55 protein-coding genes (2 of these 55 cut by a window edge) are annotated in these 55,243 nt (G+C 71.1%); 28 read left to right on the top strand and 27 right to left on the bottom strand.

All coding sequences use genetic code 11. The annotated features are described in order from the left end of the window. A protein-coding gene (locus tag ACFC51_RS02525) for a GntR family transcriptional regulator (RefSeq protein WP_376377178.1) crosses the window boundary here: on the bottom strand, positions 1–397 show its 5' portion. The gene continues 374 nt to the left of window position 1, outside the view; only the first 397 of its 771 coding nucleotides appear in the window; the start codon lies at positions 395–397; its stop codon lies beyond the left edge, outside the window. 285 nt (positions 398–682) lie between these two features. Between ACFC51_RS02525 and ACFC51_RS02520 the strand changes: the two genes are divergently transcribed. The 4 genes from ACFC51_RS02520 to ACFC51_RS02505 all read left to right on the top strand — a co-directional run bounded on the left by ACFC51_RS02520 (position 683) and on the right by ACFC51_RS02505 (position 5,523). After that, positions 683–1,981: a sugar ABC transporter substrate-binding protein gene (locus ACFC51_RS02520; RefSeq protein WP_376377123.1), complete on the top strand. Its 1,299-nt coding sequence runs from the start codon at positions 683–685 to the stop codon at positions 1,979–1,981. 123 nt (positions 1,982–2,104) lie between these two features. Beyond that, on the top strand, positions 2,105–3,121 hold the full coding sequence (locus ACFC51_RS02515) for a carbohydrate ABC transporter permease (RefSeq protein ID WP_376377121.1): 1,017 nt from the start codon (positions 2,105–2,107) through the stop codon (positions 3,119–3,121). Beyond that, positions 3,118–3,990 (top strand): carbohydrate ABC transporter permease, encoded by an 873-nt coding sequence (locus ACFC51_RS02510; RefSeq protein ID WP_376377119.1) that lies wholly within the window; start codon positions 3,118–3,120, stop codon positions 3,988–3,990. The genes ACFC51_RS02515 and ACFC51_RS02510 overlap by 4 nt, the downstream gene beginning before the upstream one ends. A 9-nt stretch (positions 3,991–3,999) precedes the next feature. Beyond that, the gene (locus ACFC51_RS02505; RefSeq protein ID WP_376526634.1) at positions 4,000–5,523 is read left to right on the top strand and encodes a glycoside hydrolase family 3 protein; all 1,524 of its coding nucleotides are present in this window, start codon (positions 4,000–4,002) and stop codon (positions 5,521–5,523) included. A 73-nt stretch (positions 5,524–5,596) separates the two neighbouring features. Here the strand turns inward: ACFC51_RS02505 and nagB are convergent, their stop codons facing one another. After that, positions 5,597–6,382 (bottom strand): glucosamine-6-phosphate deaminase, encoded by a 786-nt coding sequence (gene nagB, locus ACFC51_RS02500; protein ID WP_376380517.1) that lies wholly within the window; start codon positions 6,380–6,382, stop codon positions 5,597–5,599. A gap of 526 nt (positions 6,383–6,908) precedes the next feature. Here nagB and ACFC51_RS02495 point away from each other — a divergent pair. Then, a complete protein-coding gene (locus ACFC51_RS02495; RefSeq protein WP_376380545.1) occupies positions 6,909–8,375 on the top strand; it encodes a sensor histidine kinase in 1,467 nt (488 codons plus the stop codon). A 198-nt stretch (positions 8,376–8,573) separates the two neighbouring features. Here ACFC51_RS02495 and ACFC51_RS02490 read toward each other — a convergent pair whose 3' ends face one another. Both ACFC51_RS02490 and ACFC51_RS02485 read right to left on the bottom strand, forming a co-directional pair. Next, on the bottom strand, positions 8,574–8,831 hold the full coding sequence (locus tag ACFC51_RS02490; protein ID WP_003953983.1) for a WhiB family transcriptional regulator: 258 nt from the start codon (positions 8,829–8,831) through the stop codon (positions 8,574–8,576). A 320-nt stretch (positions 8,832–9,151) separates the two neighbouring features. Then, positions 9,152–10,120, bottom strand: coding sequence for a diacylglycerol/lipid kinase family protein (locus ACFC51_RS02485; RefSeq protein WP_376380519.1), 969 nt, complete (start codon positions 10,118–10,120; stop codon positions 9,152–9,154). A gap of 149 nt (positions 10,121–10,269) precedes the next feature. Between ACFC51_RS02485 and ACFC51_RS02480 the strand changes: the two genes are divergently transcribed. Continuing rightward, positions 10,270–10,722 (top strand): hypothetical protein, encoded by a 453-nt coding sequence (locus ACFC51_RS02480; RefSeq protein ID WP_376380522.1) that lies wholly within the window; start codon positions 10,270–10,272, stop codon positions 10,720–10,722. Positions 10,723–10,775: 53 nt separating this feature from the next. Here the strand turns inward: ACFC51_RS02480 and ACFC51_RS02475 are convergent, their stop codons facing one another. The 3 genes from ACFC51_RS02475 to ACFC51_RS02465 form a co-directional block, all read right to left on the bottom strand. Continuing rightward, on the bottom strand, positions 10,776–11,711 hold the full coding sequence (locus ACFC51_RS02475; protein ID WP_376380548.1) for an RNA polymerase sigma factor SigF: 936 nt from the start codon (positions 11,709–11,711) through the stop codon (positions 10,776–10,778). Between the two features lie 23 nt (positions 11,712–11,734). Then, positions 11,735–12,148: an anti-sigma regulatory factor gene (locus ACFC51_RS02470; RefSeq protein WP_014154139.1), complete on the bottom strand. Its 414-nt coding sequence runs from the start codon at positions 12,146–12,148 to the stop codon at positions 11,735–11,737. A 230-nt stretch (positions 12,149–12,378) separates the two neighbouring features. Then, positions 12,379–12,639, bottom strand: a complete 261-nt coding sequence (locus ACFC51_RS02465; RefSeq protein WP_376380525.1) for a UBP-type zinc finger domain-containing protein — start codon at positions 12,637–12,639, stop codon at positions 12,379–12,381. A 35-nt stretch (positions 12,640–12,674) separates the two neighbouring features. Between ACFC51_RS02465 and ACFC51_RS02460 the strand changes: the two genes are divergently transcribed. Further along, positions 12,675–14,276, top strand: coding sequence for a Na+/H+ antiporter (locus ACFC51_RS02460; protein WP_376380527.1), 1,602 nt, complete (start codon positions 12,675–12,677; stop codon positions 14,274–14,276). Here ACFC51_RS02460 and ACFC51_RS02455 read toward each other — a convergent pair. The 4 genes from ACFC51_RS02455 to ACFC51_RS02440 all read right to left on the bottom strand — a co-directional run bounded on the left by ACFC51_RS02455 (position 14,252) and on the right by ACFC51_RS02440 (position 17,730). Then, positions 14,252–15,187, bottom strand: coding sequence for a 1-aminocyclopropane-1-carboxylate deaminase/D-cysteine desulfhydrase (locus ACFC51_RS02455; protein WP_376526632.1), 936 nt, complete (start codon positions 15,185–15,187; stop codon positions 14,252–14,254). The two genes, ACFC51_RS02460 and ACFC51_RS02455, sit on opposite strands and share 25 nt — an antisense overlap. Before the next feature lie 28 nt (positions 15,188–15,215). After that, positions 15,216–15,806, bottom strand: a complete 591-nt coding sequence (locus ACFC51_RS02450; protein ID WP_376380533.1) for an N-acetylmuramoyl-L-alanine amidase — start codon at positions 15,804–15,806, stop codon at positions 15,216–15,218. 145 nt (positions 15,807–15,951) lie between these two features. Continuing rightward, complete coding sequence (locus ACFC51_RS02445; protein ID WP_376526629.1) at positions 15,952–17,148, bottom strand: globin domain-containing protein; 1,197 nt, start codon at positions 17,146–17,148, stop codon at positions 15,952–15,954. Positions 17,149–17,277: 129 nt separating this feature from the next. After that, positions 17,278–17,730: an RrF2 family transcriptional regulator gene (locus ACFC51_RS02440; protein ID WP_376380539.1), complete on the bottom strand. Its 453-nt coding sequence runs from the start codon at positions 17,728–17,730 to the stop codon at positions 17,278–17,280. A 137-nt stretch (positions 17,731–17,867) separates the two neighbouring features. On the opposite strand from ACFC51_RS02440, the gene ACFC51_RS02435 reads away from it, so the two are divergent. Beyond that, on the top strand, positions 17,868–19,256 hold the full coding sequence (locus ACFC51_RS02435; RefSeq protein ID WP_376526626.1) for an FAD-binding oxidoreductase: 1,389 nt from the start codon (positions 17,868–17,870) through the stop codon (positions 19,254–19,256). Between the two features lie 5 nt (positions 19,257–19,261). On the opposite strand, the gene ACFC51_RS02430 is transcribed toward ACFC51_RS02435, so the two are convergent. Further along, on the bottom strand, positions 19,262–20,272 hold the full coding sequence (locus ACFC51_RS02430; protein ID WP_376380810.1) for a questin oxidase family protein: 1,011 nt from the start codon (positions 20,270–20,272) through the stop codon (positions 19,262–19,264). 270 nt (positions 20,273–20,542) lie between these two features. Here ACFC51_RS02430 and ACFC51_RS02425 point away from each other — a divergent pair, with 270 nt between their 5' ends. The 4 genes from ACFC51_RS02425 to ACFC51_RS02410 all read left to right on the top strand — a co-directional run bounded on the left by ACFC51_RS02425 (position 20,543) and on the right by ACFC51_RS02410 (position 24,538). Next, positions 20,543–21,949: a family 2B encapsulin nanocompartment shell protein gene (locus ACFC51_RS02425; RefSeq protein WP_376380808.1), complete on the top strand. Its 1,407-nt coding sequence runs from the start codon at positions 20,543–20,545 to the stop codon at positions 21,947–21,949. 95 nt (positions 21,950–22,044) lie between these two features. Further along, the gene (locus ACFC51_RS02420) at positions 22,045–23,088 is read left to right on the top strand and encodes a family 2 encapsulin nanocompartment cargo protein polyprenyl transferase (protein WP_376526623.1); all 1,044 of its coding nucleotides are present in this window, start codon (positions 22,045–22,047) and stop codon (positions 23,086–23,088) included. 105 nt (positions 23,089–23,193) lie between these two features. Next, positions 23,194–23,790, top strand: a complete 597-nt coding sequence (locus ACFC51_RS02415) for a GNAT family N-acetyltransferase (protein WP_376380802.1) — start codon at positions 23,194–23,196, stop codon at positions 23,788–23,790. 79 nt (positions 23,791–23,869) lie between these two features. Next, positions 23,870–24,538, top strand: coding sequence for a DUF6304 family protein (locus tag ACFC51_RS02410; RefSeq protein WP_376526620.1), 669 nt, complete (start codon positions 23,870–23,872; stop codon positions 24,536–24,538). 70 nt (positions 24,539–24,608) lie between these two features. Here ACFC51_RS02410 and snpA read toward each other — a convergent pair whose 3' ends face one another. Then, positions 24,609–25,289: a snapalysin gene (snpA, locus tag ACFC51_RS02405; RefSeq protein ID WP_376380796.1), complete on the bottom strand. Its 681-nt coding sequence runs from the start codon at positions 25,287–25,289 to the stop codon at positions 24,609–24,611. Positions 25,290–25,554: 265 nt separating this feature from the next. Here snpA and ACFC51_RS02400 point away from each other — a divergent pair, with 265 nt between their 5' ends. The 4 genes from ACFC51_RS02400 to ACFC51_RS02385 all read left to right on the top strand — a co-directional run bounded on the left by ACFC51_RS02400 (position 25,555) and on the right by ACFC51_RS02385 (position 28,848). After that, on the top strand, positions 25,555–26,508 hold the full coding sequence (locus ACFC51_RS02400; protein ID WP_376380793.1) for a LysR substrate-binding domain-containing protein: 954 nt from the start codon (positions 25,555–25,557) through the stop codon (positions 26,506–26,508). Between the two features lie 85 nt (positions 26,509–26,593). Next, positions 26,594–27,586, top strand: coding sequence for an NAD-dependent epimerase/dehydratase family protein (locus ACFC51_RS02395; protein ID WP_376380816.1), 993 nt, complete (start codon positions 26,594–26,596; stop codon positions 27,584–27,586). 9 nt (positions 27,587–27,595) lie between these two features. After that, positions 27,596–27,964 carry a DUF952 domain-containing protein gene (locus tag ACFC51_RS02390; protein WP_376380790.1) on the top strand — a complete coding sequence of 123 codons (369 nt, stop codon included), beginning with the start codon at positions 27,596–27,598 and terminating at the stop codon, positions 27,962–27,964. Further along, a complete protein-coding gene (locus tag ACFC51_RS02385) occupies positions 27,961–28,848 on the top strand; it encodes an SDR family oxidoreductase (protein WP_376526617.1) in 888 nt (295 codons plus the stop codon). Before ACFC51_RS02390 ends, ACFC51_RS02385 begins: the two co-directional genes overlap by 4 nt. A 182-nt stretch (positions 28,849–29,030) precedes the next feature. Here ACFC51_RS02385 and sodN read toward each other — a convergent pair whose 3' ends face one another. After that, positions 29,031–29,426: a superoxide dismutase, Ni gene (sodN, locus tag ACFC51_RS02380; RefSeq protein ID WP_033298259.1), complete on the bottom strand. Its 396-nt coding sequence runs from the start codon at positions 29,424–29,426 to the stop codon at positions 29,031–29,033. Between the two features lie 180 nt (positions 29,427–29,606). Here sodN and sodX point away from each other — a divergent pair, with 180 nt between their 5' ends. Then, the gene (gene sodX, locus ACFC51_RS02375; protein ID WP_376526614.1) at positions 29,607–30,044 is read left to right on the top strand and encodes a nickel-type superoxide dismutase maturation protease; all 438 of its coding nucleotides are present in this window, start codon (positions 29,607–29,609) and stop codon (positions 30,042–30,044) included. Here sodX and ACFC51_RS02370 read toward each other — a convergent pair. After that, entirely contained in the window at positions 29,948–30,577 is a 630-nt protein-coding gene (locus ACFC51_RS02370) for a CGNR zinc finger domain-containing protein (RefSeq protein ID WP_376381001.1), read from the bottom strand. The genes sodX and ACFC51_RS02370 overlap by 97 nt on opposite strands. A 48-nt stretch (positions 30,578–30,625) precedes the next feature. On the opposite strand from ACFC51_RS02370, the gene ACFC51_RS02365 reads away from it, so the two are divergent. The 3 genes from ACFC51_RS02365 (at position 30,626) to ACFC51_RS02355 (ending at position 32,851) form a co-directional block, all read left to right on the top strand. After that, positions 30,626–31,435 (top strand): class I SAM-dependent methyltransferase, encoded by an 810-nt coding sequence (locus ACFC51_RS02365; RefSeq protein WP_376527049.1) that lies wholly within the window; start codon positions 30,626–30,628, stop codon positions 31,433–31,435. Between the two features lie 139 nt (positions 31,436–31,574). Next, complete coding sequence (locus ACFC51_RS02360) at positions 31,575–32,078, top strand: SigE family RNA polymerase sigma factor (protein ID WP_376381004.1); 504 nt, start codon at positions 31,575–31,577, stop codon at positions 32,076–32,078. Further along, positions 32,075–32,851, top strand: a complete 777-nt coding sequence (locus ACFC51_RS02355) for a hypothetical protein (protein WP_376526611.1) — start codon at positions 32,075–32,077, stop codon at positions 32,849–32,851. The genes ACFC51_RS02360 and ACFC51_RS02355 overlap by 4 nt, the downstream gene beginning before the upstream one ends. A gap of 63 nt (positions 32,852–32,914) precedes the next feature. On the opposite strand, the gene ACFC51_RS02350 is transcribed toward ACFC51_RS02355, so the two are convergent. Genes ACFC51_RS02350 through ACFC51_RS02340 form a run of 3 tightly spaced genes read right to left on the bottom strand, consistent with a single transcriptional unit; the run spans position 32,915 to position 35,603 of the window. Then, positions 32,915–33,676, bottom strand: coding sequence for an amino acid ABC transporter ATP-binding protein (locus tag ACFC51_RS02350; RefSeq protein ID WP_329232781.1), 762 nt, complete (start codon positions 33,674–33,676; stop codon positions 32,915–32,917). Then, the gene (locus tag ACFC51_RS02345) at positions 33,673–34,614 is read right to left on the bottom strand and encodes an amino acid ABC transporter permease (RefSeq protein WP_376381009.1); all 942 of its coding nucleotides are present in this window, start codon (positions 34,612–34,614) and stop codon (positions 33,673–33,675) included. Before ACFC51_RS02345 ends, ACFC51_RS02350 begins: the two co-directional genes overlap by 4 nt. 29 nt (positions 34,615–34,643) lie before the next feature. Then, positions 34,644–35,603, bottom strand: coding sequence for an ABC transporter substrate-binding protein (locus ACFC51_RS02340; protein ID WP_376526609.1), 960 nt, complete (start codon positions 35,601–35,603; stop codon positions 34,644–34,646). Positions 35,604–36,129: 526 nt separating this feature from the next. Here ACFC51_RS02340 and ACFC51_RS02335 point away from each other — a divergent pair. The 5 genes from ACFC51_RS02335 (at position 36,130) to ACFC51_RS02315 (ending at position 39,899) form a co-directional block, all read left to right on the top strand. Beyond that, positions 36,130–37,356 carry an NADP-dependent malic enzyme gene (locus ACFC51_RS02335; protein ID WP_376381015.1) on the top strand — a complete coding sequence of 409 codons (1,227 nt, stop codon included), beginning with the start codon at positions 36,130–36,132 and terminating at the stop codon, positions 37,354–37,356. Between the two features lie 222 nt (positions 37,357–37,578). Continuing rightward, positions 37,579–38,541 (top strand): zinc-binding dehydrogenase, encoded by a 963-nt coding sequence (locus ACFC51_RS02330; protein ID WP_376379016.1) that lies wholly within the window; start codon positions 37,579–37,581, stop codon positions 38,539–38,541. Then, positions 38,541–39,086, top strand: coding sequence for a GNAT family N-acetyltransferase (locus ACFC51_RS02325; protein WP_376526605.1), 546 nt, complete (start codon positions 38,541–38,543; stop codon positions 39,084–39,086). The genes ACFC51_RS02330 and ACFC51_RS02325 overlap by 1 nt, the downstream gene beginning before the upstream one ends. Positions 39,087–39,117: 31 nt before the next feature. Next, complete coding sequence (locus ACFC51_RS02320; RefSeq protein WP_033298277.1) at positions 39,118–39,327, top strand: sigma factor-like helix-turn-helix DNA-binding protein; 210 nt, start codon at positions 39,118–39,120, stop codon at positions 39,325–39,327. Beyond that, on the top strand, positions 39,327–39,899 hold the full coding sequence (locus ACFC51_RS02315; protein WP_376526602.1) for a Clp protease N-terminal domain-containing protein: 573 nt from the start codon (positions 39,327–39,329) through the stop codon (positions 39,897–39,899). Before ACFC51_RS02320 ends, ACFC51_RS02315 begins: the two co-directional genes overlap by 1 nt. A gap of 171 nt (positions 39,900–40,070) precedes the next feature. On the opposite strand, the gene ACFC51_RS02310 is transcribed toward ACFC51_RS02315, so the two are convergent. Together ACFC51_RS02310 and ACFC51_RS02305 are read right to left on the bottom strand one after the other, a co-directional pair. Next, complete coding sequence (locus ACFC51_RS02310; protein ID WP_376526599.1) at positions 40,071–41,048, bottom strand: helix-turn-helix transcriptional regulator; 978 nt, start codon at positions 41,046–41,048, stop codon at positions 40,071–40,073. Between the two features lies 1 nt (position 41,049). Further along, a complete protein-coding gene (locus ACFC51_RS02305) occupies positions 41,050–41,907 on the bottom strand; it encodes a DUF4097 domain-containing protein (protein WP_376526596.1) in 858 nt (285 codons plus the stop codon). A 169-nt stretch (positions 41,908–42,076) separates the two neighbouring features. On the opposite strand from ACFC51_RS02305, the gene ACFC51_RS02300 reads away from it, so the two are divergent. Next, entirely contained in the window at positions 42,077–42,979 is a 903-nt protein-coding gene (locus ACFC51_RS02300; protein ID WP_376379001.1) for a hypothetical protein, read from the top strand. On the opposite strand, the gene ACFC51_RS02295 is transcribed toward ACFC51_RS02300, so the two are convergent. The 5 genes from ACFC51_RS02295 to ACFC51_RS02275 form a co-directional block, all read right to left on the bottom strand. Further along, positions 42,980–43,162: a DUF6104 family protein gene (locus ACFC51_RS02295; RefSeq protein ID WP_003961784.1), complete on the bottom strand. Its 183-nt coding sequence runs from the start codon at positions 43,160–43,162 to the stop codon at positions 42,980–42,982. It lies immediately after the preceding gene. 90 nt (positions 43,163–43,252) lie between these two features. Then, entirely contained in the window at positions 43,253–47,068 is a 3,816-nt protein-coding gene (locus tag ACFC51_RS02290) for a multifunctional oxoglutarate decarboxylase/oxoglutarate dehydrogenase thiamine pyrophosphate-binding subunit/dihydrolipoyllysine-residue succinyltransferase subunit (protein ID WP_376526594.1), read from the bottom strand. Positions 47,069–47,328: 260 nt separating this feature from the next. Continuing rightward, positions 47,329–48,405, bottom strand: a complete 1,077-nt coding sequence (locus tag ACFC51_RS02285) for an ATP-binding protein (protein ID WP_376378997.1) — start codon at positions 48,403–48,405, stop codon at positions 47,329–47,331. Continuing rightward, positions 48,402–49,139, bottom strand: coding sequence for a response regulator transcription factor (locus ACFC51_RS02280; RefSeq protein ID WP_056794186.1), 738 nt, complete (start codon positions 49,137–49,139; stop codon positions 48,402–48,404). The genes ACFC51_RS02285 and ACFC51_RS02280 overlap by 4 nt, the downstream gene beginning before the upstream one ends. A gap of 232 nt (positions 49,140–49,371) precedes the next feature. Continuing rightward, positions 49,372–50,055: a spermidine synthase gene (locus tag ACFC51_RS02275; protein WP_376378994.1), complete on the bottom strand. Its 684-nt coding sequence runs from the start codon at positions 50,053–50,055 to the stop codon at positions 49,372–49,374. A gap of 353 nt (positions 50,056–50,408) precedes the next feature. Between ACFC51_RS02275 and lon the strand changes: the two genes are divergently transcribed. Beyond that, on the top strand, positions 50,409–52,838 hold the full coding sequence (gene lon / locus ACFC51_RS02270; protein WP_376378991.1) for an endopeptidase La: 2,430 nt from the start codon (positions 50,409–50,411) through the stop codon (positions 52,836–52,838). 132 nt (positions 52,839–52,970) lie between these two features. On the opposite strand, the gene ACFC51_RS02265 is transcribed toward lon, so the two are convergent. Next, the gene (locus tag ACFC51_RS02265; RefSeq protein WP_376527047.1) at positions 52,971–53,735 is read right to left on the bottom strand and encodes a polysaccharide deacetylase family protein; all 765 of its coding nucleotides are present in this window, start codon (positions 53,733–53,735) and stop codon (positions 52,971–52,973) included. 167 nt (positions 53,736–53,902) lie between these two features. Then, on the bottom strand, positions 53,903–54,745 hold the full coding sequence (locus ACFC51_RS02260) for a lysozyme (protein ID WP_376526591.1): 843 nt from the start codon (positions 54,743–54,745) through the stop codon (positions 53,903–53,905). Positions 54,746–54,993: 248 nt separating this feature from the next. Between ACFC51_RS02260 and ACFC51_RS02255 the strand changes: the two genes are divergently transcribed. After that, positions 54,994–55,243, top strand: partial view of a MarR family winged helix-turn-helix transcriptional regulator gene (locus ACFC51_RS02255; RefSeq protein WP_376378985.1) — the 5' portion only. The gene runs 248 nt beyond the window's last position; 250 of the gene's 498 nt are visible here — the first part of the coding sequence; its start codon is at positions 54,994–54,996; its stop codon lies off the right edge, out of view.

Genomic DNA, 55,243 nt, shown 5'->3' with positions numbered 1-55,243 from the left:
TGTCCAGCAGCCCGGCGAGGGTGTCGTCCGCCGTGACGTAGCCGATGTCCAGCAGCTGGGAAGTGGGTTCCAGACCCTGGGCGCGCATGTCCTCGGTGTACGAGGTGAGTTGCAGGGCCTGGGAGACCTTCGGCTTGGCGACGAAGGTGCCCTTGCCCTGGATGCGTTCCAGCCGGCCCTCGACCACCAGTTCCTGGAGGGCCTGGCGCACCGTGGTGCGCGAGGTGTCGAACTCCGCGGCCAGGGTCCGCTCGGGCGGCACAGGGGTGCCGGGCGGCATGGTGTCCGTCATGTCGAGGAGGTGGCGCTTGAGCCGGTAGTACTTCGGGACGCGTGCCGTACGCGCACCCGTACCCGTACCCGTCTCGCTCGTACTGCTGCCCCCGTCGGCACCCATGGCCCGCCTTCCCGACTGCTGCGTTGCTGCCGTCACCGGCTCCTCCGTCTGTCGCGGCTCACATGGTGGCACGGTCCGGTCACGGCTCGTCGCCCTCCCTCAGGTGTCGGTCCGATAACGGACGCGAGTGCACTTCTTATACACCCTTGACACCCCTAAAGGTCTAGGCCAAGCTCCCGGTACTGGTCTAAACCATTAAAGACCAGGTCCCAGCCCCACAGGTAGCGCCGGCGTACGTCTTCGCGGTGGGCGGGGGGTTGCTGGTATCCCTGAGGAGGGTGTGGCATGAAGCGCAAGCTCATTGCGGCAGTAGGCGTCGCAGCGATGATGACCGGAATCGCGGCGTGTGGTGGGGACAGTAATGACAACGCCTCGAAGGACCCGAAGGACCGTACCGAGAGCCTGACGGTCTGGCTCATGGTCGACGCGCAGAGCACCTGGCCGGAACTGGTCAAGGACGTCAACGCGCAGTTCAAGAAGAAGTACCCCAAGGTGAAGGTCGACGTCCAGTACCAGCAGTGGGCGGACAAGGCCAAGAAGCTCGACACGGCCCTCGGCGGCGACAAGTTCCCGGACGTCGTCGAGCTCGGCAACACCGAGACGATGCAGTACATCCTCAACGGTGCGCTGGCCGAGATCGACCCCAAGAAGTACGACAACTCGGACACCTGGATCAAGGGTCTGAAGGACACCTGCACCTTCGAGGGCAAGCAGTTCTGCGTGCCCTACTACGCGGGCGCCCGTGTCGCGATCTACAACAAGGACATGCTCAAGAAGGGCACGGGCAGCGATGTCCTCCCGCAGACCGAGGACGAGCTGCTCGCCGCACTCGACAAGGTCTCCGCGGAGTACAACAAGAAGGACAAGCGCTTCTCGTCCCTCTACCTGCCGGGCCGTTACTGGTACGCGGCCATGTCCTACGTCGCGGGCTACGGCGGCTCCATCGCCGAGTACGACGAGGGTGCGAAGGAGTGGAAGGGCAACCTCTCCTCCCCCGAGTCCCAGAAGGGCATCGAGCACTTCGTCAACCTGGTCAAGAAGTACAACAAGGCCGACCAGACGAAGGACGAGCAGGACCACGCCAACGTCATGGCCAACGAGAAGGCGGCCCTGATCTACGGCAACGGCTGGGAGGCCGGCTCGGTCGTCGACGGTGCCAACAACGGCAACCCGAAGCTCGAGGGCAAGATCGGAACGGCCGGCATGCCCGGCCCGGACGGCAAGGCGCTCCCGTCCTTCATCGGCGGCTCGGACCTCGCGGTGACCGCCAAGTCCAAGGTCACCGACCTGGGTGAGGAGTGGGTCTCGCTCTTCACCAGCGAGAAGTCGCAGGAGGTGCTCACCTCCAAGAACATCCTCCCGAACAACGAGAAGCAGCTCGAGCCGCTGAAGTCCAAGCCGGAGACGGCCGCCGTCGCCAACGCCGTGCCGGACGCCTGGTTCACGCCGATCGCGCCGGGCTGGACCTCCATCGAGAAGGAGGAGGTCCTGGAGAACATGCTCCTGGAGATCCTCAAGGGCACCTCGGTGGCCGACGCCGCCAAGAAGGCCGACGAGAAGATCAACGAGCTGATCAACAAGTAGTCACGAGCCTTCGGCTCTCCAGGCGGGGGCCCGGCGAACACCGGGCCCCCGTCCCTTTCTTAGGTTGAGAACGCCGTGATTCCCGGGTAGAGACCCCGGGAGTCCCGATGGAAGGTCAGTCACGTGACTGCTGCCGACACCAAGGCCGCCGGTCCACCGGTCCCCGTACCGAGTGTCCCGGAGAAGACCGGGACCTCGCCCTCCCCGCAGGAAGCCGCCGGGCCGCGCCCGAAGAGACAGCGGAGGAAGGGAGAGCTGCTCCCCTACCTCCTGATCCTGCCGGCGATCCTGGCGATCGCCGCCGTCTACGTCTACCCGCTGGTCAAGACCGTGATCATGTCCTTCCAGGACCTGGGGCGGGCGGCACTCTGGGGCAACGGCGAGACCCCCTGGGTCGGCTTCGAGCAGTTCACCAACATCCTCGGCGACCCGGACTTCTGGGCCGTCGTCGGCCGGACCGTCGTCTTCATGACCATCTGCGTCGTGCTGACGATGGGCATCGGCCTGCTGATCGCCCTGATGATGCTCCGGGTCTCCACCTGGGTGCGCATCGTCCTCACGGTGGCGCTGATCGCCGCCTGGTCCATGCCGCTGATGGTCGCCGCGTCCGTCTTCCGCTGGCTGTCCGACTCCGACTACGGCCTCATCAACACCCTGCTCGCCGACATCACGGGCGACGAGGACCGGTGGCTCGGCCACAACTGGTTCCTCGACCCCTGGCAGGGCTTCGGCATCATCACGCTCCTGGTCGTCTGGGGCGCCATCCCCTTCGTCGTGATCACGATGTACGCGGCTCTCACCCAGGTCCCCAAGGAGCTGGAGGAAGCGGCCTCCCTCGACGGCGCCACGGCGTTCGGGGTCTACCGCTACGTGACCTGGCCCGTCATCAAGCCGGTCTTCACGATGGTCGCCACGCTCTCGGTCATCTGGGACTTCAACGTGTTCGGCCAGATCTGGCTGCTGCGCGGCAACAAGCCCGAGCCCGACTACGAGACCCTCGGCCTCTACTCCTTCTCCAAGGCGTTCGAGTCCACCTCGTTCAGCCAGGGCAGCGCGATCGCTCTGATCACCGTCCTGATGCTCTCCGGTGTCGCCGTGTACTACCTGCGCCAGCTGATCAAGACGGGAGAGGTCGAATGAGCGCCTCCACGACCACGAACGCGCCGGCCCAGGTCCTGAGGCCCGACCGCAAGCGCAACCGCCTCGGCTACAACGTCCTGGCGCTGGTCACCGCCGCGCTGATGGCCTTCCCGGTCTACTGGCTGATCGTCAGCTCGCTGCGTCCCAACCACGAGATCCGGTCCTACGACCAGACGCTGTGGCCGTCCTCCCTCACCTTCGACAACTTCGCGCGAGCGGTGAAGCAGGACAACTTCGCCACGGCGATCCAGTCGAGCCTCATCGTCTCGGTCACCGCCGTCGTCGGCGGGATGATCATCGCGACCCTCGCGGCGCTCGCCATCGGACGTTTCCGCTTCTTCGGGCGGAAGGCGCTGATGATGATCATGATCCTCGTCCAGATGCTGCCGCCGACCGCGATGCTGATCCCGATCTACCTCCAGCTCAACGCGCTGGGAGGCATCGACGAGTACTGGGGACTCATCGTCGTCTACCTCGTGTCCACGCTGCCGTTCGCGACCATCATGATCCGCGGATTCGTGATCAACATCCCGGTGGAGCTCGAGGAGTCCGCGATGGTGGACGGCTGCACCCGCATGGGGGCCTTCCGCCGGGTCATCTTCCCGCTGCTGGCACCGGGACTGGCCGCCGCGTCCATCTTCGCGCTGGTCAACGCGTGGAACGAGTACCTCTTCGCGTACATCCTGATCAACGACAACTCCAAGTACACGCTCAACGTGTGGCTCATGACCTTCACCACGGAGCGCGGAACGGACTACGGCGCCCTGATGGCGGCCTCCACACTCATCTCCATCCCGGTCGTCATCTTCTTCATGATCATCCAGGGGAAGATGGCTACGGGGCTCACCTCCGGCGCCGTGAAGGGATAACGCAGCCCCATGACCACCCTCGTATCCACCACGGACACCGTCACCCGCGACGCGCTCGCTGTCCTCCAGCCGGGCTTCACCGGCACGAGCGCCCCCGACTGGCTCCTGCGCAGGGTCGGCGAAGGCCTGGCCTCCGTCGGACTGTTCGGCCGTAACATCCACTCTCCCGAGCAGCTCGCGGCCCTCACGGCCCGGCTGCGCGCCGAGCGGGACGACGTGCTCGTCGCGATCGACGAGGAGGGCGGCGACGTCACCCGGCTCGAGGTCCGCAACGGCTCCTCCTTCCCCGGCAACCTCGCCCTCGGTTCCGTCGACGACGTGGACCTGACCCGGGCCGTCGCCCGGGAGCTCGGCCGCCGGCTGGCCGAGTGCGGCGTCAACCTCAACTGGGCGCCGTCCGCGGACGTCAACTCCAACCCGGTCAACCCGGTCATCGGCGTGCGGTCCTTCGGTGCCGACACCGCGCTCGTCGCCCGGCACACCGCCGCGTACGTGGAGGGGCTCCAGGCCGCCGGTGTCGCCGCGTGCACCAAGCACTTCCCCGGGCACGGCGACACCGCGGTCGACTCGCACCACTCGCTGCCCCGCATCGATGTGGACCTGGACACCCTCCACGCCCGTGAGCTGGTGCCTTTCCGGGCGGCCATCGCGGCGGGTTCCAAATCAGTGATGAGTGCACATATCCTGCTTCCCGCACTCGACCCGACCCGTCCGGCGACCCTGAGCCCGCAGATCCTCACCGGTCTGCTGCGCCAGGAGCTGGGCTACGAGGGGCTGATCGTCACCGACGGCATGGAGATGGACGCCATCGCCGGTACGTACGGCATCGAGCGCGGATCCGTCCTCGCGATCGCTGCGGGCGCCGACGCCATCTGCGTCGGAGGCGGGCTGGCCGACGAGGACACCGTGCTGCGGCTGCGTGACGCGCTGGTGACGGCGGTACGCACCGGTGAACTGTCCGAGGAGCGGCTGGCCGACGCGGCCGCACGTGTACGGGCCCTCGCGTCCTGGACGCAGGGGGTCAGGGGGGCTGCCCCGGAGCCGGGCGCGGACATGCAGGAGGGGACCGCGCCCGGCACCGGAGCCGGGATCGGACTGGTCGCTGCCCGACGGGCCGTGAAGGTCACGGGCACCGCCGGACCGCTGACCGGGCCGGCCTACGTCGCGGCGCTCACCCCGGTGGCCAACATCGCGGTGGGCCACGAGACGCCGTGGGGCGTGGCGGCCGAGCTGTCGCGGATCCTGCCCGGCACGGAGACGGACACCTACGACGGCGCGAGCCCGTCGCCGGGCGCCGAGGTGCTGGCGGCGGCCGGGGACCGGCCCATCGTCGCCGTCGTCCGCGACGCCCACCGGCACGCGTGGATGAGCGAGGCGCTGGACGTCGTGCTGGCGGCCCGCCCCGACACGGTCGTGGTCGAGATGGGCCTCCCCGAGGCGCCGCCCCGGGGGGCGCTGCACGTCGTCACCCACGGCGCCGCACGGGTGTGCGGGGTCGCGGCCGCCGAGGTGATCACCGGTACGGGGGCCTGACGCCGCCGGAGGACGACGCAGGAGGGCCGGGCCACCGTGACGGTGGCCCGGCCCTCCTGCGTGCGGGGAGTGCCTACAGGCCCTGCCACCGCGGCTTCGCCGCGTACGTGGCACGGAAGTAGTCGGCCAGCTTGAGCTTCGACGCCGCCGCCTCGTCGACCACGACCGTGGCGTGCGGGTGCAGTTGCAGTGCCGACGCCGGCACGATCGAGGCGATCGGGCCCTCGACGGTCTGGGCCACGGCGTCGGCCTTGCCCTCGCCGGTGGCCAGCAGGACCGGGTGGCGGGATTCGAGGATCGTCCCGATCCCCTGGGTGATGACGTGGTGCGGCACCTGCTCGATGTCGTCGTCGAAGAAGCGCGCGTTGTCGATCCGGGTCTGCTCGGTGAGGGTCTTGATCCGGGTGCGGGAGGCGAGCGAGGAGCACGGCTCGTTGAAACCGATGTGCCCGTCGGTGCCGATGCCGAGGAGCTGGAGGTCGACCCCGCCGGCCTCCGCGAGCGCCGCGTCGTACGCCTCGCAGGCGGCCTGGACGTCCTCGGCGGAGCCGTCCGGGCCCATGAAGGACGCCTCGGACAGGCCGAGCGGCTCGATGACCTCGCGCAGGACGACCGAGCGGTAGGACTCGGGGTGGCCGGCGGGCAGTCCGACGTACTCGTCGAGCTGGCAGATCCGGGCGCGCGCGACGTCGACGGCGCCGGAGCGGACCTTCGCCGTCAGGGCCTGGTAGATGGGCAGCGGGGTCGAGCCGGTGGCAACGCCGAGCAGGGCGTCGGGCTTGCGGCTCAGCAGGGCCGCGATGGCCTCCGCGATGAGCTCGCCGCCTGCCGTGGCGTCCGGGACGATGACAACTTCCACGCTGTGCCTGCCGATCTGAAGAGTGGCGTCATGTGGTATAGACCAATCTGAAGTCCCAATCTAGCAGAACGGGGCGCGCCGGAGGGGAACCGTTCACGAGTGGGTCACCGGTTGTCGCCCTGTCGGCGGACGGCTCCGTCCGCGGGGGGGAATCACCCCCGGAAACACCCGCGGGCCGCGGCGCCGGGACGGGACCCTCAGCCCGTCCGGCACCGCAGCCCGGAGCTACCTGGCCGGCGGTGTGCGGTGCCTCCGGCCACTGGAGGCACCGGCGCAGTCAGGGCAGAGAGCGCCGGGTACCTCGGTCCGCTCTCCTGTGCGGGGAGAGCGGAGGTCTGTCGCGCGGGAGCGGGTCCTGCCCGTCGTGCCCCCACGTGGTGCATTGTGGACTAGACCAATAGGCCGTGTCCATCCGTCGGCGCGGACAATCTCCCGTCCGGGCCGTCCCTCACAGTGTCACGTATCCGGGGGCCGTTCGGTTCGGAACCTCTTCCTTTCCACGGGTACGCTCGCACGTGTGCCCTCCATGAACGATCTGGTCCGCCAGCACACAGCCCTCGGTGACACCGACCTCGAGTGGCTCCACCTGCTGGTCTCGGAGTGGCAGCTGCTCTCCGACCTCTCCTTCGCCGACCTCGTCCTGTGGGTCCCCACCCGCGACGGGACGCGCTACGTCTCCGTGGCGCAGATGCGGCCCAACACCGGCCCGACGTCCTACCAGGACGACATGGTCGGACACCTCGTGCCGCGCGGCCGCCGACCGCTGCTGGACGCCGCCCTGGACGAGGGCCGCATCGTGCGCGAGGGGGACCCGGAGTGGCGTGAGGAGGTGCCGGTCCGGGTCGAGTCGATCCCCGTACGGAGGGAGGGGCGGATCCTCGGGGTCATCGCCCGCAACACCAACCTCCTCACCGTGCGTACGCCCTCCAGGCTGGAGCTCACGTATCTCCAGTCCGCCTCCGACCTGGCCCAGATGATCGCCGCCGGGTCGTTCCCCTTCCCCGGCCAGCAGGTCGACATGGACGCGTCGCCCCGCGTGGGTGACGGGCTGATCAGGCTCGACGCCGACGGCGTCGTGCAGTACGCCAGCCCCAACGGCCTCTCCGCCTACCACCGGCTGGGCCTCGCCTCGGATCTCGTCGGCCACCACCTCGGTGCGACGACCGCCGAACTCGCCCCGTCGCGCGGCCCGGTGGACGAAGCCCTCGTCAAGGTGGCGAGCGGGTACGCGCCCAGGGAGTTCGAGGTCGAGGGCGCGGGCGGTGTCATCCAGCTGCGTGCGATCCCGCTCAAGCCCAAGGGGGTGCGCATCGGGTCGCTGGTGCTGCTCCGCGACGTCACCGAACTGCGGCGCCGCGAGCGGGAACTGATCACGAAGGACGCCACCATCCGGGAGATCCACCACCGGGTGAAGAACAACCTGCAGACGGTGGCGGCCCTGTTGCGCCTCCAGGCGCGCCGGATGGACTCGGAGCGTGGCCGTGAGGCGCTCAACGAGGCAGTACGGCGCGTCGGTTCGATCGCCATCGTCCATGAGACGCTGTCCCAGAACCTGGACGAGCGGGTCGAGTTCGACGAGATCGCCGACCGGGTGATCGCGATGGTCGCCGAGATCTCACCCGGAAAGGTCACCTGCCGCCGCACGGGTCGCTTCGGGATTCTCGACGCGGAGGTGGCCACCCCGCTCTCGATGGTGCTCACCGAAGTGCTGCAGAACGCGCTGGAGCACGCCTTCACCGTGGCCGAGCGCGGCACCGTGGAGGTGTCCGTGGTGCGCGGCGGCTCGCCGGCCGAGGGGCGGCTCCTGATCACGGTGACGGACGACGGGCGCGGTCTGCCCGAAGGGTTCGATCCCCAGCGGGCCGGCAACCTGGGCCTCCAGATCGTACGGACGCTCGTGGAAGGCGAGCTCGGCGGAACCTTCGGCATGGTCCCGGCCCCGGAGCGCGGTACGCAGGTGGTGCTCGACATCCCCGTGCAGAACGACAAGTAGACCTGTGGTGGCGGCGGTCGCCGCAGCCGGCACCGGACATGGCAGTGGGCCCGGACCGTTGTGACGGTCCGGGCCCACTGCGTGGTGCTCACGGTGCGATGCGCTTCGGGGGTACTGCGCGCTGCGACTCGAAGGCGGGGCTGTGCGTACGCTCTGTACGCGCCGCCGGGCTGAGGCTCGTCGTGCGGGGGGCGTCGGTCAGGCGCTGGCGTTACGCGCCCGGTTGCGAGCGGCACGGCGCTTCATTGCGCGGCGCTCGTCCTCGCTGAGGCCACCCCAGACGCCGGAGTCCTGGCCGGACTCGAGCGCCCACTGCAGGCACTGCTCCATGACGGGGCAGCGACGGCAGACGGCCTTGGCTTCCTCGATCTGCAGCAGCGCAGGACCGGTGTTGCCGATGGGGAAGAACAGCTCGGGGTCTTCCTCACGACAAACGGCGTTGTGACGCCAGTCCATGGCTGCTACCTCTCCTTGGTATTACATGCTGGTGCTTGTGAATGTGAACGCTTTCACGAATCCCCCCGCAGACGAAGGTCCGACGTCCAGATGAACTGGATGTGGTCCTGTTGTGGTGAGGAGGGGTTCTGGCTCTCAGTGGAGGCCGATGTTGCGGGCCGTCCCGATCGCCATGTAGAGATTCGCAAACCTCGGCGGCGGATACAACCCCTTCTGGAAACTTTTTTTTGATTCCTCGGTGTCGACTAGGTCACAGCCGTACTTCTAAGGGGTGGGGGCCAGCCCAAACGTTCGAGTTAAAGGACTTTCGCCCCTTCTACTCACACAATCACACGCAGTGCACGGCGTACGCCTGTGAACGTCACGCTTGTACGCAGTCCCAGGTGGTCGCCGTCCATCTGGAAGGGCAGTGGAGCCTTTGAATGCAAGGTGAAGTCCGTGAGGTCGTGCATGGAGACGGCGTGCTTGCCGTGTGGGCCTTTCTCGGGGCTCGAAGTGAGCAGCTGAGTGGCGTACCGGGTCACGGCGGGGGTGGAGAGGCGCTTGAGGGCGAGGATGTCCAGGGCGCTGTCGAAGGAGGCCTTCGGGGAGGCGTATATCGGGCGGTTCCCCAGGTAGGTCCAGGGTGCGGTGTTGCAGATTATCGACAGCGCGAGGTCCGTGACGGGGTCCTGGCCGGGCACGTCGAGGGTGATCAGCCCGTTGCGCCGGTGCGGATCCTCCATGAACTGCCGGAGCACCTGGCGCACGTACAGGGCATGGGTCGACCGCTTGCCCCGCTCGCGCTTCTGTTCGACCCTGCCGATGACGCCCGCGTCGAAACCGAGCCCCGCGCAGAAGGTGAACCAGCGCCCCGGAACGGCCTCGTCCGCCGTGCCCGGGGTGCCGGCCGCCAGGCCCAGGCCCACCGTGCGCTCGCTGCGGTCGGCGAGGGCGTCCAGGATGGCGCCCGTCGCCTCGACGGCGTCGTTGGGGATGCCCAGGGCCCGGGCGAACACGTTGGTGGACCCGCCGGGGACCACGGCAAGGCTCGGCAGGCCCTCCGGGTCGGGACCGTCGTGCAGCAGCCCGTTGACCACCTCGTTGACCGTGCCGTCGCCCCCGAGGGCGACCACCAGGTCGATGTCGTCGGAGTCGGCGGCCCGTCGTCCCAGGTCCCGGGCGTGGCCGCGGTACTCCGTGGTCACGGCCTCGAGTTTCATCTCGCTCGCGAGGGCGTGGATCAGCACGTCACGCGTCCGCGCACTGGTAGTGGTGGCAGCTGGGTTGACCACGAGGAGTGCGCGCATGTCCGCCAGAGTACCTACGGTGCGCCACCGCCCTGAAGTCACGATCCGAGGGGTCCACGGGCAGTCACACAGTGTGACCGGGTCGTCGTGGCGCGTCCGGCGCGGCCCCGGCTTCGCGATCGGGGGGCCGGGATGCGAATCTGAAAGACGTGAGCACTCAGCAGAACACGCCCTCTCCGTCGCCCTCGGCCGGTGCGGAGAAGCCGGGCCGGATCGCCGCCCTGGCCGCACTCAACGCGCTCGAAGGCGCGGCGCTCGCCGTCGGCGGGATCTACATGCTGGCCGTCGGCCTGTTCGGGGCGCCCGACGACATCCAGCAGGCCGAGATGGGCGGACTGACGCTGGTCGCGCTCGGTCTGATCCCGCTGTTCGCGGCCCGCGGGCTGCTGCGGCGCCGTAGCTGGAGCCGTGGCCCCGCGCTCATCACCCAGCTCATGGCGATGCCGGTGGCCTGGACGCTGCTGCGGGCCCAGGGTGCGCTCATCCCCGCCGGCATCGTCCTTGCGGCCGTCGCCGTGACGGCGCTCGTCCTCGTGCTCGACCCCACGACGACGAAGGCGCTGGGCATCCGCCGGGGACCGCGTCCGACCCCCGACGCCTGACCGGTGTCCGGGCCGGGACTCCCCGGCCCGTTCCCCGGGACCCCTTCCGGCTGCTACTCCTCGACGAGCAGCCGCTCGCGCAGCTGTGCCAGCGTGCGGGCGAGGAGCCGGGAGACGTGCATCTGCGAGATGCCGACCTCCTGCGCGATCTGCGACTGGGTCATGTTGCCGAAGAAGCGCAGCAGCAGGATCCGCTTCTCGCGCGGCGGGAGGTCCTCCAGCAGCGGCTTGAGCGACTCGCGGTACTCGACGCCCTCCAGTGCCTCGTCCTCGGAGCCCAGCGTGTCCGCGACCGCCGGGGACTCGTCGTCCGTGTCCGGCACGTCCAGCGAGAGCGTGCTGTAGGCATTGGCCGATTCCAGCCCCTCCAGGACCTCCTCCTCGGAGATGCCCAGGCGCTCCGCCAGCTCGTGCACGGTGGGGGAGCGGCCGTGCTGCTGGGAGAGCTCCGCGGTGGCCGTGGTCAGCGACAGCCGCAGTTCCTGGAGGCGCCGGGGCACCCGGACCGCCCAGCCCTTGTCCCGGAAGTGGCGCTTGATCTCGCCGACGACCGTGGGAGTCGCGTACGTCGAGAACTCGACGCCGCGGTCCGGGTCGAACCGGTCCACCGACTTGATCAGGCCGATGGTGGCGACCTGGGTCAGGTCGTCCAGCGGCTCCCCGCGGTTGCGGAACCTGCGGGCCAGGTGCTCCACGAGCGGCAGGTGCATCCGCACCAGCCGGTTGCGCAGCTCGGCCTTCTCCGCCGAGCCGTCGGGAAGCTCCCGGAGCTCGATGAAGAGTGCCCGTGCCCCGCTGCGGTCGTGTGGATCGTGGTGCCTGTGCTCGCTCATCTGGCCTGCCCGCTCCGCCTGCGACTGCTCCGCCGCGACCGGACGGCCCTGCGTGCCGTCCGCCCCGTCCGGCCCGCCCTCCGGGTGCGGCCGGGCCTGCTGTTCCGGGAGGGCGGCTGGGCGCACCGCCTCCGACCGGATCGTCTCGTCCCGCACAGGACCGTCCCCGTTCCCGTCGCTCACGCCGGCCCGGGTCCCGCGCCGCGCTGTTTGTAGAGGCTGATGCTGACCGTGCGGTCGTCGGCGACCGTGGAGTCGACCTTGCCTGCCAGTGCGGAGAGCACCGTCCACGCGAAGGTGTCGCGTTCCGGGGCGCGGCCGTCCGTCGTGGGGGCCGAGACGGTCACCTCGAGGGAATCGCCGACGAGGCGGAACACGCAGCTGAGCACGGAGCCCGGCACGGCCTGCTGGAGCAGGATCGCGCAGGCCTCGTCGACCGCGATTCGGAGATCCTCGATCTCGTCGAGAGTGAAGTCCAAGCGCGCTGCGAGACCGGCCGTGGCCGTACGCAGCACCGACAGGTAGGCACCCGCAGCGGGCAGCCGGACCTCTACGAAGTCCTGGTTCCCGGGCTCGCCTGCGATCTGGGACACCCTCACCTCCAAGGTGGCACAAACTCGTTCGAGGCTCCGGGGTGATTGCCCGGGGCCGTGCGGACCGTCGTCGGTTCTGTGGTTCGGCGACGCTGTCGCGACCCATGATGCCGTGTCGCCGCGACCGCAACCTCATGGTTACTCATGGTAGGCACATGAGTACGCACAGTGGCTAGGGGTCTGCGGCGGTCAATTGCGAAGAACCGGCGCCGGTTTGACGTACCCAGGCGTCAGACGATCGAACCGTCCACGAAGCACCAGCGCCAGCTCTCCGCGCATTCGAAGCTGCGCATCACCGGATGCCCGGTCTCCCGGTGGTGCGCGGTGGCGTGCTTCAGGCGCGAGGAGTCGCAGCACCCGACGTGCCCGCAGACGAGGCAGAGACGCAGCTGCACGGGATGGGTGCCCGCCTCCAGGCACTCCTGACAGGTGTCGTGGAGCGGGGCGGGCTCGGGGCGCGGCAATTCGGATACGTGGGCGCACTCACTCATGATGGCCACGTTACGTCGGATGTGAGGACGGTGAGATGGACGCATTGCCGCTGGTGGCGCTCATCGCGGCAAGCGCCGCGGTCGCGGGGGCCGCGCGGCGTACCCCGGTCCCCGCACCCCTGCTGCTGGTCGCCGCCGGCCTGCTGGCCTCGTACCTGCCGGGGGTGCCGACCTACACGCTGGACGCGCACGTCGTGCTGCCCCTGCTGCTCCCGCCGTTGCTGTACACGGCGGCGGTCGACAGCTCGTACCTCGACCTGCGGGCCAATCTCAGACCGGTCGCGCTCCTCTCGGTGGGGTACGTGCTCTTCGCGACGGTTGCCGTGGGGTGGCTGGCCTATCTCCTCGTGCCGGACCTGCCCCTCACCGCCGCCCTGGTGCTCGGCGCGGTGGTCGCCCCGCCCGACGCGGTCACGGCCGCCGCGATCGCCCGCAGGGTCGGTCTGCCCGCACGGGTGACGACGATCCTCCAGGGGGAGTCGCTGGTCAACGACGCCACCGCGATCACCGCCTTCAAGGTGGCCCTCGCCGCCGCCGTCGGCGAGGGCATGAGCTGGGGCGCGGGGGCCGGTGAGTTCCTGCTCGCGTCGGTCGGGGGCGTCGCGGTCGGCCTGCTGCTGATGGTGCCGCTGCACTGGCTGCGCACCCACCTCAAGGAGGCGCTGCTCCAGAACACCCTGTCGCTGCTGATCCCCTTCGTCGCCTACGCGGCGGCGGAACGGGTGCATGCCTCCGGGGTGCTCGCCGTGGTCGTCGTCGCCCTCTACCTGGGGCACCGCTCCTGGCAGGTCGACTTCGCGACGCGCCTCCAGGAGGCGGCCGTCTGGAAGATGGTCGCGTTCGTCCTGGAGTCCGCGGTCTTCGCGCTCATCGGGCTGCAGCTGCCCTTCGTGCTCAGAGGGCTCGGCGCGTACGGCGTCGCCGAGGCCCTCGGTTACGCCGTCCTCGTGTTCGTGGCCGTCGTGGCCGTGCGCTTCGTCTGGGTGTACCCGGCGACGTATCTGCCGCCCCGTCTCTCCAGGCGGATCAGGGAGCGCGAAGGTGTGCCCCCGTGGAACTCGACCCTGATCGTGGGCTGGGCCGGGATGAGAGGCGTCGTCTCCCTGGCCATCGCCTTCTCCATCCCGATGGTCACGCACGACGGGGAGGACTTCCCTGCACGCAACCTGGTGCTGTTCCTGACGTTCACGACCGTCATCGGGACCCTGGTCGTCCAGGGGCTCAGCCTGCCCCTCCTGGTGCGCGTGCTGAAGCTCCGGGGGCGCAGCGAACGCGACCAGACCCTGGCGGAGGCGCAGGCGCAGAACGAGGCGTCGACGGTGGCCGACGAGCGGCTGGAGGCGCTGCTGGCCGACCCGCGCAACGAACTCCCCGACCCCCTCACCCAGCGGCTGAGGGCCGTCATGGAACGGCGCCGCAACGCTGTGTGGGAGAGGCTCGGCGCGCCCAATCCGGTCACCGGGGAGTCGGTCGACGACACCTACCGGAGGCTGGCGCGGGACATGATCGCCGCCGAGCGCGAGGTCTTCGTACGCCTGAGGGACGAGCGGCGGATCGACGACGAGATGCTGCGGGCCCTCCTGCGGAGGCTGGACCTGGAGGAGGCCGCCGCCTACCGGGAGTCGGACGGGGCGTGACCGTGGTCCGCCGCCGGCCAGGGGCTTCCCGTGACGACCGCGGTGACCGCGGACCCGGGGGCGAACGCGCCCTCCCCGGCCAGGACGGTCAGTCCGTACAGGAGCTTGGCGACGTAGAGCCGTTCCACGGGCAGGCCGTGCCGGTCCTCGAAGTCGTCGGCGAAGGCGTGCAGCTCCGGCGTCGTGCGGGCGTACCCGCCGAAGTGGAAGCGCTCGTCCAGCGACCACTCCCCGGCCGGGCCGCCGAACGCCTCCCGCTGCAGGTCGCGCACCGCCTCTCCCAGGAAGCCGCCGCGCAGGACGGGAACGCCCAGGGCGCGCTGGCCCCGGCCCAGCCCGGCGGCCAGCCCCGCCAGGGTGCCGCCGGTGCCGCAGGCGACCGCCACGGTCCCGGTCTCGCCCCGGAGCTCGCGGCCGAGCTCTGTGCAGCCCTGTGCGGCCAGCGCGTCGCTGCCGCCCTCCGGGACGACCAGGCAGTCCCCGAAGAGTCTCAGCAGGCCGTCCAGGACGCCGGGAGAGGTCTTCGCGCGGTAGGTGGCGCGGTCCACGAAGTGCAGGCGCATGCCGTCGGCGGCGCACCGCGCCAGGGAGGGGTTCAGCGGGCGGTGGGCCAGCTCGTCGCCCCGCACCACGCCGACGGTGGGGAAGCCCAGCAGGCGCCCGGCGGCGGCCGTGGCCCTGAGGTGGTTCGAGTAGGCCCCGCCGAAGGTCAGCACCGTACGTCCGGCGGTGGCCCGGAGGCCGGGGGCGAGCTTGCGCCACTTGTTGCCCGGGAGGTCCGGGTGGATCAGGTCGTCACGCTTGAGCAGCAGCGTCACGCCGTGCCGCGCGAAGCGCTCGTCCTCGGCCGGCTGCAGGGGTGAGGGGAGCACCGGCTGCAGCCGGGAGAGGTCGGGTGCGTCGTCGTCCATGCCTTCATTGTGTGCCGCCCGTACCGCCCTACTTCAGCCGGTCGTGGATCCGGTTGCGCATGCCCGTCATCGAGAAGCCGCGCGGGTCGACCTTGCCGGGCTGCCATTCCAGGTGCCCGATGACCGACGGGGCGTCCCAGCCGTGGAAGCGGCATACCGCGGCCGCGGCCTTCTCGATGGCCTCCAGCTGCACGGCGGGCCAGGGGTCCTTGCCGTCGCCGAGGTTCTCGCACTCGAAGCCGTAGAAGTGCCGGTTGCCGTCGGTGTTGGACTCGTTGTCCGACGGCAGGCGCGTCTCGGCGATGACGGCGCGCAGGACGTCGTCGTCGCCGAGACCGGCGTGGTTGGCGCGGCCGTAGCCGACCAGGTGGACCCGGCCGTCCTTGGCGATCACACCGTGGCAGAGCGGGCCCGGCAGGCCCGAGTAGCCGTCCCGGCAGATCTCGACGGTGCGGGCGGTGCCCTTCGTGACGGTGTGGTGGAGCATCACGCCGTGCACGGGCCCCCAGGGGCCCTTGTGGTTGCGGTTGTGCGTACGCCAGTCGCCCACCTGGACGACGGTGAGTCCTTCGTCCTTCAGGGCCTTGAGGAAGCTGCTCGCGGACATCGGTGAGGACATGGCCAACTCCTTCGTCACGGGGCGGAGCGTGTGTCCGTACAGCGCTTGTACCGGAACAGGAGGCTCCGCCAAACCTGTTCGTGCGCTGTTCGCGTCGTGTGCGATTCGATCCGGACACTCCGTACGTGGCGGCGGCGCGTCGTGTTCAGTCCTGGGCGAGCCAGAGATCGGGGCCGAACACCTCGTAGTGGATGTCGGCCGGGGCCACCCCCCTGCCCAGCAGCTGGGTCCGGACGGCGCGCATGAAGGGCAGCGGACCGCAGAGGTAGGCCCGGCTGCCCGGCGCGATCTCCAGTCCGTCCAGGTCGACCCTCCCTGTGCGCTCGGCGGGGTGTCCGGGCGCCGGGGTCTCGTACCAGAAGTGGGACGAGCCGCCGGGCAGTTCACCGGCGAGGGCCTCGTGGCGGGCGCGCAGCGCGTGGTCGGCGGGCGACCTGTCGCCGTGCACCACGGTGACGGGCGAGCGGTGCCCCCGCCCGGCCAGGTCTTCCAGCATCGACAGGATCGGGGTGCAGCCGATGCCGGCCGAGACGAGGAGCAGGGGGGCGTCGGAGTCGTCGAGCACCAGGTCGCCGTAGGGCGCCGAGACGCGCAGCGGGTCGCCCGCGCGCAGCCGTGCGTGCAGGTGGGCGGAGACCTCGCCCTCCGGGCCCTCCTCACCCCGCACCCGCTTGACGGAGAAGGAGCGCGGGCCGGGGCCGGGCGCCCCGGTGAGGCTGTACTGGCGTATCTGACGGGCGCCGTCGGGGAGTTCCACCTGGACGGAGACGTACTGGCCCGGCCGGAAGGCGGGCGCAGGTGCGCCGTCGGCGGGGATGATCCGGAAGGTGGCGACGTCGGGGGTGTCCTCGGTGCGTGAGATCACCGTCCACGCGCGCCACACGTCCCCCGCCGTCACGTCCTGCTGTGCGTGGAGCCGCTCCTCGACGGCGATCAGGGCGTCGGCCATCAGCCAGTAGACCTCGTCCCAGGCCGCGGCGACCTCGGGGGTGACCGCGTCGCCGAGCACTTCGGCGATCGCGGCGAAGAGGTGGGTGTGCACGATCGCGTACTGCGGGGCGGTGATGCCCAGCGACGCGTGCTTGTTGGCGATGCGGCCCAGCATCACGTCGGGCCGGGTGCCGGGGTTCTCGACCAGGTGCGTGGCGAAGGCGGCGATGGAGCCGGCGAGCGCCCGGCGCTGGGTGCCCGACGCCTGGTTGCCCCGGTTGAACAGGTCCCGCAGGAGTTCCGGGTGGGCGTCGAACAGCTTCCGGTAGAAGAGGTCGGCGATGTCGTCGACGGCCGCTCCCACGGCGGGCAGCGTGGCTCGTACGGTCGCGGTCGACGTGTCGGAGAGCATCGGTTGACTCCTCGGTCGTGAGGGCGGCCGCGCGGGGCGGCCCTCGAAAAATGGCATGTGAGATGCGTATTTCTGCCCGGGCGTGCCCGGCCGCGGGTGCGGCGAGTTGTCCGCCGGGCGTGCGGGGGGTCAGCCGGCCGCGGGCCGGCCGCGGCTGATGCCGAGCAGGAGCGGGCCGGTGGGGGAGGAGACGAGATCGCCGACCGTGAGGGGGTCGAGCGAGGCGTAGAACGCCTCCTCGGCCCGGCGGAGCGCGGAGCGGAGCAGGCAGGCGGAACGCAGCGGGCACGGGGTGCCGCCCTCGCATTCGACGACCTCGCCGGGCCCTTCGAGCCGTCTCACCAGGGCGCCGACCGATGCCGACCGTCCGGCGGTGGTGAGGGCGAGGCCCCCGCCCCGGCCGCGTCGGGCCTCGACCAGGCCGAGGTGCTGGAGGCGGGCGACTACCTTCGCCGCGTGGGTGTACGGCACCTGCATGGTGGCCGCCACCTCGCGGGTGGTCGGCGGGTCCTCTCCGTCCGCGGTGGTGGTCAGGCGCATGAGCACCCGGAGCGCCACATCGGTGAATCGCGTCAGCCGCATGGCCGCAGCGTAGATAAGTTGCATATGAGATGCAAGTAAGGGCGGCTGTTCCCGGCCGGCGAGGGAGGGCCATGATGGGGGAGCGGCTCCGTGACGGATGCGGGGTCCGCGTGGTGCGAGAGAGGTGGTCAGCGGCCGTGCCGAAGCCGAACGCAGCCGACGGGATACCGGCGAGCAAGGTCATCACCGACCCGGACAGCCTGGGCCGTTACGCGCACGACGAGGCGGAGTGGGCCCCGGCGGGGGTGCCCCTCGCCGTCGTGCGGCCCCAGGACACCGACGAGGTGCGGGCGGTCGTCGCGTACTGCGCCGGACACCGGATCCCGGTGATCCCGCGCGGCGCCGGTACGGGCCTCTCGGGCGGGGCCAACGCGGTGGACGGCGCCGTCGTGCTCTCGTTCGAGGACATGAACCGGATCCTGCGCATCGACCCGGTGGAGCGCATCGCCGTCGTCCAGCCGGGAGTCGTCAACGACGACCTGCGCGCCGCCTGCGCCGCCGAGGGGCTCTGGTACCCGCCGGACCCCGCGAGCTCCCCCTGGTCCACCATCGGCGGCAACACCGCCACCAACGCCGGGGGCATGTGCTGCGTCAAGTACGGCGTCACCCGGGACTACGTCATCGGGCTCGAGGCCGTCAACGGCCTCGGCGAGGTCGTGCGGATGGGCAGGCGGACCGCCAAGGGCGTCGCCGGGTACGACCTGTGCGGGCTGTTCGTCGGGTCCGAGGGCACGCTCGGCGTGATCACCGAGATCACCGTGAAGCTGCGCGGCGCGCGTCCCCCGGAGCGCACCGTGGCGGGTTTCTTCGACTCGGTGGTCGCCGCCGGCGACGCGGTGAGCCGGGTGACCGCCGCGGGCATCGTGCCCTCGGCGCTCGAACTCCTCGACCGGCACTGCCTGAAGGCCGTCGACGAGTGGAAGAACATGGGGCTGTCGGCGGACGCCGACGCCATCCTGCTCGGGCGGGTCGACACCCCGGGAGCCGCGGGTGACGCGGAGGCCGACGCCGTGCGGGCCTGCTTCGCGGAGGCCGGCGCCGCCTGGGCCGAGGTCTCCACCGACCAGGCGGAGGCGGACGCCCTCTTCCAGGCCCGCCGCCTCGCCTACCCCGCCCTGGAGCGGCTGGGTCCGGTGCTCACCGAGGACGTGGTCGTGCCGCGGTCCCGTGTCCCGCAGATGCTGGCACGTGTCGAGGAGATCGCCGGCGAGCACGACGTCCTGATCGCCAACATCGCGCACGCCGGCGACGGCAACCTCCATCCTCTGATCATCACCGAGCCGGGGGACGACGCCGCCCGCGCCCGCGCGCAGCTCGCCTTCGAGGACATCCTCGACGCGGCGATCTCCTTCGGGGGCACCGTCACCGGTGAGCACGGAGTGGGCCTGCTGAAGATGGGCGGGATGGGCCGGGAGGTGGGCCCCGTCAACCTCGCCATGCAGCGGGCGGTCAAGGCCGCCCTGGACCCGCACGGCATCCTCAACCCGGGCAAGGTCGTCACGTCCGGCGCGCCGCTGTCCGGCTGACCGCCCTACCGGAGGGGCTCGCTGAGCTCGACGGCCCGCAGCGCCGCCGCGAGCGCCTGCTCGCCGCCGACGTCGAGGGCCGTGTCGGTCAGCTTGACGACGTGCTCGTCGCCGTGAGCCAGGGCCAGTTCGAAGACCTCTTCGGGCGTCACCCCGCCCGGCGGGACCCAGGCCACCGGGGCCTTGGGCGCGTACATGGCGGTGACCGCGGCCGAGGCGGTCCACGCGGCCCGGAGGCTCGGCACCCACAGGGCGCGCGGGAGCGCGGGAAGCGTCCGGAGGACGGCGTTGGGTGCGGTCGCCGCGTGCACCAGCATCGTCTCCTCACCGTGGCCGTGCGTGGCGTACCGGTGGGTGGCCGCCCGCACCAGCTCGGTGAGCCGGCTGCGCGCCTCCTCCGGGTCCGTGACCGAGGCCGCCCACACCGGCACGCTCGTGACGCGGCCGAGCCGGTCGGGGAAGCCGCCCTCCCGCGCGGCGATGGGGCGCACCGCGTCGAGGGCCGCGCCGGCGCCCTCGGCACCGGCCACGGGGGCGAGGCCGGTGACGGGGTGGTGGCGTGCCGCCCAGTAACCGAGGCCGTGCGCGAGCTCGTTCAGCCGCGGCCCGGTGCTCTCGCCTGCCAGCAGCGTGCGCACGGCGTGGCCCACGCGGATCACGGGGTGCGTCGATCCGCCGTACATGCCGGGCAGGAGGCGGGGCCACCACTGGGCGAGCACGTCGCGCCAGGGGCGCTCGGCGATCTCCCGGCCGAAGTAGCCGATCCAGTCGGCGGCGCGGCGTGGATCACCCAGCGCGGAGCGCCAGTCGGCGTCCGTGACCGGCTCCACGCCGGCCGGGAACTCCTCGAGCCGGCACGCGTACACGTCGAGCCAGCGGTGCACGGCCTCCGGCCGGCCGTTGGCGGCGAGGGCCTCGACGGCCATCGGTGCGTGGTTGGTGAGCCGTCCGAGGCGCTCGGGGCCGGACGCGTGCAGGCGCTGGAGCGCCTCGTCGAGGGTGCCTGTCGTATCCATGGCGAGAACGCTAGGCCGCGGTACCCGGCGCCGTAACGGGCGGAGGTCCGGGATCCGGAGCGTGCGGAGGACCTAGGTCCCGGGCCCCGGCCGCCCTGCGACCGCAACGACTTCGCACGGTTCGCGCCCGGTCCGTATGCGGGCGCCGGGATGCGGGCAACGTTCCCGTCCCGCGCCCGATTAGTCACACTCTTTTGTGTAATAGCGCGCGGTGTCCTCGGGCTGGAAGTGTGCTTCTCGCAGGTCAGCCCATGATCGAGAGGATGTCGGATGTCCGTTGGTGAAGAGGTTCGCGACACGCAGCCGCCGCAGCAGCAGAGTCTCGGCACAGCGGCTGCGCGGAACCTCGCGACGACCACCAAGTCCGCCCCGCAGATGCAGGAGATCACCTCGCGGTGGCTGCTGCGCATGCTGCCGTGGGTACAGGTGCAGGGCGGTACCTACCGCGTGAACCGCCGGCTGAGCTACTCGGTCGGGGACGGCAGGGTGACCTTCGTCCAGACCGGTGACCGGGTCACGGTCATCCCCGCCGAGCTCGGCGAACTTCCCGCTCTGCGCGACTTCGGGGACGAGGAGGTGCTGGCCGAGCTGGCGCGCAGGTGCGAACAGCGCGACGTCGCCGCCGGCGAGGTGCTCGTCACCGCCGGTGACGCGGCGGACCGCGTCCATCTGCTGGCCCACGGCAAGATCGAGAAGATCGGGACCGGGCCGTACGGTGACGAGACCGTGCTCGGAGTCCTCGCGGACGGCGCCTACTTCGGCGACCACGTCCTGATCGACGGGGACGCGAACTGGGAGTACACGGCCCGCGCGGTGACCGCCTGCACGCTGCTGACCCTGCGCCGGGCGGACGTGCTCAACCTCGCGGCCCGGGCGGACTCGCTCCGCGACCACCTCGCCGGGCTGCTCGCCATCCCCCATCAGCGGACCAACCGCTACGGCGAGGCGGAGATCGACCTCTCGGCCGGCCATGTGGGGGAGAGCGTCGTCCCCCACACCTTCGTCGACTACGAGTCGGCGCCCCGCGAGTACGAACTGAGCGTCGCCCAGACCGTGCTGAAGGTCCACAGCAGGGTGGCCGACCTCTACAACCAGCCGATGAACCAGACCGAGCAGCAGTTGCGGCTCACGGTCGAGGCGCTGCGCGAGCGCCAGGAGCACGAGCTCATCAACAACCGGGAGTTCGGCCTGCTCAACAACTGCGACTACGGGCAGCGGCTCCAGCCCCACGACGGGGCCCCCGGCCCCGACGACATGGACGAGCTCCTGTCACGGCGGCGCGGATCGAAGCTGTTCCTCGCCCACCCCCGTGCCATCGCCGCGTTCGGGCGCGAGTGCAACAAGCGGGGCCTGGTGCCGGAGACCGTCGAGGTCGGGGGACAGCACGTGTCCTCGTGGCGCGGCGTGCCGATCTTCCCGTGCGACAAGATCCCCGTCACCGACGCCCGCACCACCTCCATCATCTGCATGAGGACCGGTGAGTCGGACCAGGGGGTCATCGGGCTCCAGCAGAGCGGCATCCCGGACGAGATCGAACCGAGCCTCTCGGTCCGCTTCATGGGCATCGACGAGCAGGCGATCATCTCGTACCTCGTGACGGCGTACTACTCCGCCGCCGTGCTGGTGCCCGACGCACTCGGTGTCCTGGAGAACGTGGAGGTGAGCCGCTGGCGGTGACGCTCCCCGGGCCCGGGCGGCGACCGCCCGGGCCCCGGCAGGGCCGAGGCCGCGACCAAGGTGCCCCGTGGCGCCCGGAAGGAGTGACCGTGACCATGACCAGTTCGGATGCCGCGATGGAGGGGCGCAAGGCCGCCGCGCTGCTGGAACACACCCGCAGCGCCGTCGACCCGCACCTCCGCGCGGCCGTCGAGACGCTGCCCGGCGCGATACGCCGGGTCGCCATGTACCACTTCGGCTGGCAGAACGCCGACGGCACACCCGCCTCCGGGCAGGCCGGCAAGGCCATCAGGCCTGCGCTCGTCCTGGCCGCCGCCCGCGCCCTGGGCGGCGACCCGGAGGCGGCGATGCGGGCGGCGGTCGCCGTGGAGCTCGCCCACAACTTCACCCTGCTCCACGACGACGTCATCGACGAGGACACCACCAGGCGGCACCGGCCCACGGCCTGGGCGGTGTTCGGGGTGCCGGACGCCGTGATCACCGGGGACGCCATGTCCTCCCTCGCCCTGCGGCTGCTGGCGGACGACCCGCACCCCGCGTCCGCACAGGCCGCGGTCCGGCTCGCCACCTGCGTCATCGAGCTCTGCGCGGGCCAGCAGGCCGACTGCGCCCTGGAGGGGCGCGGGCCCGAGGACGTCAGCCTGGACGAGTGCCTGGCCATGGCCATGGCCAAGACGGGGGCCCTGCTCGGCTGCGCGTGCGCCCTGGGGGCGCTCTACGCGGGGGCGGGGGAGCGGGAGGTCCGTGCCATGGACGGGTTCGGCCGGGAGGCGGGCCTCGCGTTCCAGCTCATCGACGACCTGATCGGGATCTGGGGTGACACGGCACGCACGGGCAAACCCGTCGGGGCGGACCTGAGCGCCCACAAGAAGTCCCTGCCCGTGGTCGCGGCGCTCACCTCGGGCACCCCGGCCGGGGCCGAGCTCGCCGCCCTCTACCGGGGAGCCATGAACACCCCGGGAGAGGTGGGGAGCGCCGCCGACGCCGTCGACCGGGCCGGCGGCCGGGACTGGGCCCAGACCGCGGCAGCGGACCGCATGGCCCGCGCGGTCCACCACCTGTCCCGAGCCGTGCCCGCGCCGGACGCCGCCGGAGACCTGCTGGCACTCGCCGAGTTCGTCACCCGCAGAACCCACTGAGCCGGGCCGCCCGTGGCCGCTGCTGTCCTCAACTCTAGTATTCCGTGCGTCGGTTGGGATGCAGGTATCCCTCATCATCACGGGACGAAGAGGGCGGGGCCGGTCATGGGCGTACGGGTGCGGCAGGCGGACGGGCGGGACAGGGACCAGGTCGTACGGATTCTGGAGGACGCGTTCCACGACGATCCGGTGAGCAGCTGGGTCTTCCCGGACGAGGAGCACCGGCGCGCCGTGCACGGGAAGTTCCTCGGGGTCTTCGCCGATGTCACGCTGGAAGGGGGCCGGATCGATCTCCTGGAGGACGGCACGGCGACAGCCCTCTGGCTCTCCGTGCCGGCGGGTGCGCCCGAGGAGGAGGACGACATCCCGGCCCTCATGCGGGAGACGGCGGACCCCGGCAACGAACGGTGCGAGCTGGTGGGGAGGCTGACGGGCGCCGTCCACCCCCACGACCGGGCGCACGCGTACCTGCTGATGATCGGTGTCTCCCCGGAGCGTCAGGGGGAGGGTCTGGGGGAGGCGCTGATACGGGGTGTCCTGGAGCGGTGCGACCGCGAGGGGACCCCGGCCTATCTGGAGGCGAGCAGCGCCCGCAGCCGCGCTCTCTACGAACGCCTCGGATTCACCTTCACGGGACGGACCGTCGACCTTCCCGGCGGACCGTCGATGTGGCCCATGTGGCGTGAGCCGCAGGGAGGATGAGAAGCGTCCGGCGAGCGGTGCCGCGGAAGGGGAGGGTGCTGCCGGGAGGGTCCCGGGGCACGGGCTACAGTCCCTGCTCATGACAGATGAGTCGTGGGCAGGCTGGTACCGGGACCGCCGTGGTTCCGAGGCGGTCATCCTCACCACGGACGGACAGCAGCTCCGTATCCGCGTCCGGGGCACGGACTTCGAGGGCGGGAGTTTCGACGGCCTGGGCCCGGTGGCGGGTGCGCCGGTCCAGGACGGGCTGTTCGACCTGGTCGACGGCGTGCTCGACGACTGCGTACTGGAATGGGACCTCCCGCTGCCGGTCCTCGTGTCCGGCACGGTCCGTCAGGCCACCCTCGGCTGCCTGCTCTCCCTCCGCAGGGAGGACCCGGACCTGTATCTCGCCCTCCATCTGGACGGGGCGGTGTACGAGTCGAACCGCGCCGAGGGCGACTTCGCCGCGGCACTGGCCACGATCCAGCGGATCCTGCCGCCGGACATGCATCTGCAGACCTGCATAGCCTGCGCCTTCTCCGACTACTTCCCCGCCCCGGTCCGCGGCCTGTCCGGCGGGCTCGCCTGCTTCCGCGGGGCCAAGGACGCCTACCGCGACGTGGAGGGCGGGGACGACGTCGCCGGCCTGTGGGACCGGCGCACCGGGTTCGTCCAGGAGATCTGGAGCTGCCGGGAGTTCGAACCGCGCCCGGCGCACGGCGCCGGCACCGGGCACCGCGGCGCCTTCCCCCTGGAGCACGCCTGACGGTTCCCGTCACCCCGAAGGGGCCGCTCCGCACAGGCGGAACGGCCACCTCGGCGCGTGGTGCCGGAGGTCAGGAGGCGGCGCGGGCGAGAGCGGCCGCGAGACCGTTCTGCCAGAGCGAGTTCACCCGGGAGCGCTCGGTGGCGTTCGGGTAGGCGTTCGTGCAGGACGTGCCGGGACCGCCGCCCGACATCAGCTCGCTGCACGGCCCCGTGTAGTGGTCGGGCAGTCCGAGCACGTGGCCCGTCTCGTGGGCGGTCACGCGGGTCGAGTTGTACTGCCGGTTCTGCGCGTAGTCGAGGAAGATGTAACCGCTGCCGTGGCCGTTCGTGCTGGCGTACGAGCCCCGGGAGTCGTTGCCCTCGTAGTAGGCGAAGTCCGCGTTGGAGCCCTCCTGCAGCTTGACGTTGGAGACCGAGCTGTTCCAGATGCTCGTGCTGCTCGCTATCTGGCTGCGGAAGCTGGGGGCGTTGGTGGTGCTGTAGACCACGGTGACCGCCTGCGCACCCGGCTTGGCGGCCCGCTTCTCGGCCACGGACTTCATGACGGCTTCGAAGAACGCCTTGTTGGCGGCGGCGTTCTCGCTGGAACCGGCGTACGCGGCGAAGCCGGCCTGTGCGGAGGAACCGGCCTGCGCGGTGCCGGCGGAGGCCACGGGAGCCGGGGCGGCGACCGCGGGTGCGGTGCCCAGTGCGGCGGCGAGTCCGAGACCGGCCACGGCCGACATGACAGCTGTCCTGAGGTGTCTCATGGGGGGTGTCTCCTGCCTGTCCGAAGAACCCCGTCCGGGGACGGACGGGGAACGGGTGGGGAACGGGTGGGGGGTACGGACAGAGTCTCCGGCCGGGAGGCCCGCGGCGGATGATGTCAACGCGCGATAGCGCCGCCCTATCACCCGGAGATGACGCACACGGAATCAGCACGTGCCGGTCGCCCCGACACCCCCTGAACCGTCCCCCTTTGATGGGGTTGGGACATCTGGTGCCGAACGTGCGAACGGCCATACCCTCGCCGTCATGGAGCTCGAGGTGAGACACCTCAGGGCGCTCTGCGCCATCGCGGACACGGGCAGCCTGCACCGCGCGGCGCGGGTGCTGGGCGTCAGCCAGCCCTCCCTGACCACCCAGCTCCAGCGGATCGAGAGGACGATGGGGGCGGAGCTGTTCCGCCGGGAGAGGACGGGCTGCCGGCCCACCCTCCTGGGCCGCGCCGTCCTCAGCAGGGCGCGCCCGCTGGTGGACGGCATGACCGCCCTGGTGGGTGCCGCACTGGCGGAGGCCGAGGCCGCCCGGGCGGGCGGGCCCCGGCTCCGGATCGGGTCCACCGCGAGCCGGGTCATCGGCGGCTGGCTGCGCGGCCTGCGGGTGAGGCTGCCCGGCACCGACATCTCGCTCCGGGTGGACGTCTCGGCCCGGTCGCTGCTGGCGGCGGTGGCTGCGGGGCGGCTCGACGTGGCCTTCGTGCACGAGGTCGAGGGCTGCCCGCTCGCCGTCCCGGAGGGGCTGACCGAGCGCGTACTCGTGGAGCGGGAACCGCAGTTCATCTCCCTGGCCCGGGACCACCCGGCGGCCGGACGCGCCGTGGTGGACCTCGACGACCTGGCGGGCGACCGGTGGATGGTCGATCCCTCGGTGGACGGCGAATGGGACGGGGTGCGCCGTGTCCTCGGTGCCGCAGGTCTCGACCCGCCCGTCCTGCACGGCGACTACCTCACGGCGGCCTCCCTCGTCGTCCTCGGGGAGGCGGTCGCCCCCTGCCAGCCGACCTCGGGCCCGCGCGACGACATGGCGATCCGTCCGCTGCGCGGCGACCCGCTGGCGGTGCGGCTGTTCCTGGTCTCCCGGCCGGGTGCGGACATGGACGCCGTGTACGAGGAACTGGAGGCGGCGTACCGCGACGCGGCGCGGCGGGCGGAGCAGTACCACCGGTGGCTGCTGCGCCACAGCAGCCCTCTCGCGCACACGTCCTGAGCGGGAGAGTTCCCCGTTCTGCCGAGAGCAAGGTGCCGTTTCTCCCACGGGCGGCGGTGGGCAGGACCACCGCATGAGGCTCCTGATGCTGGGCGGTACGGAATTCGTGGGACGCGCGGTCACCGACGCCGCGCTCGGGCGCGGATGGGAGGTCACGGTCTTCCACCGCGGCCGCCACGCGGCACCACCCGGGACGCGGACGCTGACCGGTGACCGCACGGCGGGCGAGGCGGGCCTCGCGGAACTGTCCGACGGCACCTGGGACCTCGTGGTCGACACCTGGAGCGGCGCGCCCTCCGCCGTGCGGGACGCCGCCCGTCTGCTGTCGGGCCGGGCCGGGCACTTCAGCTACGTCTCCAGCCGATCCGTGTACGAGTACCCCACCCCCGCCGGACTCGCTGAGGACGGACCGCTCGTGGCCGGAGCATCTTCCGACGCAGGGCCCGACGTCCCGTACGCCCTGGCCAAACGCGGCGGGGAGCTCGCGGCACTGGACGCGTTCGGAGACCGGGCGCTGCTGGCCCGTGCCGGGCTGATCCTCGGCCCCGGGGAGAACATAGGCCGTCTGCCGTGGTGGCTGGGCCGGACGGCCCGGGGCGGGGACGTGATCGCGCCGGGACCACCGGAGGCCGGACTCCAGTACATCGACGCCCGCGACCTGGCCCACTGGCTGCTCGACGCCTCGGCGGACGGCCTGTCAGGGGCGTACAACACGGTGAGCCGGCCGGGGCACACGACCATGGGGGAGCTCCTGGACACCTGTGTCCGCGTCACCGGATCGCGGGCCCGGCTGCGCTGGACCGACCCCGAGGTGCTCCTCGCGGCAGGCGTCGAACCCTGGACGGACCTGCCGGTCTGGCTGCCCGCCGGAGAGCTCCACGACACCCTCCACCGGGGCGATGTCACCAAGGCGCACGCCGCCGGGCTGCGGTGCAGACCTGTGGGGGAGACCGTTGCCGACACCTGGGCCTGGCTGCACGATCTGGGGGGCACCGCCCCGCAGCGGCCAGACCGGCCGGCGCCCGGTCTCGACGCGCGGACGGAGGCGAAGCTCCTCGCCCTGCCCGACAGCCCTTAGCGTGGCCCGATGACCGAAGAGCCAGAGCTGCTGCACCTCACCGAAGAGCCCCTGTGGGAGGCCGCCCGCAGAGCGGGGACGTACGAGATGTCCACCCGGGGCCGCACCCTGCGGGAGGAGGGGTTCATCCACTGCTCGCTGCCCCATCAGCTCCCCACCGTGGCACGGGCGTTGTACGGATCCGACGACGAGGGACTGGTGGTGCTCGTCATCGACACCGGGCGGCTCCCGTCACCCGTGCGGTACGAGGCCCTGAAGCCCGGAGGCGAGGAGTTCCCGCATCTCTACGGGCCGCTCCCTGTCGAGGCCGTCGTGGAGGTGCGGACCTGGGCCGAGCACACCGCGCGCACCGTGCGCGAGGAGGGCGGTTCCCGGTGATCAGCCCTCTCGTCGCGGTCACCGGTGCGAGCGGGGCGGTCGGCGGCCGGGTGGCCGGGCGGCTGGCCCGGACCGGCGTCCCCGTACGCCTCCTCGGAAGGGACCCCACCCGGCTCCCCCGGCTGCCCGGCGCGGTCGCCGCGCCTCCCGCGCCGTACGGGGACGGCGGGGCGATGCGGCGCGCGCTCGAAGGCGCGCACACCCTTTTCCTCGTCTCGGCGCACGAGAGCCCGGGCCGGGTGCTGGAGCACACCACGGCGGTGGACGCGGCTCTCGCCGCGGGCGTCGAGCGCCTCGTCTACGTGTCGTTCCTCGGTGCGGCACCGGACGCGACGTTCACGTTCGCCCGTGACCACTGGCACACCGAGGCACACATCCGGATGACCGGGGTGCGCCACACCTTCCTCCGCGACAGCTGGTACCTGGCGGCGCTCCCCGCGATGACGGGAGCCGACGGCGTCCTGCGCGGTCCCGGTGGCGAGGGGCGGGTGTCGGCCGTCTCCCACGAGGACATCGCGGACTCGGCGTCAGCCGTCCTGCTGGACGAGGGGACGGCCCACGACGGCCGGACGTACGAGCTCACGGGCCCCGAGGCGTTCACCCTGGCGGAGGCGGCCGACGAGCTGAGCCGCTGCACGGGACGCGCGATCCGGTACGTCCCCGAGACCACGCAGGAGGCCTACGCCTCACGCGCCTCCTACGGCGCGGAGGACTGGGAGGTGGCCGGCTGGGTCACGTCGTACGAGGCGATCGCCGCGGGTGAGCTGGAGAAGGTCTCGGACGCCGTGCCCACGCTCACCGGCCGCCCGGCGCAGAGCCTTGCCGCCTACCTCCGGGAGAACCCGGGGAGCTGGCGCCACCTGGCCGCGGACCGGGACTCCTGACTCCCCCTCGAGCGGGGGAGCCGGGTGCCGTACGTGCCGCCCCGCCCGCCCCGACGGCCGGACGCCCGGCGGGAACACGACCGCACCCGGCCGTCGGGCCGCAGTGAACGGCGGCCGACGGCCGGGTGCGGGGGAGCGGGCGACCCGACCGCGAAACCCCGGTCGGGCGGCCCGGCCCTGGATCAGGCCTTCTTGGTCTCCCAGAAGATCTTGTCGATCTGGGCGATCAGGTCCAGAGCCTTCTGGCCCGTGGCCGGGTCGTTGGAACCCTTGGCCGCGGAGAGCGCCTTGAGGGTGTCGTTGACCAGCTGGTGCAGCTCCGGGTACTTCTCGAAGTGCGGGGGCTTGAAGTAGTCGCTCCAGAGCACCGAGACGTGGTGCTTCGCGAGCTCGGCACGCTGTTCCTTGATCAGAACGGCGCGCGTGCGGAAGTCCGCGTCCTCGTTGGCCTGGTACTTCTCCTGGACGGCCTTGACGGACTCCGCCTCGATGCGGGCCTGGGCCGGGTCGTACACACCGCAGGGCAGGTCGCAGTGGGCGCTGACCTTCACCTTGGGGGCAAACAGGCGGGAAAGCATGGAGCTGTCCTTCCTCGTGATCGTCTTCTCAGGTGGGACATTACTCCGTGGGGAGCTGCTTTTTGCGGCTGCCCCCTAGGGCTTAGGCCAAAAGTCCGGGGTGAGGACGGGACCTGTGGCCGAAAATACGAAGCGGTGCGCGCAGCCGTGTACTGGAGGACGGACCGGGAGGTGCCACAGATGCCGGAGCCGGCGCAGGAGCCGTGGAGCGGGCGGGCGGAGCGCAGGGCGTTCCAGGTGGTGGAGGTGACGGGGCCGTCGATGGTGCCCACGCTCTACCACGGGGACTGGCTGCTCGTGCAGCGTGGTGCGCTGGTGCGTCCGGGGGACGTGGTGATCCTGCGTCATCCCCTGCAGCAGGATCTGCTGGTGGTCAAACGCGCGACCGAGCGACGCGGCGGCGGCTGGTGGGTGCTGGGCGACAACGCGTACGCGGGCGGGGACAGCACGGACTACGGGACGGTGCCCGAGGAGCTCGTGCTGGCCCGGGTGCGTGCCCGCTACCGGCCGCTGAGGAAGGATCAGCGTTCGGTGCTCGGGCTGCTGGGCTGGGCGGTGTCCGCGGTGCGGCGGGTGTCGGCGGAACGCTCGGTCTCCAGGCGCTTGCGGGCCCGGTAGGCGGCGACGTTGGCGCGGGTCGCGCAGCGGTCCGAGCAGTAGCGCCGTGAGCGGTTGGTCGAGGTGTCGAGATAGGCGTTGCGGCACGGCGCCGCCTCACACAGGCCGAGCCGGTCCACACCGTGCGAGGTGAGGTGGAAGGCCAGGCCCATCGCCGCGATCGCGGCGAAGCCCGCCGTCGCGTTGGACGGGTGGTCGGCGAGGTGCATGTGCCAGTCCGGCTTGCCGTCCTCGTCCCGGGTGTCGTGCCCGGAGATCTGCGGACTCACGGGGAACTCCAGCAGCAGTGAGTTGAGCAGGTCGACCGCGAGGGTCTCCTCGCCGGTGTCGGCCGCCTCGAAGACCGCGCGCAGCCGGGCGCGCACGGACCGGAAGCGGGTCACGTCCGCGTCCGTCGCGCGGCGGGCCGCCTGGGCGTTGGGGCCGAACAGCTCGCGGACGGACTCGACCGTGGTGAGCGCGTCCTTGTTGCGGGCCGGCTCCTCGGTGTTGACCAGACGCACGGCGTAGTCCGAGTAATAGGCCAATTCCACTTGTAGTCCTTACGGCGTCGGTCTATGGTCGGCGTGTCGACCAGTGTAATGGGTGGTCGCGCCCAATGGGTCTTACGAATATGTGTACAGGTGGAGGTTCGAGTGACGGCGACGGGCATCGACTGGCAGTCCTGGCAGGAGAGCTGGGACCGGCAGCAGGAGTGGTACATGCCGGACCGCGAGGAGCGGTTCCGGGTGATGCTGGACATGGTCGAGGCCGTCGTGGGGCCCGAACCGAGAGTGCTCGACCTCGCGTGCGGTACGGGCAGTATCACGGACCGGCTCCTCAAGCGGTTCCCCCGCGCCACCAGTACGGGCGTCGACCTGGACCCCGCACTGCTCGCCATCGCGCGCGGCACCTTCGAGGGGGACGACCGGGTCACCTTCGTGACCGCCGACCTGAAGGACGCCGCCTGGACCGAGCGGCTGCCCCACACCTCCTACGACGCGGTGCTCACCGCCACCGCCCTGCACTGGCTGCACGCCGAGCCGCTCGCCGCCCTGTACGGGAGTATCGGCGGGCTGGTCAGGGACGGCGGGGTCTTCATGAACGCGGATCACATGATCGACACGGACACCCCCCGCATCAACGCCGCCGAACGTGCCCACCGGCACGCGGCCATGGACCGGGCCAAGGCCGCAGGGGCCGTGGACTGGCGGGAATGGTGGGACCTGGCGGCGAAGGACCCGGCCCTCGCGGCACCCACCGCCGAGCGGTTCCGGATCTACGGCGAACACGCCGACGGCGACATGCCCTCCGCCGACTGGCACGCCCGCACCCTGCGTGAGGCCGGGTTCGGTGAGGCGCGGGCCGTCTGGGCCTCGCCGTCGGACAGCCTGGTCCTCGCGGTGAAGTAGAGCGCGGCGAACGGCGGGAGGGGGTAAGGCCGCGGCCTTCCCCCCTCCCGCCGTTCACCCGCAGCCGCAACCTGCCACCCCTCCCGCCGCACTGGAAGGGTGAGACGGTCCGCATCCGCGGACCCGGAGAGGGGGGCAGATGACGCGGATCGACGACGACGCCGCGCTGCACGCCTTCGTGGAGGGCAGACGCACGGCGCTGTTCCGTAGCGCCTATCTGCTGTGCGGCGACCGGCACGAGGCCGAGGACCTGGTCCAGACGACGCTGGTCAAAGTCGTCCTCGGCGGCAAACGGCACGGTCGGCTCGACAACATCGAGGCATACGCGCGCAAGACCCTGGTCAACACCCACATCGCCGCACGCCGCCGCTTCTGGCGGCGTGAGCACCCGTACGGCGACATGCCCGACCGCGCAGGCGATCAGGCGGATTCGGACACCGGCCTGGTGGTCCGGGCGGCGCTCGCCCGGCTGACAGCCAGGCAGCGCGCGGTCCTGGTGCTGCGGTACTGGGAGGACATGAGCGTCGAGGCCACGGCCGAACTGCTCGGGATGCGGGAGAACACGGTCAAGAGCCACACGGCTCGGGGGCTGGCGGCGCTTCGCGCCGAGCTGACGGCGGACACGGCGGAGGAACTCGTATGAACGACGTGCACGAACTTCTGGAGCGGGCCGTCGAGTCCGCGGGGCGCTCCGCGGGCTCGACCGAGGCGGTGTACGCGCGGGCCGCCAGGGTCAGGACCGGGCGGCGGGCCGCGGTTGCGGCTGCCGCGCTCGCGGTGGTCGTCGCGGGGGCGCTCTCGCTGACGGGCGCAGCGGACGGGCCCCGGACGGAACACACCGCGGTGGCCGCCGCACCGGACGGCGGGACGGGCGCCGGAGGCAAGGCGGGCCGTCTGGCCGCGCTGCTGCCGCCGGGCGTGGGCGGCATCGAGCAGGTGTCGCTGGCCGTCCTGCTCAAGGGCGCGACGGAGGAGCAGGCGAGAACGACCTACGTGGGGCCGCTGGACGGGGAGTACCTGGTTCGCGAGGGCGACGGCGCCGGCTATCTCCTCCTGCGCTTCATGGAACGAGCCGATGTGGTGAAGAAGCTCGGCGGCAGGACCGGTCGGTCCGACCTCTGCGCGACCCGGGGCACGGAACCGTCCGTCTCGGACTGTGTCCGTGAGGAGCTGCCGGACGGCAGTGTCGTGACGACGTGGAGCGACTCGATGGAGCACGGGGACGGAGGCACACCCCGGTGGGGGCGTGAGACCGCGGGACGGCTGGTCCTGAAGGACGGCTCGGTGCTGGCCGCGCGGTCCAGCTCGGGCTACCTCGGCGGCCGGTCCCAGGGGCCGCTGCTCGCGGAGCCGCCGCTCGGCGGGAAGGAACTCCGCGCTCTCCTGGTGCGGCCCGAGCTGCTTCCGAAGGGATAGCGGACGCACCGGAGGGCGGCACGGGCCAGGGGCCCGCGCCGCCCTCCTCGGCGTCGCCGTCGGCTACAGCACCTTGGACAGGAAGGACTTCGTCCGGTCGTGCTGCGGGTTCGTCAGGACGTCGCGCGGGTGGCCGGACTCGACCACCACGCCGTCGTCCATGAAGACCAGCGCGTCGCCGACCTCGCGGGCGAAGCCCATCTCGTGCGTGACGACGATCATCGTCATGCCGTCCTCGGCCAGGCCGCGCATGACGTCCAGGACGTCACCGACCAGCTCCGGGTCGAGCGCGGAGGTGGGCTCGTCGAAGAGCATCAGCTTCGGCTCCATGGCCAGGGCGCGCGCGATGGCCACGCGCTGCTGCTGACCCCCGGAGAGCTGCGACGGGTAGTTCTTCGCCTTGTCGGACAGCCCCACCCGGTCCAGCAGCCGCTCCGCCCGGGCCCGGGCGACGGCCTTGGCCTCGCCCTTCACCTGGATCGGAGCCTCCATGACGTTCTCGATGGCCGTCATGTGCGGGAACAGGTTGAAGCGCTGGAAGACCATGCCGATGTCCCGGCGCTTCAGCGCGACCTCGCTGTCCTTGAGCTCGTAGAGCTTGTCGCCCTTCTGGCGGTAGCCGACCAGGTCGCCGTCGACGTACAGCCGCCCGGCGTTGATCTGCTCCAGGTGGTTGATGCACCGCAGGAACGTCGACTTGCCGGAACCGGACGGGCCGATCAGGCAGAAGACCTCACGCGGGGCGACCTCCAGGTCGATGCCCTTGAGGATGTGTGCGGGGCCGAAGGACTTGTGTACGCCCTCGGCCTTCACCATGGCGGTCATGCGGCACCTCCCTTCGGGCGTCCGAGCGACAGCATGTTCGCCCTGATCTTCTGGAACGGGGTGTCCGGCAGGCTGCGGCTCGACCCGCGTGCGTAGTACCGCTCCAGGTAGTACTGGCCGATGCTGAGCACCGAGGTGAGCACCATGTACCAGGCGGCCGCCAGGAACAGCATCTCCACGGTGGCACCCGAGGTCTGCGAGACGTTCTGGGTGGACCGCAGCAGTTCGGTGTACTGCACGGCGACCGCGAGCGAGGAGGTCTTCAGCATGTTGATGACCTCGTTGCCGGTCGGCGGCACGATCACGCGCATCGCCTGCGGGACGACGATCCGGCGGAGCGTCTTGCCGTGGCTCATGCCCAGGGCGTGCGCCGCCTCGGTCTGGCCCTCGTCGACCGACTGGAGGCCGGCCCGGCAGATCTCCGCCATGTACGCCGCCTCGTTGAGGCCGAGGCCGAGCAGCGCGCAGAGGAACGGGGTCATGAAGGACGACCACTCGTCCTTGTAGATCGGCCCGAGGTTGATGTACTCGAAGACGATGCCCAGGTTGAACCAGACCAGCAGCTGCACATAGACCGGGGTGCCGCGGAAGAACCAGATGTAGCCCCACGCGATGGACGTGGTCACCGGGTTCTTGGAGAGCCGCATCACGGCCAGCACGATGCCCAGCACCACACCGATGATCATCGAGAGGACCGTGATGATGACGGTGTTCTTGACGCCCTCGAGGATCTGGTCGTCGAAGAAGTAGTCCGGTATCGCCGCCCAGTTGATGTCGCCCTGGGCGAAGGCGTAGACGAGCGTGGCCAGGAGGCCGAGCGTGATGATCGCCGAGACGTACCGGCCGTAGTGGCGCACCGGTATGGCCTTGATCGCCTCCGGCCCCGCCGACGGGGTGGGCGGGGTGTCCGCCGGACCCGCCTTCTTGATGTCAGTCACAGATGATGCCTTTCAGCGCCGGTCCCCGCTCAGGACCCGCCGTTGATCTTGGCCTCGGTGACCGCGCCGGCCTGGACGCCCCACTTGGCGATGACCTTCTCGTACTCGCCGTTCTTGATGACCGCGTCCAGGGCTGCCTGGATCGCCTTGGTGAGCTCGTCGTTGCCCTTGGCGACGGCGATGCCGTACGGGGCCGCCTCGACCTGGTCGCCGACCAGCTGGAAGTCGTTGCCGCCGCCCGAGGTCTTGACCGCGTACGCGGCGACCGGGAAGTCGGAGGAGCCGGCGTCGGCGCCGCCGCCGCGCAGGCGGGTCTGGGCCTCGAGGTCGTTGTCGAACGCCTCGATGGAGATCTTGCCCTTGCTGCCGCACTTGGTGCTCTCGGCCTTGGCGAGGTCGTGGGAGACGGTGCCCCGCTGGACGACCAGCTTCTTGCCGCAGAGGTCCGACCAGGTGCTGATGCCCTTGTCGTCGCCCTTCTTGGTGTAGATGGAGACGCCCGCGGTGAAGTAGTCGATGAAGTCGACGCCTTCGCCGACCTTCTTCTTCGTCTCGGAGTCGACGCCCTCCTGGCGGTCCTTGGTGTCGGTCATGGCCGACATCGCCAGGTCGTAGCGCTTCGAGCGCAGGCCCGTGAGCAGGGTGTCGAACGTGCCGTTCTCGAAGACGAACTTCACGCCGAGCTGCTTGCCCAGGGCGTCCGCGAGGTCGGGGTCGATGCCGACCGTCTTGCCGGACTTGTCCTTGAACTCGACCGGCGGGTAGGCGATGTCGGATCCGACCTTGATCTCACCCTTGTCCTTGACGGACTGGGGGACGAGGTCGGCGAGCGGCGCCTTGTCCGCGGAAGCGGAGCTCGTGTCCTTCTCGGTGGCGCTGTCGGTCTGGTCGCCGCAGGCGGTCAGCAGCAGGGTGCCGGCGACCGCGACTGCGCAGACCGCGGCAATCCGGGACTTCGCGGCCGTACGACAGAGGGTGCTTGCGGTCATGATCGGAATCCTCCGGCAGTGAGGGAGAGGGTGCTGGTCAGGTGGACACGCACGCACCTTCGAGTGTCGCCACCTTGTGTGATTAGGGCATCTTGCCATTCGGACTCACCCGATCAGGGGGCCAGGCATGTCAAAATCGGGTAACGGGTGACCCCCGAAGCTCAACGGCCCGGTACGGCAGGGCCGGACCATCTGCTGGAAAGTGAGCACCACTCCGGAGAATCTCCGGTGCGTCTCGACCTACGGACGGCCTTTGTAGCCCTTAGTGGACTTGTCCAGATATTCGGCTATGAGCCATGTCACCGAGTCGATACCGACTCGTAAGAGGCCCGGTCCGTCCGGTAAGAAAGACCTTTACACCCCTCATCCGGGGCTCAGGGCGCGTGTGCGGCGCGCCCGCGCGTATGTGTCTCCCCTGCCGGAGCGGGCCAACCGCTCGGTGCCGGGAACGTACGCGGTGCCCGCCCACCCCTCCTCAACCAGGAGTGGCCACCCTCAACTGATGAAGACTTAAGGGGTCAACACAATGGCAGCGGAGATCGTCAATCCTCGCAGCGACAGCAAGACGCACGGCACGGCCGGGCCCATGGGCGCGGAAGAGCCCTTCGATCCGGCCTTCGCCCTCCACCGCGGCGGGAAGATGGCCGTGCAGGCCACCGTCCCGATCCGCGACAAGGACGACCTGTCCCTCGCGTACACGCCCGGCGTGGCGAAGGTGTGCAGCGCCATCGCCGAGAATCCCGAGCTCGTCCACGACTACACCTGGAAGTCGCAGGTCGTGGCCGTCGTCACGGACGGCACCGCCGTCCTCGGCCTGGGGGACATCGGTCCCGAGGCCTCCCTCCCGGTGATGGAGGGCAAGGCGATCCTCTTCAAGCAGTTCGGCGGGGTCGACGCGGTGCCGATCGCGCTCGCCACGACCGACGCGGACGAGATCGTCGACACCGTCGTCCGCCTCGCCCCCTCCTTCGGCGGGGTCAACCTCGAGGACATCTCGGCGCCGCGGTGCTTCGAGATCGAGCGCAAGCTCCAGGAACGTCTCGACATCCCGGTCTTCCACGACGACCAGCACGGCACCGCCGTGGTCACCCTCGCGGCGCTGCGCAACGCGGCGAAGCTGTCCGGCCGGACGCTCGGTGATCTGCGCGCCGTCATCTCCGGCGCCGGCGCCGCCGGTGTGGCCATCGCCAAGTTCCTGCTGGAGGCCGGCATCGGCGACGTCGCCGTCGCCGACCGCAAGGGCATCGTCAGCGGCGACCGCGACGACCTCACGGACGTCAAGCGCGAGCTGGCGGAGATCACCAACCGGGCCGGCATCACCGGCACGCTGGAGACGGCGCTGGCCGGCGCCGACGTCTTCATCGGAGTCTCCGGCGGTACGGTCCCCGAGCCGGCCGTGGCCTCGATGGCACCCGGCGCGTTCGTGTTCGCCATGGCCAACCCGAACCCCGAGGTCCACCCCGACATCGCGCACAAGTACGCGGCCGTCGTGGCGACCGGGCGGTCGGACTACCCCAACCAGATCAACAACGTGCTGGCGTTCCCCGGGATCTTCGCGGGCGCGCTGCAGGTGCGGGCCTCCCGGATCACCGAGGGCATGAAGATCGCCGCGGCGAACGCGCTGGCGGACGTCGTCGGGGACGAGCTGGCCGCGGACTACGTGATCCCGTCGCCGTTCGACGAGCGGGTCGCCCCCGCCGTCACCGCCGCGGTGGCCGCCGCCGCCCGTGCCGAGGGCGTCGCACGGCGCTGATCCCGTACGGCGCGGGGCGCTCCACCGCGGAACCGCTACAGGTCCGGGGGCCCCGCTCTCCTCGGGCGTGCGCTCCACCACGGCCCGTCGGCCACCGGACCCCGTCCGGTGGCCGACGGGCCGGTCCGCGTCAGGAGGCTCCCTCACCCGGCGGCGAGCTGGGGTGTGTGTCACACCCCCGAACGGTTACGTCACGGCGCGTCACGGCCTATCGTCATGGCCATGTTCGCCGCCTATGCAGCCCGCATCGACCGTGACCGCCCCCTCGACGGACTCGAACTGGGTGAACGCCCGGCTCCCGAGGTCCGGTCCGGATGGACCACCGTCCGGGTGAAGGCCGCCTCGCTCAACCATCACGACCTCTGGTCCCTGCGGGGCGTCGGCCTCGCCGAGGACAAGCTGCCCATGATCCTCGGCTGCGACGCCTCGGGTGTCGACCAGGACGGCAACGAGGTCGTCCTGCACTCCGTCATCGGCCAGACGGGACACGGCGTCGGACCGGACGAGCCGCGCTCCATCCTCACCGAGCGCCATCAGGGCACCTTCGCGGAGCTGGTCACGGTCCCCAGCTGGAATGTGCTGCCCAAGCCGAAGGAGCTCACCTTCGAGGAGGCCGCCTGTCTGCCGACCGCCTGGCTGACGGCCTACCGGATGCTGTTCACCAATGCCGGGGTACGACCCGGCGACTCCGTCCTCGTGCAGGGGGCCGGCGGCGGTGTGGCCACCGCAGCGATCGTCCTCGGCAAGGCCGCGGGGCTGCGGATGTTCGCCACCAGCCGTGACGAAGCCAAGCGCAAGCGGGCCGTGGACCTGGGCGCCGTCGAGGCCTACGAGCCGGGTGCGCGTCTGCCGCAGCGTGTCGACGCCGTGATCGAGACCGTCGGGGCCGCGACCTGGTCCCACTCGGTCAAGTCGCTGCGGCCCGGAGGCACCCTGGTCATTTCGGGTGCCACCAGCGGCGACCGTCCCTCGCACGCCGAGCTGACCCGGATCTTCTTCCTCGAGCTCAAGGTCGTCGGCTCGACGATGGGTTCCAAGGACGAGCTGGAGGACCTGTTGTCGTTCTGCGCGGCCACGGGTGTGCGGCCCGTCATCGATGCGACGCTGCCGCTCGACCGGGCGCGCGACGGCTTCGAGCGGCTCGCCGCCGGAGACCTGTTCGGGAAGATCGTTCTCACTCCCTGATGGGCGCACCGGGGGAACTGGCCGGGCCGGACGGCCTCACGCTGAGGCCCTGGCGGCCCGGCGACGCTCCGGTGGTCCTCCGCGCCTTCTCGCCCCTGGAGATGGCGCGGCAGGCGGGCCGGCCCGTCACGACCGCCACCGAGGCGCTGGAGTGGGTCGCCGAGCGGGAGGGTGAGCGGGCGGCCGGGACGGCGTACGCCTGGGCCGTTGTAGGCGACGGGGTGCCGCTCGGTCATGTGTCCGTGGCGGCGGTGAACCACGTCCATGGCATCGGCTGGGTCTCGTACTGGACGGCCGAAGGGGCGCGCAGGAAGGGCGTCGCCCTCGGGGGCGTGCGGGTACTGGCCCGCTGGGCCTTCGACGACCTGGGGCTCCACCGGCTGGAGCTCGGGCACCGGACGAACAATCCGGCGTCCTGCGCCGTGGCCGTGCGGGCCGGTTTCCGCCCGGAGGGCGTCGACCGGGAGAAGCTCCGCTACGGGGACGTCCGGTACGACGTGGAACGCCACGCACGCCTCGCGACCGATCATGTCAACGATGGTTGACAGATGTCGGATGTCAACGTAGGTTGACGTCATGACCGAAGCAACGGACCTCGCCGCCCGCGCCGGTGACCACGACCCGCGTGTCGGCCTGCGGGCCGTCGCCGCGCTGCGGCGGCTGCTCGAACAGCTCGAAGCCGTCCAGGTGAGAAGCGCCCGCGTCCAGGGATGGTCGTGGCAGGAGATCGCAGCCGAGCTCGGTGTCAGCAGGCAGGCCGTGCACAAGAAGTACGGGAGGCATTGATGTTCGAGCGATTCACCAAGGGTGCCCGGACCGTCGTGACCGGCGCGGTGACCTACGCGGAACGGGCCGGGGCGGACTCGGTCACGGAGGAGCACCTGCTGCTCTCCCTGCTGGACCAGGAGGGCAGCAGGGCCTCCTTCGCCGTCGCCTCCCTGGGGCTCACCGGCCGCCGCGCCTCCGTGGAAGCGGCGCTCGAAGAGGTACGCCGCCGGGGCGGGCTGACCGGCGCCGACGCCGAGGCACTCGCCGGGATCGGCATCGATGTCGGCGCGATCGTGGCCCGGATCGAGGGTGCCCATGGTGAAGGGGCTCTGGCCGGCGGCCGTGGGAACCGCCGGTGGCGGACCGGGCGCCGCCCCTTCACGAGCGGTGCCAAGAGCACCCTGGAGAAGTCCCTGCGCATCGCTCTCGGCCGCCGGGACCGCTTCATCGGTGAGGAGCACCTGCTGCTGGCCCTGACCGCCTGCCCCGGCGTCGTCGCCGACGTGCTCGCCGAACACGGTGCGACCTACGCCACGGTGGAGCGCGCGCTGTACGGCGACGAAGGCGGAGGCCAGGCCCGGGCGAGCTGACAGAGCCCCACCAGCCGGACCGCTCCTTCCCCCCCCCCCCGGTGATCCGGTTCGTGCCGCACGGCGGATCGCGCCGCACCGTCGGGTCGCGCCGCACCGTCGGGTCGTGCCGCACGGTTGGATCGCGCCGCACCGTTCGGAGGGGGTTCGGGCGGTCCGGCGCGTGCGGGGTCAGGAGGTGCCGGAGGTGCCCTTCGCCGCACCGGAGGTGCCACGCAGCAGCGAGTCGATGCGGGTGGCGGCCGCGGCCAGATGGCCGCGGGCCTCCGACAGCTGGGCCTCGCTGACGCCGCGGTCCCGGGCGGCATCACGGATGTCGTCTCGGAAGCGGTCCAGCAGCCGGTCCAGGTCGCGGGCCGGATCGTCGGTGCTCGCGGTGTCGGCCGCCCACTCGATGTCCGGCTCCCCGGGCGCGGGCCGACTGTACGAGGGCCAGGTGCCGGTCCTCGCGAAGCCGCCCAGCTGGCCGGTGATCTCGGCCAGTCCGTCCCGCACACCTGCGGGCCAGTCGCCCCGGGCGAAGTGCTCCTGGACCTGGCGCGCGGCGTTCTGCATCTGCTCCCGCGCCTTCTCGTGCGCCTCCTGGGCCTGGCGGCGGGCCTGTTCGGCGTCCTCGCGGGCCCTGCGGGACTCGTCCTTCGCCCTGCGGGCCTGCTCCTTCCACTCCTGCTTGGCCTTCCGCAGCTCCTCCTTCGCCGAGCGCCAGGCCTCCTTCTCCCCGAAGCCGGGGTCCCAGCCGCCCTTCCCGCCGGACGGGGTGTGGTGGGTCTCGGAGGCCGCGGCGCGCATCTCGCTGCGGAGCCGGCCCGCCGCGCCCCGTACGTCCTCGCGGATCTCGGCGGCGAGCTCGGACACGGACTCCCGGATCTCCAGCTCCAGATCGGCCAGTTCGCCGCCCCGGCCGGCCAGCTCGGCGCGCCCGGCGTCGGTGATGGAGTAGACCTTCCGGCCGCCCTCGGTGGCGTGGGTGACCAGGCCCTCCGCCTCGAGCTTGGCCAGCCGCGGATAGACCGTGCCGGCCGAGGGCGCGTACAACCCCTGGAAGCGCTCCTCCAGGAGGCGGATCACCTCGTACCCATGGCGGGGTGCCTCGTCCAGCAGCTTGAGGAGGTAGAGGCGGAGACGGCCGTGGGCGAATACGGGGGCCATGTCAGAGCACCTTTCCGGTCGGCTCGGCACCGTGGGTGTGGTCCTGGGCAGGGGGACGGCGCAAGAGGGCGATCGAACCCGAGACGGTGGTCGCCTTCAGCCTTCCTGTGCCTGCTCCCAGCGTTCCGGTGATCTTCTTCGCGCCCCACTGGCCGGCCACGCGCAGGTCCTCGAAGGCGTTGGAGACGGTGCCGGCGGCCGTGTTGGCCTCGACCCTCGCGTCCGCCGGGTGCGGCAGCCGGACGGCGATCCTGCCGGAGACCGAGGTCAGCCTGATGTCCGTCGGCTTCGGCGAGGTGTCGAGATCGAGCACCATGTGGCCGGAGACGGACTCCGCGCGGACCGAGGTGCCGGCGCCCTCGACGACCGTCAGATCGCCCGACACGGACTGGAAGTGGAGGTCGCCGGTGACGGACTGGGCCTCCAGGCCGCCGGACACGGTCTCGGCCCGGACGGCTCCGGAGACACTCACCAGGGTGCTGTCGCCGGAGACGCCCCTCAGCTCGGTGCGCCCCCGGACCCCCGAGACGACCGCCTCGGCGCCGACCGCCCCGACCTTCACCGCCGTGCCCGCGGGCACGGTGAGGGAGACCACGGCGCTGCGGCGCGGACGCCGCTGGTCGAGCCAGGTCAGGAACCCTTGCCACGGCAGGTCCTCGTAGGTGACGGTGAGGGTGCCCTCCCGCAGGGTCACGACCAGAGGCGGCCCGTCGATCGCGGACACCTCCAGCCGGGCGTCGGGTTCGTCCGTGCCGACGACATTGATCGCGCCGTCGACGACGCGTACGTCGAGTGCTGTCACCGGTTCGTCGAAGGTGAGCCTTCGGGGCTCGGCGACGGTCCACGTCGTCTCGGGCATGGATCTGACCTCCCGCTGGGTGGCGTGACGCAATATATCGCGTCCACTGAAGAACACGATATATCGTGGATCGCGGAAGTCAAGGGTGGCATCGGGAGGGGGTCGGCGGGGCGAGGGGTGAGCGCACAAAAGCGCTCATACATGTCCGAATTGCCCTAGCGTGTGGACCATGACCACGACATCCGTGGGCGCCCTGCTGCTGTGCCGGGCCGACCCCGAGACCGTACGGCCCGTGGCCCATCTGCTGCAGGAGCGCATGCTGCTCGTGCCCGCCGGCGACGGCTGGAGCGTGCTGGTCCCCGAGGGGAAGCCCTGGCGGAGGCACGTCCGGGAGGGCGGCGCGGGAACGGCAGCCGACGGCAACGCGGGAGCCGTGGGGAACGCGGTGGACGGGGGAGCCGAACCCGTCGACCGCGTCGTCGGCGGCTGGGCCACGGCGCTCGCGGTCGGCTCGACCTGGCCGGTGCTCGCGCTCTGGTGGGACGGCGACCGGTCCGGGTACACCCTCGCCTCGGGATTCCGCCGCCCCGTCGGCTACATCTGGCTGGCCGACGGCACCCCGGCCGCCGAGGAGGAGGCCATGCGGACGTCCGCCGTACGGCTCGGCCTCGACCCCGTCCTCGACGTCCAGGAGCTGGAGGCGCTGACCCGGGCCGATCCGTCGGCCGACGCCGACGCCCGGCTGCGTGGACTGCTCGCCGTGCTGACCCGCGCGGGTGTGGACCTGCCTGCCGGCCTCGCACCCGGTGAACCCGCGGACCGGCTGCGCTCGGTCGCGAAGGTGCTTCCGCGGGCGGAACTGATCGAGTGGGCCGGCTGGCGCGACGCCGTACGGGTGGAGCTCGACGCCGTCGAGAGCGGCAGCCTCGGCCCCTGGATGCTCGGCCCGAGGGCCCGCGCGGCGGCCGCGGTCCAGGTGGCCGCAGGGCTCCCGCTCACCCTGTGGGGAGCCCGCCGCCGCAGCGGCGGCTGGATCGCGGCCGGCCTGGTGCTCCTCGTGCAGGGGGTGCTGGGACTCGCGTACGACCACGTCAGGAGCGCGGCCGGCAAAAGCGCACGGAACAGCGGCTGACTACTCGTCCTCGTCCTCGTCGTCCAGGCGTGCCAGCCAGGTCGCGAGGCGCTCGACGGGGACCTCGAAGTCGGGGTTGAGGTCGACGAACGTACGCAGCTGCTCGGCGAGCCACTCGAAGGTGACCTCCTCCTCGCCGCGCCGCTTCTCCAGTTCCTCGATGCCACGGTCCGTGAAGTACATGGCACCAGGATAACGAGGCCGGAAAGCCGGAGGGCCCGGCCCCGCGAGCATCTCGCGGGGCCGGGCCCTCCGGTGACATACAGCCGCTGATCAGGCCTCGAAGACCTCGGCGACCAGCTGGGCCTGCTCGGCCTGGTGACGCTTGGCCGAGCCGACCGCCGGGGACGAGCCGTGCGGACGCGAGATGCGGCGCAGGCGCTCACCGTGCGGCACATCGGCGCCGACGGCCAGGTCCAGGTGGTCGATCAGGTTGAGCGCGATGAACGGCCACGCACCCTGGTTCGCCGGCTCCTCCTGGGCCCAGAGGTACTTCTCGGCGTTCGGGTACTTGGCGATCTCGGCCTGGATCTCCGCACCCGGCAGCGGGTACAGACGCTCCAGACGGATGATCGCCGTCTCCGTGTCGCCCCGCTTCTCGCGCTCGGCGTCCAGGTCGTAGTAGAGCTTGCCTGAGACGAAGACGACCTTGCGGACCGCTTCGGCCTTGACCGTCTCGTCGCCGATCACCGGGCGGAAGCCGCCGGTGGTGAACTCCTCGACCTTCGACGCCGCCGCCTTGAGGCGGAGCATCGACTTCGGGGTGAAGACGATCAGCGGCTTGTGGTGCGGGTTGTGCACCTGCCACCGCAGGAGGTGGAAGTAGTTCGACGGGAGGGTCGGCATCGCGACCGTCATGTTGTCCTGCGCGCACATCTGCAGGAAACGCTCCGGGCGGGCGGACGAGTGGTCCGGGCCCTGGCCCTCGTAGCCGTGCGGGAGGAGCAGGGTGACGCCGGACGTCTGGCCCCACTTCTGCTCGGCCGAGGAGATGAACTCGTCCACGACGGTCTGGGCGCCGTTGACGAAGTCGCCGAACTGGGCCTCCCAGATCACCAGGGACTCCGGGCGGGCCAGCGAGTAGCCGTACTCGAAGCCCATCGCCGCGTACTCGCTGAGGAGCGAGTCGTAGACGTTGTAACGGGCCTGGTCGTCGGAGAGGTAGAGCAGCGGGGTGTAGTCCTCGCCGGTCTTCTGGTCGACGAGGACCGCGTGGCGCTGGCCGAAGGTGCCGCGGCGGGTGTCCTGGCCGGCGAGCCGGACCGGGGTGCCCTCCATGAGCAGCGAGCCGATGGCCAGGGTCTCGCCCATGCCCCAGTCGATCGTGCCGTTCTCCACCGAGGCGGCGCGGCGCTGCATCTGGGGCATCAGACGCGGGTGCACCGTGATGCCGTCGGGGATGTTGACCTGGGACTCGGCGATCAGCTTCACGACCTCCGAGGAGACCGCGGTGCCCACCGAGACCGGGAACTCCGCCTGCACGTCCGGGACATGCGGCTGGGACGGCGCCGAGGTGGCCTCGCGGACCTCCGCGAAGACCTTCTCCAGCTGGCCCTGGAAGTCCTGGAGGGCTTGCTCGGCCTCTTCCAGCGTGATGTCACCGCGACCGATGAGGGACTCGGTGTAGAGCTTGCGCACCGAGCGCTTCTTGTCGATCAGCGTGTACATCTGCGGGTTGGTGAACTCCGGGTTGTCGCCCTCGTTGTGACCGCGGCGGCGGTAGCAGATGAGGTCGATGACGACGTCCTTGTTGAACGTCTGCCGGTACTCGAAGGCGAGCCGCGCGACGCGGACCACGGCCTCCGGGTCGTCGCCGTTGACGTGGATGATCGGCGCCTCGATCATGCGCGCCACGTCCGTGGCGTACATCGAGGAGCGCGAGGACTCCGGGGCGGCGGTGAAGCCGACCTGGTTGTTGATCACCACGTGCACGGTGCCGCCGGTGCGGTAGCCGCGCAGCTGCGACATGTTGAGCGTCTCGGCGACGACGCCCTGGCCTGCGAAGGCCGCGTCGCCGTGGAGCGCGACGGGCAGGACCGTGAAGTCCGTGCCGCCCTTGTTGATGATGTCCTGCTTGGCGCGGGCGATGCCCTCGAGGACCGGGTCGACGGCCTCCAGGTGCGAGGGGTTGGCGGCCAGCGAGACCTTGATCTGCTCGCCGTCCAGACCGGTGAAGGTGCCCTCGGCGCCCAGGTGGTACTTGACGTCGCCGGAGCCGTGCATCGACCGCGGGTCGAGGTTGCCCTCGAACTCCCGGAAGATCTGCGCGTAGGACTTGCCGACGATGTTCGCCAGGACGTTCAGCCGGCCGCGGTGGGCCATGCCGATGACGACCTCGTCCAGGCGGGCCTCGGCGGCGGAGTCGATGACCGCGTCGAGCAGCGGGATGACGGACTCGCCGCCCTCCAGCGAGAACCGCTTCTGGCCGACGTACTTGGTCTGCAGGAACGTCTCGAACGCCTCGGCGGCGTTGAGGCGGCGCAGGATCCGCAGCTGCTCCTCGCGCTCCGGAGCGGGGCGAGGACGCTCCACCCGGTCCTGGAGCCACTTGCGCTCCTTCGGCTCCTGGATGTGCATGAACTCGATGCCGGTGGTGCGGCAGTACGACTCACGCAGGACGCCGAGGATGTCGCGGAGCTTCATCATCGTCTTGCCGGCGAAACCGCCGACCGCGAAGTCGCGCTCCAGGTCCCACAGGGTGAGGCCGTGCTCGGTGATGTCCAGGTCGGGGTGCTTGCGCTGGCGGTACTCCAGCGGGTCGGTGTCGGCCATGACGTGGCCGCGGACCCGGTAGGAGTGGATCAGCTCGAAGACCCGTGCGGCCTTGGTGACGTCGTCGTCGTGCGAGGCGTCGATGTCCTTGAGCCAGCGGACCGGCTCGTAGGGGATGCGCAGCGCCTTGAAGATCTCGTCGTAGAACTCGTTCTCGCCGAGCAGGAGCTGGGCCAGGACGCGCAGGAACTCGCCGGACGCCGCACCCTGGATGACGCGGTGGTCGTACGTCGAGGTCAGGGTCATGACCTTGGAGATGCCGAGCTTGTTCAGGGTGTCCTGCGAGGTGCCCTGGAACTCCGCCGGGTAGTCCATCGCGCCGACGCCCATGATGAGGCCCTGTCCGGGCATCAGGCGGGGCACCGAGTGGACGGTGCCGATGCCGCCGGGGTTGGTCAGGGAGGCCGTGACACCGGAGAAGTCGTCCATGCCGAGCTTGCCGACGCGCGCACGGCGGACGATGTCCTCGTAGGCCTGCCAGAACTCGAAGAAGTTGAGCGTCTCGGCCTTCTTGATGGCCGCGACGACGAGCTGGCGGTCGCCGTTCGGCTTCACCAGGTCGATGGCCAGGCCGAGGTTGACGTGCTCGGGCTTGACGAGGGTCGGCTTGCCGTCCTTCACCGCGAACGAGTGGTTCATCGACGGCATGGCCTTGAGGGCCTGCACCATCGCGTACCCGATGAGGTGCGTGAAGGAGATCTTCCCGCCGCGGGCCCGCTTCAGGTGGTTGTTGATGACGATGCGGTTGTCGAAGAGCAGCTTCACCGGAACGGCGCGGACGGACGTGGCCGTCGGCAGCTCCAGGGAGGCGTTCATGTTCTTCGCGACGGCGGCCGACGGGCCGCGCAGGGTCACGTACTCGGGACCGGCCGGGGCCTCCGTGGAGGCGTCCGCCTTCGCGGCGGCCGGGGCTGCCTTCGCGGGCGCCGCCTCGGCGGGAGCGGCGGGGGCTTTCGCCGGGGCGGCCGGAGCCGCCGGGGCGGCGGCCGCGGCCTTGGCCGGGGCGGCGGGGGGCGCGGCCGGCGCCTGCGCCGGAGCGGTGTTGTTCACGGTGCTCGCAGCGGTGGCGGCCGGGGCCGGTGTCACCGCTCCCGCGGGTGCGGGTACGGGCTTGTCCGCCGTGCCGGACGTACCCGGCTTGTAGTCGGCGAAGAAGTCCCACCAGGCACGGTCGACCGAATTCGGATCCTGGAGGTACTGCTGGTAGATCTCGTCGACGAGCCACTCATTGGGGCCGAAAGCGGCGGCCGGGTTGGACCCGGAGCCTGCTTCTTGATCGGTCGAGATGCTCGAGTTACTGGGGGACTGAGACGACACGGCGGCAACCGCCCTCTTCCGCTTCACAAGGTGATGGACAGCGGAAATCAAGGCTACGCCTCCCTGGCCGTTACGTGCAGGCCGGGCCGGTCTTCGTCGTGCACATCACATCGGAAGCCGGGTTTCGGCGCATGAAATGGCGGGAAACAAGCAGGGTTCCACTGCCCTTCGGGTACGCGAGGCCGGTGCTACGGCCCCTTGGACCGTATCTCTTTCCCGGCCGAGAAGGAGAAACGGGGCCCTCCGCTTCGAACGCGGGGTCAACCGTGCGGCTGATGCGTACCCGGAAGGGTGACCTGGATGCGGCAGCCGCGGGCGGATTCGGCCACGCCGATGCGGCCGCCGTGCAGATCCACCGCCCAGCGGGCGATGGCGAGCCCGAGGCCCGTACCGCCGTCGCTGCCGGGGCCGTGCGGGGAGGGAGCCTGACCGCGGTTGAAGCGCTCGAAGACCCGGTGGCGCTCCGCCTCCGGGATGCCGGGCCCCTCGTCGACGACCTCCAGCTCCAGCGACTCGGGATACTCCCCGCGCCGCGCCAGCACCGTGACCCGGCCGTGCGGAGGGCTGTGCTTCACGGCGTTGTCGATGAGGTTGGCCACCACCTGGTGCAGGCGCTCCGCGTCCGCGTGCGCCGTCAGCTCGGGCGGCGACACGTCGAGATGGAGATGGACGTCCGTGCGGGAGTGGTTGCCCGAACCGGAGGAGAGGCGGCGCTGGGAGGCGGCGAGGTTCGCCTCCTTCAGCACCCCCGACAGGTACGGCCACACCTCGAAGCGGCGTGCCTTGATGGCCACCACCCCGTTGTCCAGCCGCGAGAGGTCGAGCAGGGTCTCCACCAGCCGGCCGAGGCGCTCGGTCTGCTTGAGGGCCGTGCGCATCGTCTCGGGGTCCGCGGCGGACACCCCGTCGACCACGTTCTCCAGCACGGCTCTGAGCGCCGCGATGGGGGTGCGCAGCTCATGGGAGACATTGGCCACCAGCTCCTTGCGGTGCCGGTCCTCCGCCTCCAGGTCGTCCGCCATGCGGTTGATCGTCTGGGCCAGATCGCCCAGCTCGTCGCGGCGTCCGGCGCCGCTCACCCGTCTCGTGTAGTCGCCGTGCGAGATCGACCGCGCCACGGCGCGCATCTCGTCCAGCGGTGCGGTCAGGCCGTGCGCCACGAACTGGGTGATCAGCAGGGTGGCGATCACCGAGAAGACCGTGATGAACCGGAATTCGGTCCTGGTCCGCAGGGCGACGATCAGCAGTCCCGTCGTGATGAACACGGAGACCACCACGAGCGTGCCCAGCTTGGCCTTGATCGAGAACGGCCGCAGTCCTGAGCCGGGCCGCGTCATGGCGCGGGTGTCTCCAGGGCGTAGCCGACGCCGTGCACGGTACGGATCCGTTCGGCGCCGATCTTCCGGCGCAGCGCCTTGATGTGGCTGTCGACCGTGCGGGTGCCGGAGGCGTCGGCCCAGTCCCAGACCTCGGCCAGCAGCTGTTCCCGGGACAGCACCGCACGCGGTGTGTTGGCCAGGCAGACCAGCAGGTCGAACTCGGTCGGAGTGAGGTGGACGTCGTCGGCGCGCACCCGGACGCGGCGCTGCGCGTGGTCGATCTCCAGCTCGCCGAGGCGGAGGATGCCGCTGCGCGGCGTCACCGCGGCCAGCGCGGCCCGCTCGACCCGGCGCAGCAGGACGTGGACCCGCGCCGCCAGCTCCCGCATGGAGAACGGCTTGGTCATGTAGTCGTCGGCCCCGACACCGAGCCCGACGAGCATGTCGGTCTCGTCGTCGCGTGCGGTGAGCATCAGCACCGGTACGGGGCGCTGTGCCTGCACGCGGCGGCAGACCTCCAGGCCGTCGAAGCCCGGAAGCATGATGTCGAGAACCATCAGGTCGGGCTGCCAGGCCTCGGCCGCGTCCACGGCCGCCGGCCCGTCCAGTGCGGTCTGCACCAGGAAGCCCTCGGCCCGCAGCCGGGCGGAGATGGCGTCGACGATTGTCGGGTCGTCCTCGACCACCAGCACCCGGCGCTGAGCCCCGGGGGTGGCCGCGACGCCGTTGTGGGTGGTGTGTGTCTGTTCCATCGCCCCGCCCCTGCCCGTTCTCGCGGAGGCCATTCCCCCGGAGGCACGGTTGTCGCTTGTGGATTTCGTCGGTGATCCCTTGTGCCGGTCAGCAGCGTAAAGGCAGAGGACGCCTCCCGGCTACGCAGGGTGTTGTCCGTCGTGAAGGTGTTACCCGCGGAAAGCAGACGGATCGGCGGAGTTGTGGTGCCCGGCCCGTGGCAGGAACGGGATGCGGATACCGGGTGGGGGTTCAGTCGCCGCGGAGTGCGAGATGGACCACGTCCGGAACACCTCGGGCAACCGCTACTTCTTCGGTCCTTACTGCGTGGAATCCGGCATTCCGCAAAGCTTCGCCGAACTCCGGGGAGGGCTGCGCGGACCAGACCGCGAGGACTCCGCCGGGCGTCAGGCGCTCCCGGCAGGCCGCGAGACCGGTGGGCGAATAGAGGCCTCCGTTGTCCTCGGTGACGGTCCAGTCGGGGCCGTTGTCGATGTCCAGGCACAGTGCGTCGTAACGCTCCGTGGTCGTGTGGAGGTGGGTCACGAGGTCCGCGCGGAGGATCTCGGTGCGCGGATCGGCCAGCGCCGCTCCGGAGATCCGGCCGAGCGGTCCGTCGAGGTGCCAGTCCACGACGGCCTGCTCCCGCTCGACGACCGAGATGCGGCCCCAGCGCGGCTCGTCGGCCGCGCGCACGAGGGAGAACCCGACGCCGAGCCCGCCGATCAGCACCGACGGGTCAGGCCGTCCGGCGGGCAGGGCGGCGAGTGCCGCGTCGACGAGGAGCCGCTCGGAGCGCCCGTCGGAGGTGTCCATCAGGAAGCACCCGTTGGCGATGATCTCGAAGTCGTCGCCGCGCTCACGCAGGACTACTTCGCCGAACGGGCCTTCGCGCCGGTCGAGGACGACGGGGCTGTGGGCGTCTGTGGCGGGCATGGCGCGGTCTCCGGTCTCCGGCAGGGGGTGGGGCTTCCTCCGGCGGCCCATCCTTCCTCGGCCCCGCCGCTCCGGGCCACCCGTTTCCCGGAGTGTCACCCGGCGGGGAGTCCTGTGCGCACCGGCGTACGGTGCGCACCGCGGCGCGCACGGAGGCACCGGGAATGACCGCGTCCGGCGGGGCGCTGCGGTAGGAGCGGGTGGCTGCGGCAGGCCCCTGGGGCGGCCGTGGACCGGGGCAGGCAGGGCCGGTGGGGTGAGCGATCGCTGAGAGCGAACACCGTCCGGGGAACATGTGGAGGCTCACAAGCATTGAGTCCACATAGCTCAACTTGCCTGCCGAAGGGGAGATCATGACTGCAGAGTCCAACGCGTCCAAGGCGTCCACGCCGATCGACCTGCCCGTGCTGCCGCTGGACGACGAGGTCGTGCTGCCCGGAATGGTGGTGCCGCTCGACCTGTCGGACGCGGAGGTGCGCGCAGCCGTGGAGGCCGCGCAGGCCGTCGCGCGGCCCGGGGACGGCAAGCCCGAGGTGCTGCTCGTGCCGCGCATCGACGGGAACTACACGGGGACCGGCGTGCTGGGCACCGTCGAACAGGTCGGACGCCTGTCGGACGGCGATCCGGGCGCCTTGATCCGGGCGCGTGACCGGGTCCGGATCGGCGCAGGGACCAGCGGTCCCGGCAACGCCCTCTGGGTGGAGGGCACCCGGATCGAGGTGGCGCTCCCCGACCCCCTGCCGGGCTCGGCCGCCGAGCTCGCCAAGGAGTACAAGGCCCTCGCGACCAGCTGGCTGAAGAAGCGCGGTGCCTGGCAGGTCGTCGACCGGGTCCAGCAGATCGAGGACCTCTCCGCCCTCGCCGACAATTCCGGTTACTCGCCCTTCCTCACCACGGCCCAGAAGGTCCAGCTGCTGGAGACCGCGGACGCGGTCGCCCGTCTGAAGCTGGCCGTCCAGTGGCTCGGCGAGCACCTCGCCGAACAGGACGTCGCCGAGTCCATCGCCAAGGACGTCCAGGAGGGTGTCGACAAGCAGCAGCGCGAGTTCCTGCTGCGGCGCCAGCTCGACGCCGTGCGCAAGGAGCTCTCCGAGCTCAACGGCGATCCGGAGGACGAGTCCGGCGACTACCGGGCGCGCGTCGAGGCGGCGGACCTCCCCGAACACGTCCGCGAGGCGGCTCTCAAGGAGGTCGAGAAGCTGGAGCGCTCCTCCGACCAGAGCCCCGAGGGGTCCTGGATCCGGACCTGGCTGGACACCGTCCTGGAGCTCCCCTGGACCGAGCGGACCGAGGACGCCTACGACATCCGCGGCGCCCAGGAGGTCCTCGACGCCGAACACGCGGGTCTGCAGGACGTGAAGGAGCGCATCACCGAGTACCTCGCGGTGCGCAAGCGCCGTGCGGACCGCGGTCTCGGCGTGGTCGGCGGCCGGCGCGGCGGCGCGGTGCTGGCCCTGGTCGGCCCGCCCGGCGTGGGCAAGACCTCCCTCGGGGAGAGCGTCGCGCACGCCATGGGGCGCACGTTCGTCCGGGTCGCGCTCGGCGGGGTCCGGGACGAGGCCGAGATCCGGGGCCACCGGCGTACGTACGTCGGCGCGCTCCCGGGGCGCATCGTCCGGGCGATCAAGGAGGCCGGTTCGATGAACCCGGTCGTCCTCCTCGACGAGATCGACAAGGTCGGCTCGGACTTCCGCGGCGACCCCGCGGCAGCGCTGCTCGAAGTGCTCGACCCGGCGCAGAACCACACCTTCCGGGATCACTACCTGGAGGTCGAACTCGACCTCAGCGACGTCGTGTTCCTGGCCACGGCCAACGTCCTCGAATCCATCCCGGAGGCCCTGCTCGACCGCATGGAGCTGGTCACCCTGGACGGGTACACCGAGGACGAGAAGGTCGTCATCGCCCGGGACCACCTGCTCCCGCGCCAGCTGGAGCGGGCGGGTCTGGAGAAGGACGAGGTGGGACTCGACGAGTCCGCGCTGCGCAAGCTGGCGGGCGAGTACACCCGGGAGGCCGGGGTGCGGAACCTGGAGCGGGCCGTCGCACGGCTGCTCCGCAAGGTCGCGGCCCAGCACGAACTGGGTGAGCGCGAGCTCCCGGCCACGGTGTCCGAGCAGGACCTGCGGGCGCTGATCGGGCGGCCGCACCACGTGCCCGAGTCCGCGCAGGACCCGGCCGAGCGCCGGACCGCGGTGCCCGGTGTGGCCACCGGGCTCGCGGTGACGGGAGCCGGCGGCGACGTGCTGTTCGTCGAGGCGTCGCTGGCCGATCCGGAGACCGGCGCCTCGGGGCTGACCCTGACCGGTCAGCTGGGCGACGTCATGAAGGAGTCCGCGCAGATCGCGCTGAGCTTCCTGCGCTCGCACGGCGCTGAGCTGGAGCTTCCGGTCGCGGACCTCAAGGACCGGGGCGTGCACATCCACTTCCCCGCGGGCGCGGTCCCCAAGGACGGCCCGAGCGCCGGCATCACCCTGACGACCGCGCTGGCCTCGCTGCTCTCCGGACGGCTGGTCCGTACGGACGTGGCCATGACCGGCGAGGTCTCGCTGACCGGCCGGGTGCTGCCGATCGGTGGCCTGAAGCAGAAGCTGCTGGCCGCCCACCGCGCGGGCATCACCACCGTGGTGATCCCCCAGCGCAACGAGGCCGACCTGGACGACGTCCCGGCCGAGGTCCTCGACACGCTGGAGGTCCACCCGGTGACCGATGTGCGCCAGGTGCTGGAGATCGCGCTCGCCCCGGCCTCGACCGAGGTGAGGGACAGGCTCCCGGCCGCCGCGTAGGCGTCACGCAGTGACGGGCGCGGCACCACGCCGACGGCCGGTACGGACGGTCCGTCCTCCTCCGGGAGGGCGGACCGTCCGCGTGCGGGCAGGACGGTCCGCTACGAGCCCGGCGGCCGGGGACACGGGTGGTCAGGGACGGTAGACCGTCCCGGGCCGGGGCTCCGCCGGAGCCATCAACTGGGGGACGGTGACGAAGGTGAAGCCCTGCTTCCTCAGGGCGTCGATGATGCCCGGCACCGCGGGCACCGTCCCCTTGTAGATGTCGTGCAGCAGGATGATCCCGTCCTTGCCGGCCTGGTCGAGTATCCGCTTCCTGATCAGCGCGGAGTCGTTCGTGGAGTAGTCCTTGGCGGTCGCGCTCCACAGGACCTGGGAGAGTCCGAGCTCCTCGCAGATCCCGGAGACGGTGTCGTCGGTGCGGCCCTGCGGAGGGCGCATCAGCCGGGGCTTCTTCCCGGTGATCCCCTCGATCGCCAGCTGGGTCCGCTCCAGTTCGGCCCGTATCTCGTCGGGCTTCCGCCCCGTCAGGATCTGGTGCGACCAGGTGTGGTTGGCGACCTCGTGCCCCTCGGCCGCGATGCGCCGCACCGTGTCCGGGTGCTTGAGCACGTGGTTCTTCCCCAGCAGGAAGAACGTGGCCGGCACCTTCTTCTCCTTGAGGACGTCCAGGAGGTGCGGTGTGTCCTTCGCGGGCCCCGCGTCGAAGGTCAGCGCGATGCACTTGGCCTTGCGGCAGTCCACCGGTCCGAACGCGCCCTTGGCGTCGGACGCGGCGTCGGCGCGGGCGGATCCGGGGGCCGTGGTCTCCATCGAGCATCCGCTGAGCGTCAGTGTGAGGACCGTCACGAGGGCGGCGGCCAACCCCGCGCCGAAGAGCGTCGTCTTTTCGGGCACAACAGACACAGCGCGTCACTCCCCAAGGCTCGGCCGCACACCGGTGGTGTGGCACGCCGCGACTATACATAGTGCGTATACGCGCGGTGCATAGTGGGGTGGCGGGCGGAAGCGAGCCCCGGTGACCTGGGGTCGGTCGCCGGGGCTCGGTGGTGCGGTCCGTGTCCTCAGCCGTTCGCGAGCGCCACCACGCGGTCGAGCGCCCCGTTGAAGTGGTTGTGGTCGCCGACCGTCGGGCCCGACGACGTGTACTGCCACATCGTGTAGTAGCTCCAGCCGGCCGGGAGTTCGCCGACCGTGGTGTTGTAACGGGCCACCCAGAGCGGGTTGGTGGCGCCGAATCCCGCATGGTTCCCCGTGCAGTCCTTCCACCAGCTGGTCGCGGTGTAGATCACCGGGTCGCGTCCGGTGCGCGCCTTGTAGGTGTTCACGAAGTCGCGGATCCAGGCGACCATGCCGGCCTGGGTCTTGCCGTAGCACTGGGCGCCGTAGGGGTTCCACTCGATGTCCAGTACGCCGGGCAGGGTCCTGCCGTCCCTGGACCAGCCGCCCCCGTTGTCCACGAAGTAGTCGGCCTGGGCCGCTCCGCCGGTCGTGTCCGGGGTGGCGAAGTGGTAGGTGCCCCGGACCATCCCGACGCCGTAGGAGCCCGTGTACTGCTGCGTGAAGTACGTGTTCCGGTAGTACGTCCCCTCGGTGGCCTTCACGTAGGCCCACTTCACGCCGCTGTTCCACAGGGTCGGCCAGGCGACGTCTCCCTGGTGGCTGCTGACGTCCACGCCCTCGGTCTGCACCGCGGCCGGACCGGTCGGGGAGCCGCTCCCCTGGCCGTCGTGCGCGATCACGCCCTGGCCCATCCTCGCCGTACCCCTTTCGGGGACGGCCGCGGTGGCGGCCCCGGAGGCCGGTCCGGGCAGGGCGAGCAGGAGGGCGAGAGCGGCGAGGAGAGTGCCCGTCGCGAGGGTGCGGGGGCGGTGGGACGAAGCGGTTCCGGATCTGTGCACGGGCATTGCGTGCCTCCGAGGGCTCGGTGGGGGAGCTCATGGCCCAGGAGCGGGTGCGGGACACTCCTGCGATGCGTGCACCGTGGTGCGGGCGTGTGATGTGCACACGCCACCCACGGCGCTCACGAAGCTACGCGCGTGGACCCGTGCCCGGAAGGGCCCCTGGCCGCCGCCGGAGGTCTACGCCTGCGAAATACTGGCCCAGCTGCGGCGATGACCGGAGTCGGAAGAAAATTTCATCGGCGGGAAAGCGTATGAGGGGTACTGACGTGCACGTGAGTGGAAGCGGCAGTGAACCCGGTGTGACGGCCGGAAGCGGTGTGGACCATGAGTTCCTCGCGCTGGAGCGCGAGCTGGCTGTCTTCCTGCGCCGTGCGCGGGCCACTTCGGGGGAGATGGCCCGCGAGGTCCATCCGGATCTGGAAGCCGCGGCCTACGGGCTCCTCGTGCGGCTGGAGTCCGCCGGGCGTCAGCGCGCCACGGACCTCGCCGCCTACTTCGGGG

The sequence above is a fragment of the Streptomyces sp. NPDC055962 genome, from assembly GCF_042270185.1.
Classification (GTDB): domain Bacteria; phylum Actinomycetota; class Actinomycetes; order Streptomycetales; family Streptomycetaceae; genus Streptomyces.
Note: the sequence above shows the minus strand (reverse complement) of the source record. Positions and strands in the feature narration are given on the sequence as shown.

Coding starts and splice junctions, on each gene's coding strand:
- ACFC51_RS02450 (WP_376380533.1), bottom strand. CDS start 15,806: ATGTCCTCACCGATGTCCGCGAGCAGCTTCCTCAAGGCCCTGAAGGAC.
- ACFC51_RS02455 (WP_376526632.1), bottom strand. CDS start 15,187: ATGGACGACGACGCACCCGACCTCTCCCGGCTGCAGCCGGTGCTCCCC.
- ACFC51_RS02495 (WP_376380545.1), top strand. CDS start 6,909: ATGAACGATCTGGTCCGCCAGCACACAGCCCTCGGTGACACCGACCTC.
- ACFC51_RS02520 (WP_376377123.1), top strand. CDS start 683: ATGAAGCGCAAGCTCATTGCGGCAGTAGGCGTCGCAGCGATGATGACC.
- ACFC51_RS02305 (WP_376526596.1), bottom strand. CDS start 41,907: ATGCCCGAGACGACGTGGACCGTCGCCGAGCCCCGAAGGCTCACCTTC.
- ACFC51_RS02315 (WP_376526602.1), top strand. CDS start 39,327: ATGTTCGAGCGATTCACCAAGGGTGCCCGGACCGTCGTGACCGGCGCG.
- ACFC51_RS02510 (WP_376377119.1), top strand. CDS start 3,118: ATGAGCGCCTCCACGACCACGAACGCGCCGGCCCAGGTCCTGAGGCCC.
- ACFC51_RS02360 (WP_376381004.1), top strand. CDS start 31,575: ATGACGCGGATCGACGACGACGCCGCGCTGCACGCCTTCGTGGAGGGC.
- ACFC51_RS02295 (WP_003961784.1), bottom strand. CDS start 43,162: ATGTACTTCACGGACCGTGGCATCGAGGAACTGGAGAAGCGGCGCGGC.
- ACFC51_RS02395 (WP_376380816.1), top strand. CDS start 26,594: ATGCTGGGCGGTACGGAATTCGTGGGACGCGCGGTCACCGACGCCGCG.
- ACFC51_RS02415 (WP_376380802.1), top strand. CDS start 23,194: ATGGGCGTACGGGTGCGGCAGGCGGACGGGCGGGACAGGGACCAGGTC.
- ACFC51_RS02325 (WP_376526605.1), top strand. CDS start 38,541: ATGGGCGCACCGGGGGAACTGGCCGGGCCGGACGGCCTCACGCTGAGG.
- ACFC51_RS02410 (WP_376526620.1), top strand. CDS start 23,870: ATGACAGATGAGTCGTGGGCAGGCTGGTACCGGGACCGCCGTGGTTCC.
- ACFC51_RS02300 (WP_376379001.1), top strand. CDS start 42,077: ATGACCACGACATCCGTGGGCGCCCTGCTGCTGTGCCGGGCCGACCCC.
- ACFC51_RS02485 (WP_376380519.1), bottom strand. CDS start 10,120: ATGCGCGCACTCCTCGTGGTCAACCCAGCTGCCACCACTACCAGTGCG.
- ACFC51_RS02465 (WP_376380525.1), bottom strand. CDS start 12,639: ATGAGTGAGTGCGCCCACGTATCCGAATTGCCGCGCCCCGAGCCCGCC.
- ACFC51_RS02420 (WP_376526623.1), top strand. CDS start 22,045: ATGACCAGTTCGGATGCCGCGATGGAGGGGCGCAAGGCCGCCGCGCTG.
- ACFC51_RS02335 (WP_376381015.1), top strand. CDS start 36,130: ATGGCAGCGGAGATCGTCAATCCTCGCAGCGACAGCAAGACGCACGGC.
- ACFC51_RS02460 (WP_376380527.1), top strand. CDS start 12,675: ATGGACGCATTGCCGCTGGTGGCGCTCATCGCGGCAAGCGCCGCGGTC.
- ACFC51_RS02340 (WP_376526609.1), bottom strand. CDS start 35,603: ATGACCGCAAGCACCCTCTGTCGTACGGCCGCGAAGTCCCGGATTGCC.
- ACFC51_RS02365 (WP_376527049.1), top strand. CDS start 30,626: ATGGGTGGTCGCGCCCAATGGGTCTTACGAATATGTGTACAGGTGGAG.
- ACFC51_RS02350 (WP_329232781.1), bottom strand. CDS start 33,676: ATGACCGCCATGGTGAAGGCCGAGGGCGTACACAAGTCCTTCGGCCCC.
- ACFC51_RS02440 (WP_376380539.1), bottom strand. CDS start 17,730: ATGCGGCTGACGCGATTCACCGATGTGGCGCTCCGGGTGCTCATGCGC.
- ACFC51_RS02445 (WP_376526629.1), bottom strand. CDS start 17,148: ATGCTCTCCGACACGTCGACCGCGACCGTACGAGCCACGCTGCCCGCC.
- ACFC51_RS02330 (WP_376379016.1), top strand. CDS start 37,579: ATGTTCGCCGCCTATGCAGCCCGCATCGACCGTGACCGCCCCCTCGAC.
- sodN (WP_033298259.1), bottom strand. CDS start 29,426: ATGCTTTCCCGCCTGTTTGCCCCCAAGGTGAAGGTCAGCGCCCACTGC.
- ACFC51_RS02430 (WP_376380810.1), bottom strand. CDS start 20,272: ATGGATACGACAGGCACCCTCGACGAGGCGCTCCAGCGCCTGCACGCG.
- sodX (WP_376526614.1), top strand. CDS start 29,607: ATGCCGGAGCCGGCGCAGGAGCCGTGGAGCGGGCGGGCGGAGCGCAGG.
- ACFC51_RS02355 (WP_376526611.1), top strand. CDS start 32,075: ATGAACGACGTGCACGAACTTCTGGAGCGGGCCGTCGAGTCCGCGGGG.
- ACFC51_RS02490 (WP_003953983.1), bottom strand. CDS start 8,831: ATGGACTGGCGTCACAACGCCGTTTGTCGTGAGGAAGACCCCGAGCTG.
- ACFC51_RS02310 (WP_376526599.1), bottom strand. CDS start 41,048: ATGGCCCCCGTATTCGCCCACGGCCGTCTCCGCCTCTACCTCCTCAAG.
- ACFC51_RS02400 (WP_376380793.1), top strand. CDS start 25,555: ATGGAGCTCGAGGTGAGACACCTCAGGGCGCTCTGCGCCATCGCGGAC.
- snpA (WP_376380796.1), bottom strand. CDS start 25,289: ATGAGACACCTCAGGACAGCTGTCATGTCGGCCGTGGCCGGTCTCGGA.
- ACFC51_RS02390 (WP_376380790.1), top strand. CDS start 27,596: ATGACCGAAGAGCCAGAGCTGCTGCACCTCACCGAAGAGCCCCTGTGG.
- ACFC51_RS02260 (WP_376526591.1), bottom strand. CDS start 54,745: ATGCCCGTGCACAGATCCGGAACCGCTTCGTCCCACCGCCCCCGCACC.
- ACFC51_RS02285 (WP_376378997.1), bottom strand. CDS start 48,405: ATGACGCGGCCCGGCTCAGGACTGCGGCCGTTCTCGATCAAGGCCAAG.
- ACFC51_RS02275 (WP_376378994.1), bottom strand. CDS start 50,055: ATGCCCGCCACAGACGCCCACAGCCCCGTCGTCCTCGACCGGCGCGAA.
- ACFC51_RS02280 (WP_056794186.1), bottom strand. CDS start 49,139: ATGGAACAGACACACACCACCCACAACGGCGTCGCGGCCACCCCCGGG.
- ACFC51_RS02505 (WP_376526634.1), top strand. CDS start 4,000: ATGACCACCCTCGTATCCACCACGGACACCGTCACCCGCGACGCGCTC.
- ACFC51_RS02320 (WP_033298277.1), top strand. CDS start 39,118: ATGACCGAAGCAACGGACCTCGCCGCCCGCGCCGGTGACCACGACCCG.
- lon (WP_376378991.1), top strand. CDS start 50,409: ATGACTGCAGAGTCCAACGCGTCCAAGGCGTCCACGCCGATCGACCTG.
- ACFC51_RS02425 (WP_376380808.1), top strand. CDS start 20,543: ATGTCCGTTGGTGAAGAGGTTCGCGACACGCAGCCGCCGCAGCAGCAG.